Annotated in this window: 45 protein-coding genes, 1 CRISPR repeat array and 1 riboswitch (1 of these 47 running past the window's edge); of the genes, 21 read left to right on the forward strand and 24 right to left on the reverse strand. The window is 73.2% G+C overall.

The features are described from left to right. Positions 1-32: 32 nt before the first annotated feature. The 5 genes from fxlM to LX15_RS10950 all read left to right on the forward strand — a co-directional run bounded on the left by fxlM (position 33) and on the right by LX15_RS10950 (position 3974). The gene (fxlM, locus tag LX15_RS10935) at positions 33-1253 is read left to right on the forward strand and encodes a methyltransferase, FxLD system (RefSeq protein ID WP_253669422.1); all 1221 of its coding nucleotides are present in this window, start codon (positions 33-35) and stop codon (positions 1251-1253) included. 238 nt (positions 1254-1491) lie between these two features. After that, the gene (locus LX15_RS32395; RefSeq protein WP_301304407.1) at positions 1492-1626 is read left to right on the forward strand and encodes a hypothetical protein; all 135 of its coding nucleotides are present in this window, start codon (positions 1492-1494) and stop codon (positions 1624-1626) included. Positions 1627-1671: 45 nt separating this feature from the next. Next, entirely contained in the window at positions 1672-2397 is a 726-nt protein-coding gene (locus LX15_RS10940) for a coenzyme F420-0:L-glutamate ligase (RefSeq protein WP_253669423.1), read from the forward strand. Next, positions 2394-2825, forward strand: a complete 432-nt coding sequence (locus LX15_RS10945) for a hypothetical protein (RefSeq protein WP_253669424.1) — start codon at positions 2394-2396, stop codon at positions 2823-2825. The genes LX15_RS10940 and LX15_RS10945 overlap by 4 nt, the downstream gene beginning before the upstream one ends. 477 nt (positions 2826-3302) lie before the next feature. Next, positions 3303-3574: direct repeats of the CRISPR family, unit length 28 nt; unit sequence GACTCACCCCCGCATGCGCGGGGAGCAC. A gap of 166 nt (positions 3575-3740) precedes the next feature. After that, positions 3741-3974, forward strand: coding sequence for a hypothetical protein (locus LX15_RS10950; protein ID WP_253669425.1), 234 nt, complete (start codon positions 3741-3743; stop codon positions 3972-3974). A 79-nt stretch (positions 3975-4053) separates the two neighbouring features. Here the strand turns inward: LX15_RS10950 and LX15_RS10955 are convergent, their stop codons facing one another. After that, positions 4054-4329 carry a hypothetical protein gene (locus LX15_RS10955; RefSeq protein WP_253669426.1) on the reverse strand — a complete coding sequence of 92 codons (276 nt, stop codon included), beginning with the start codon at positions 4327-4329 and terminating at the stop codon, positions 4054-4056. Between the two features lie 261 nt (positions 4330-4590). Between LX15_RS10955 and LX15_RS10960 the strand changes: the two genes are divergently transcribed. Further along, a complete protein-coding gene (locus LX15_RS10960; protein WP_308213446.1) occupies positions 4591-5271 on the forward strand; it encodes a YbhB/YbcL family Raf kinase inhibitor-like protein in 681 nt (226 codons plus the stop codon). A gap of 536 nt (positions 5272-5807) precedes the next feature. Here LX15_RS10960 and LX15_RS33070 read toward each other — a convergent pair. Then, a complete protein-coding gene (locus LX15_RS33070; RefSeq protein ID WP_253669427.1) occupies positions 5808-6491 on the reverse strand; it encodes a class F sortase in 684 nt (227 codons plus the stop codon). Between the two features lie 53 nt (positions 6492-6544). After that, positions 6545-7240 (reverse strand): DUF4142 domain-containing protein, encoded by a 696-nt coding sequence (locus LX15_RS10970; protein WP_253669428.1) that lies wholly within the window; start codon positions 7238-7240, stop codon positions 6545-6547. A 464-nt stretch (positions 7241-7704) separates the two neighbouring features. Between LX15_RS10970 and LX15_RS10975 the strand changes: the two genes are divergently transcribed. Beyond that, positions 7705-8547: an SDR family oxidoreductase gene (locus LX15_RS10975; RefSeq protein ID WP_253669429.1), complete on the forward strand. Its 843-nt coding sequence runs from the start codon at positions 7705-7707 to the stop codon at positions 8545-8547. A 2171-nt stretch (positions 8548-10718) separates the two neighbouring features. On the opposite strand, the gene LX15_RS10980 is transcribed toward LX15_RS10975, so the two are convergent. From LX15_RS10980 to LX15_RS10990, 3 genes are all read right to left on the reverse strand, one after another. After that, a complete protein-coding gene (locus LX15_RS10980; RefSeq protein ID WP_253669543.1) occupies positions 10719-11477 on the reverse strand; it encodes a SigB/SigF/SigG family RNA polymerase sigma factor in 759 nt (252 codons plus the stop codon). 293 nt (positions 11478-11770) lie between these two features. Next, positions 11771-12271, reverse strand: coding sequence for an anti-sigma factor (locus tag LX15_RS10985; RefSeq protein WP_253669430.1), 501 nt, complete (start codon positions 12269-12271; stop codon positions 11771-11773). Next, a complete protein-coding gene (locus LX15_RS10990; protein ID WP_253669431.1) occupies positions 12268-12633 on the reverse strand; it encodes an STAS domain-containing protein in 366 nt (121 codons plus the stop codon). Before LX15_RS10990 ends, LX15_RS10985 begins: the two co-directional genes overlap by 4 nt. 668 nt (positions 12634-13301) lie before the next feature. On the opposite strand from LX15_RS10990, the gene LX15_RS10995 reads away from it, so the two are divergent. From LX15_RS10995 to LX15_RS11020, 6 genes are all read left to right on the forward strand, one after another. Further along, positions 13302-13829, forward strand: a complete 528-nt coding sequence (locus tag LX15_RS10995; protein WP_253669432.1) for an ATP-binding protein — start codon at positions 13302-13304, stop codon at positions 13827-13829. 164 nt (positions 13830-13993) lie between these two features. Further along, positions 13994-14854, forward strand: coding sequence for an STAS domain-containing protein (locus LX15_RS11000; protein ID WP_253669433.1), 861 nt, complete (start codon positions 13994-13996; stop codon positions 14852-14854). Further along, entirely contained in the window at positions 14854-15354 is a 501-nt protein-coding gene (locus LX15_RS33075) for an STAS domain-containing protein (RefSeq protein WP_308213447.1), read from the forward strand. The genes LX15_RS11000 and LX15_RS33075 overlap by 1 nt, the downstream gene beginning before the upstream one ends. Then, positions 15351-15773 carry an anti-sigma regulatory factor gene (locus LX15_RS11010; protein WP_372502595.1) on the forward strand — a complete coding sequence of 141 codons (423 nt, stop codon included), beginning with the start codon at positions 15351-15353 and terminating at the stop codon, positions 15771-15773. The genes LX15_RS33075 and LX15_RS11010 overlap by 4 nt, the downstream gene beginning before the upstream one ends. Next, positions 15770-16759: an ATP-binding protein gene (locus tag LX15_RS11015; RefSeq protein WP_253669434.1), complete on the forward strand. Its 990-nt coding sequence runs from the start codon at positions 15770-15772 to the stop codon at positions 16757-16759. Before LX15_RS11010 ends, LX15_RS11015 begins: the two co-directional genes overlap by 4 nt. Positions 16760-16763: 4 nt before the next feature. Continuing rightward, entirely contained in the window at positions 16764-18260 is a 1497-nt protein-coding gene (locus LX15_RS11020; protein ID WP_253669435.1) for a PP2C family protein-serine/threonine phosphatase, read from the forward strand. Positions 18261-18360: 100 nt separating this feature from the next. Here LX15_RS11020 and LX15_RS11025 read toward each other — a convergent pair whose 3' ends face one another. Both LX15_RS11025 and LX15_RS11030 read right to left on the reverse strand, forming a co-directional pair. Then, complete coding sequence (locus LX15_RS11025; protein ID WP_253669436.1) at positions 18361-18825, reverse strand: STAS domain-containing protein; 465 nt, start codon at positions 18823-18825, stop codon at positions 18361-18363. A 315-nt stretch (positions 18826-19140) separates the two neighbouring features. Beyond that, positions 19141-19731 carry a MarR family transcriptional regulator gene (locus LX15_RS11030; RefSeq protein WP_253669437.1) on the reverse strand — a complete coding sequence of 197 codons (591 nt, stop codon included), beginning with the start codon at positions 19729-19731 and terminating at the stop codon, positions 19141-19143. A gap of 540 nt (positions 19732-20271) precedes the next feature. Here LX15_RS11030 and LX15_RS11035 point away from each other — a divergent pair. Next, positions 20272-21156, forward strand: a complete 885-nt coding sequence (locus tag LX15_RS11035; protein WP_253669438.1) for an MEDS domain-containing protein — start codon at positions 20272-20274, stop codon at positions 21154-21156. Positions 21157-21178: 22 nt separating this feature from the next. Then, a complete protein-coding gene (locus tag LX15_RS11040) occupies positions 21179-22216 on the forward strand; it encodes an anti-sigma factor RsbA family regulatory protein (RefSeq protein ID WP_253669439.1) in 1038 nt (345 codons plus the stop codon). 114 nt (positions 22217-22330) lie between these two features. Here the strand turns inward: LX15_RS11040 and LX15_RS11045 are convergent, their stop codons facing one another. After that, a complete protein-coding gene (locus tag LX15_RS11045) occupies positions 22331-23503 on the reverse strand; it encodes a mechanosensitive ion channel family protein (RefSeq protein ID WP_308213448.1) in 1173 nt (390 codons plus the stop codon). A gap of 391 nt (positions 23504-23894) precedes the next feature. Between LX15_RS11045 and tsrT the strand changes: the two genes are divergently transcribed. Continuing rightward, a complete protein-coding gene (gene tsrT / locus LX15_RS11050) occupies positions 23895-25589 on the forward strand; it encodes a tryptophan 2-C-methyltransferase (protein WP_253669440.1) in 1695 nt (564 codons plus the stop codon). Here the strand turns inward: tsrT and LX15_RS11055 are convergent. From LX15_RS11055 to LX15_RS11110, 12 genes are all read right to left on the reverse strand, one after another. Further along, a complete protein-coding gene (locus tag LX15_RS11055) occupies positions 25525-26952 on the reverse strand; it encodes a cation:proton antiporter (protein WP_253669441.1) in 1428 nt (475 codons plus the stop codon). The two genes, tsrT and LX15_RS11055, sit on opposite strands and share 65 nt — an antisense overlap. Before the next feature lie 35 nt (positions 26953-26987). Continuing rightward, positions 26988-27587: a flavin reductase family protein gene (locus tag LX15_RS11060; protein WP_253669442.1), complete on the reverse strand. Its 600-nt coding sequence runs from the start codon at positions 27585-27587 to the stop codon at positions 26988-26990. Positions 27588-27590: 3 nt separating this feature from the next. After that, positions 27591-29183, reverse strand: a complete 1593-nt coding sequence (locus LX15_RS11065) for a tryptophan halogenase family protein (protein WP_253669443.1) — start codon at positions 29181-29183, stop codon at positions 27591-27593. Between the two features lie 128 nt (positions 29184-29311). Continuing rightward, positions 29312-30532 (reverse strand): cytochrome P450, encoded by a 1221-nt coding sequence (locus tag LX15_RS33080; protein WP_253669444.1) that lies wholly within the window; start codon positions 30530-30532, stop codon positions 29312-29314. A 39-nt stretch (positions 30533-30571) separates the two neighbouring features. Beyond that, positions 30572-31954, reverse strand: a complete 1383-nt coding sequence (locus LX15_RS11075) for a methyltransferase (protein ID WP_253669445.1) — start codon at positions 31952-31954, stop codon at positions 30572-30574. A 352-nt stretch (positions 31955-32306) separates the two neighbouring features. Beyond that, positions 32307-32855 carry an EF-hand domain-containing protein gene (locus tag LX15_RS11080; RefSeq protein ID WP_253669446.1) on the reverse strand — a complete coding sequence of 183 codons (549 nt, stop codon included), beginning with the start codon at positions 32853-32855 and terminating at the stop codon, positions 32307-32309. Between the two features lie 348 nt (positions 32856-33203). Then, on the reverse strand, positions 33204-33944 hold the full coding sequence (locus LX15_RS11085) for a glucose 1-dehydrogenase (RefSeq protein WP_253669447.1): 741 nt from the start codon (positions 33942-33944) through the stop codon (positions 33204-33206). A 78-nt stretch (positions 33945-34022) separates the two neighbouring features. After that, positions 34023-35174 (reverse strand): hypothetical protein, encoded by a 1152-nt coding sequence (locus tag LX15_RS11090; RefSeq protein WP_253669448.1) that lies wholly within the window; start codon positions 35172-35174, stop codon positions 34023-34025. Beyond that, entirely contained in the window at positions 35171-36472 is a 1302-nt protein-coding gene (locus LX15_RS11095; protein ID WP_253669449.1) for a cytochrome P450, read from the reverse strand. Before LX15_RS11095 ends, LX15_RS11090 begins: the two co-directional genes overlap by 4 nt. After that, positions 36469-37713: a cytochrome P450 gene (locus tag LX15_RS11100; protein WP_253669450.1), complete on the reverse strand. Its 1245-nt coding sequence runs from the start codon at positions 37711-37713 to the stop codon at positions 36469-36471. Before LX15_RS11100 ends, LX15_RS11095 begins: the two co-directional genes overlap by 4 nt. Beyond that, positions 37710-45851 carry a non-ribosomal peptide synthetase gene (locus LX15_RS11105; RefSeq protein WP_253669451.1) on the reverse strand — a complete coding sequence of 2714 codons (8142 nt, stop codon included), beginning with the start codon at positions 45849-45851 and terminating at the stop codon, positions 37710-37712. Before LX15_RS11105 ends, LX15_RS11100 begins: the two co-directional genes overlap by 4 nt. Positions 45852-46071: 220 nt before the next feature. Continuing rightward, on the reverse strand, positions 46072-47127 hold the full coding sequence (locus LX15_RS11110; protein ID WP_253669452.1) for an Acg family FMN-binding oxidoreductase: 1056 nt from the start codon (positions 47125-47127) through the stop codon (positions 46072-46074). A gap of 234 nt (positions 47128-47361) precedes the next feature. Beyond that, positions 47362-47582, forward strand: a riboswitch (cobalamin riboswitch). Between the two features lie 430 nt (positions 47583-48012). On the opposite strand from LX15_RS11110, the gene LX15_RS11115 reads away from it, so the two are divergent. The 5 genes from LX15_RS11115 to LX15_RS11135 all read left to right on the forward strand — a co-directional run bounded on the left by LX15_RS11115 (position 48013) and on the right by LX15_RS11135 (position 53886). Then, a complete protein-coding gene (locus tag LX15_RS11115) occupies positions 48013-50550 on the forward strand; it encodes a ribonucleoside-diphosphate reductase subunit alpha (protein ID WP_253669453.1) in 2538 nt (845 codons plus the stop codon). A gap of 47 nt (positions 50551-50597) precedes the next feature. Continuing rightward, positions 50598-51674 carry a ribonucleotide-diphosphate reductase subunit beta gene (locus LX15_RS11120; protein WP_253669454.1) on the forward strand — a complete coding sequence of 359 codons (1077 nt, stop codon included), beginning with the start codon at positions 50598-50600 and terminating at the stop codon, positions 51672-51674. 189 nt (positions 51675-51863) lie between these two features. Further along, positions 51864-52301, forward strand: a complete 438-nt coding sequence (locus tag LX15_RS11125) for an SLOG cluster 4 domain-containing protein (protein WP_301304421.1) — start codon at positions 51864-51866, stop codon at positions 52299-52301. 86 nt (positions 52302-52387) lie between these two features. After that, positions 52388-53038 (forward strand): NUDIX hydrolase, encoded by a 651-nt coding sequence (locus LX15_RS11130; protein WP_253669456.1) that lies wholly within the window; start codon positions 52388-52390, stop codon positions 53036-53038. 209 nt (positions 53039-53247) lie between these two features. Next, entirely contained in the window at positions 53248-53886 is a 639-nt protein-coding gene (locus LX15_RS11135; RefSeq protein WP_253669457.1) for a UDP-N-acetylglucosamine 2-epimerase, read from the forward strand. A 261-nt stretch (positions 53887-54147) separates the two neighbouring features. On the opposite strand, the gene meaB is transcribed toward LX15_RS11135, so the two are convergent. The 3 genes in view from meaB to mutA are tightly spaced (at most 3 nt apart) and all read right to left on the reverse strand, a layout consistent with a single transcriptional unit that may run on beyond the window. Then, complete coding sequence (meaB, locus tag LX15_RS11140) at positions 54148-55149, reverse strand: methylmalonyl Co-A mutase-associated GTPase MeaB (RefSeq protein ID WP_253669458.1); 1002 nt, start codon at positions 55147-55149, stop codon at positions 54148-54150. A 3-nt stretch (positions 55150-55152) separates the two neighbouring features. After that, entirely contained in the window at positions 55153-57522 is a 2370-nt protein-coding gene (scpA, locus tag LX15_RS11145; RefSeq protein WP_253669459.1) for a methylmalonyl-CoA mutase, read from the reverse strand. After that, positions 57522-57671: the 3' portion of a methylmalonyl-CoA mutase small subunit gene (gene mutA, locus LX15_RS11150; RefSeq protein WP_253669460.1), read on the reverse strand. It continues 1725 nt past the right edge of the window; the window shows 150 of its 1875 coding nt (coding positions 1726-1875); the start codon falls outside the window, past its right edge; it ends in the stop codon at positions 57522-57524. The genes scpA and mutA overlap by 1 nt, the downstream gene beginning before the upstream one ends.

Consider the following 57671-nt stretch of genomic DNA (forward strand, 5'->3'; position numbering starts at 1 on the left):
CCGAAGCGGTGACAACACACGAAAGGAACCGGATGACCGACTTCACCAGCACTGCCCCCAGCACCCGCCCCGAGAACCTGCGCGAGCAGATGATCAGCCACATCCGCACCGCCGGTCACCTGCGCTCCGAGCGCATCGAGCAGGCGTTGCGGGCCGTGCCCCGGCACCGGTTCGTGCCCGCCGCCTCGGTCGAGGAGGCGCACGCCAACAAGGCGATCACCATCAAGCCCGGCGAGGATCGGCCGGCGAGCTGCATCTCCGTGCCGACCGTGGTGGCGATGATGCTCGGCCAGCTCGACCCGCGACCCGGCGACCGCGTGTTGGAGATCGGCGCCGGAACCGGATACAACGCCGCCCTGCTGGCCGAACTCGTCGGACCGACCGGCAGCGTCACCACCGTCGACATCCACCCCGACGTCACCGACCACGCCCGCGCCGCCCTGGGTGAGACCGGCTACGACCGGGTGCGGGTGATCACCGGCGACGGCGCCCTCGGCGAGCCGGACCACGCCCCCTACGACAAGATCATCGTCACGGTCGGCCCGTGGGACCTGCCCCCGGCCTGGTTCGACCAGCTCGCCCCCGGCGGCACGCTCGTGGTCCCGCTGCACTGGCGCGGTCAGGCCCGCAGCGTCGCCTTCGTCCGCCACGACACCCATCTGCGGGCGGAGAACAGTCAGCTCTGCGGGTTCATCCCCATGATCGGCATCGTGCCCACGGGCGAGCGGACCGGCACCATCATCGAGCACGTCGCGCTGCACTGGGACGCCGACCAGAACATCGACCCGGACGCCCTGCGCGAGGTGTTCAGCGGACCCGAGACCACCATGTGGTCCGGCGCCTCCGTGGTCGCCAACGAGCCATTCGACCACATCTGGCTGTGGTTGACCGCCACCGAACCCGGCACCTGCCGCCTCGACGCCGACGACGAGGCCATCGAGGCCGGGATCTGCCGCCCCGCGTTCTCCTACCGCACGCCCGCGATCGTCGAGGGCGACTCCCTGGCCTACCTGACCAAGCCCCGCCCCGTGGCGGGCCCGGACGGCGAGCGCCGCTTCGAACTTGCCGCCACCGGCCACGGCCCCGCCGCCGCCCAGCTCGCCGAGCGGCTGGTCGAACAGATCCGCCGGTTCGACCGCGACCGCGCCGCCCAGCCCGTCATCACCGCCTTCCCGGCCGGAACGACCGACGAGGATCTGCCTGCCGGCGTGGTCGTCGACAAGCACCACGTCCGCATGGTCCTCACGCCCTGAACGGTCACCATGCCGCCGCCCCGTGGCTTCGTAGAACCTGGTGAACCCCGGCCCACGTCGGGCCGGGCTCACCGCGTTCCGGGCGCGGTCAGCGCTTCCTGGGCGGCACCAGGGTGTCGAACAGCCGTTGGCCCACGGGGATAGGCGATGCCGGTGGCCACCGCGGTGAGCAACTGGGCCGCCACGCTTGCCTCTCCTCGACCGGACCTGCCGCAAGTACGGCCGGCACGCTCTCGACGTGCTGTCCACCGTCAGCTCGGCCCGAGCCAACGACTACACCCACGACCTCGCCCGCCGGCTGGTTCCCTGGAAAGACCACGGTCCCGCCCGGGATCTCATCCATCGCATCCGCACTGACGTGCCCTTCACCTGATCACGCGCCTGGCGCGGTGCGCGCTACTCCCGCAGGAGCCCGCCGATGACCACCCCGACCTCCGGCTTCGCCGCCTTCGCCCTGGAACCGTTCCCCGAACTCCAGATGGGCGACGACCTGCCCGGTGCCATCACCGACGTCCTGGCCCGCACCGGCACCGCGCTACGGGACGGGGACATCGTCGTCGTCGCGAGCAAAGCCGTGTCCGTCGTGGAGAAGCGGTACGTCGACCTGGCCACCGTGACCCCCAGCCCCGAGGCCGTGGAACTGTCCGCCCGGACGGGCAAGCCCGCCGAGATCGTCCAGCTCATCCTGGACAACTCCACCGAGTACGTCCTGGCCACCGAGCAAGGCCCGATCATCGCCCGACACCGCCTGGGCTACCAACTCACCTCCGCCGGGATCGACCGCGCCGGCACCGAGGGCGCCTGGCTGCTGCCGGTCCACCCGGACGCCTCCGCCCGCGCCCTGCGCGCCGCGCTGATCACCCACACCGGGGCGGAGGTGGCGGTGGTGATCGCCGATTCCGACGGCCGCGCCGACCGGCGTGGGGCCACCGTCATCTCCCTCGGCGCCGCCGGGATCGCCCCGCTGCGGATCACCGACCACGGCGGCAAGCGGCAGGAGGAGACCTTCACCGACCTGGTCGCCGCCGTGGCCGGCATCATCCTCGGCCAGCGCGGACGTGGCGTTCCCATCGCCGTCCTGCGCGGTATCGCGTACGAGGCCAGCGACGAGGGAGTCGCCGCGATGCTTCACCACCGGCCGTGACACTGCTGATCACGGGGGCGGCCGGGGCTATCGGCAGCCGCCTGGCCGCCGACCTCGCCGCCCACCGCATCGCCCTGCGGCTGCTGGACCGGCGGCCCCTCGCCGGGCCACTGACCTGGCCAGCGCAGCCGACCGCATCGGGGTCGCCCGGCGCCGCCGACCCGCTCGCGCCGCTCTGGCCGACGGCGGGCAACACGCTCCTCGACGTCGTCTACCGGCCCTGGCCCACCCCGATCGCCCGCGCCGCCCACCGCGCGGGCAGCACCGTCATCGGCGGCCTTCCCATGCTCCTGTACCAGGCCGCCCGCCAAGTCGAACCCCACACCGGCTCTACTCCAGCACCCTTGGCCGAGATACGCGATGCGGCTCAACGTGCTCTTCAGGCCGCAGAGTTGGGAAAGGCAGAGGAGACCAGGGAGTATCGGTGATCCGGTCAAGCGGTGGGATCCGGATCGGTCACAGAGACGCCAGCAGTATTGCCCGGCGCGCCATGGTCAGCGGCTGTTCGGTATGGCTGTCCTCCGCCGTGATCGGTGCTGCCGATCGGCTTGACCGATCACCACGCCGCGTCCCTGCCGGGCGCTGGCTACCGTGATCACCGGACACCAGTGGAGGGCACTGATGAACGTCCTGCCCACTGGCCGGCCAATCGACCCGGCGCTCTGGGAGCACCCCAGGATGCGAGTCGCCCTAGCGCGGCGCGACATCAGCGAGGTCTACCGCCTGCTGGGCAGGACCGGGGTTTCTCAACGTCAGATCGCCGCGCTGACCGGTCAGAGCCAGTCAGAGATCTGCGACATCGTCCAAGGACGCCAGGTCCAGGCCTACGACCTTCTGGTCCGCATCGCCGACGGCTTGTCCATCGTTCCACTCAGTGCCAGGCGCTGCTGTAGTCCTGGCACGCGACGGCGCCCCCGCATGCGCGGGGAGCACAACTGCGACGCGATCACGTTCGCGATGGTGGTCGACTCACCCCCGCATGCGCGGGGAGCACCTCGTGGAGGTTCGGCCGCGCGCATTGGCGTTCGACTCACCCCCGCATGCGCGGGGAGCACTGTCGGTGGATCCAGCTCACCACGTCCTCGAAGGACTCACCCCCGCATGCGCGGGGAGCACTTCGACCTCCGCGATCCCGAGTACTGGCCCCGAGACTCACCCCCGCATGCGCGGGGAGCACCCTTCGTGACCTGCGCCGATCCGGAGGCGGCACCCGTTCTTGACCCCTCTTGTCTCGGCCTGGGGTGGGCTCGGGTCGTGGTGGGCCTCCCGTTCGTGCCGTGCTCGTGGTTTCGCCCTGAGTAGATCACGGCTTGTCGGGTCGCGGGGACGGGTACCCGCTGGGCGTGGAACGTGAGCGGCGGGACCAGCAGAACCAGAACCAGCGGGGCGAAGCCGGCGAGGAGAAGTACGAGCAGGACAGCCGGACCTCGCTCGCCGAGAACGTCTCCGAGGCGTTCGACGACAGCGACACCGAGGCCGGGCGCAGCGACTCGACGTCCCGGCACGACGAGGCCAACCCCATGGGCAACGTCCGTACCACCGACTTCGAGCCGGGGCGGGGGCGCGAGAAGCGCTGAGGGAATCCCCCGCGATCGCCCGCCCTGCCAGCCCTGGGCGGGTCAACACCCGTCTCAGTGCTTGTCTGCGATGCTTCTCTCAGTACTCGTCGTAGCCCTCGGCTCGGTAGTCGTCCTCGTCCTCCCGGACCACGCGGTCCTGTTCGGCCAGGTCGGCCTCGTTGGCGTCGAGAAGCGCGCTGCCTCCGACGCGGTCCCGGTCGTCGACGAGGTCGCGCTGCTGCTCCACCCGGTCCGCGACCGGCTCCTCCAGACCCAGCCCCGCGCCCGCCGCGTCCCTGGTCTCCCGCTCGGCGTCGTCGTGGTCGTGGACCTCCTCGGCGCGCACGTCGTCCGGAGCGGTCGGTTCCGTCATCAGTGCCGTCCTCCCCCGTTCGAGTCCCTGTTCGACAAGTCCCTTGGTCGAGCGGCCACGCCGGTCACACTCCGGCGTCCCGCCCTCCCGCCGCATACCTCCCGTGCCTGTCCGCCAAACCCCGGAAGGCGGACGGGCGCCCGGCCGTTTGCTCTCCGCGCACCCCGGGTAGGCCGACAGCGGGCGCGTCACCGGGCCGGTGCCCGCGTGCGCCGGAGCCGGGGCCGCACGTCAGGTCGACACCGGCAGGGAGGACTTGTCATGCCGGACCCAGGCAGCCACAAGTACGACATCAAGCGAGCGCGACTGCGCGCCCAGTACGACGACCAGGGCGTCCCCGACCAGAACGCCGACCGCGCCGCGAACGAGGAACTCCAACGCGAGCACCCGCCCCGCCGGGTGGGACCCGCCGACCGCGCCGCCGGCCCGTTGGGCACCAGGGGCACGAGCCGGGGAGACCTCTCGGTCGAGGACCTGGAGAAGCCCCCTGAGGGCGGCGGGATCGGGCTGCGCAGCGCGGCCTTCAACGACCACACGATGATCCCGAACCACTACGCGCTCGACGGCGACAACGCCAGCCCACCGCTGGAGTGGGACCACGTCCCGGACGGCGCCGAGGAACTGGCGCTGGTCGTCGAGGACCCCGACGCCCCCGGCCGCACGTTCGTGCACTGGGTCGTCACCGGCATCGACCCCTCGGTGCACGGCATCGGGGAGGGCTCGCTCCCCGAGGGCGTGACCGTGGGGCGCAACGACTTCGGCGACGTGGGCTGGGACGGCCCGCGCCCGCCGGTGGGCGAGACGCACCGCTACTTCTTCCGCCTGTACGCGTCGGACCGCCCGCTCGGGCTGGGCGAGGGCTGCACGGTCGAGGACCTGCGGGTGGCGCTCGCGGGCCACGAGATGGCCAGCGGCACGCTGGTCGGCCTGTTCGGCCGCTGATCCGTCTGAATCCGTGTGATCCGTGTGATCCCTCTGATCCTTCGATCACTCTGATCCCGTCGGATCCCTCTGGTCCGTCCCACGGCCGGGCGGGGTCGGGGCGTCCCGCCGCCGATCTCACCCGGTCGTGCCGGGACGAACACCCACGCGGGAGACCGCGTCGGGCTTAGCGTCTGGAGCACGGCGGCGGCCCTCCAGGCACGTCGCCGGACCCGAGGTTCCGCGACGGAGAGCGGGAGGACTCGTCCTTCCCGGCGCGACTCGCCACCGCGGGACTTCGCCGGCTGGACCGACAGGTCCGGTGGCCGCGCCGTCGCACCACGGCACGGCCGCCCGCCGCACCCGACCAGGGTGTCGGCAGCCAGCCGACACGATTCCGCGCCAGCCCCAGCCAGGGGCGGTTCGGCGGCCGGGTCGGTCCAGCCGGCGCGGGGCCTCACCCCGTCCGCGCGGCCGGACCCGCAGGGTTCCGCGTCCTCACCGGCGCCTTCACCCATGGGACCGACAGGACTGGCAGGACCGATGGGGCCGATGGGTCAGTCCCACGGCGCGAAGGACACCGGGTCGGCGAAGACCATGAGATTGTCCGGGTAGCCGCCCCTGGACTCGTCGAACGGCCCGGCGCAGGTGATCAGCACCAGGCGGTGCGGCGCGCGCGGGTCGAACAGGTTCTGCGGAAGCGCCCACTTCGGCCGCGTCCGCCGGGCGATGACGCGGTAGCGGTACGACCCAGCCTCCGTGGCGACCTCCACCGGCGCGCCCAGCCGGAGATCCCGCAGCCGGAAGAACGCCCCCGCGCCGGTCCGCACGTCGTCGACGTGACCGGCGATCACCATCGTTCCCGACGGGGACTCGGGCACCGCTCCCCCGGTCCACCACCCGACCTTGCCCGCGTCCCTCGGGACGGCGAGACTCCCGTCCTGGTTGACCCGCGCGGGCTCGACCTCGGCGGTGACGCCGACGGAGGGCATGGCCAGCGCGAGGGGAGCCAGGCGCGGCGGGGGCGCGGGAGGGCTCGGCGGCGCGACGGATCGCGAGGGGCCGGGCGACGGCGCGACACCCGACGGCAGCAGCGGGCCGACCATGGGTCGCGAGGCCGGCGCGTGCGTCGGGCGCGGCGTCGTGACGAACGGCGGGGGCAGCTCGCCCACGTCCTCGGGTCGGGCGGACGGGGAGGCCAGCAGGAGCGCCGCGCCGAGGACGGCGAGCACGACCCCCACCGCCGAGACGGTCGTGGCCGCCCTGAGGCGGCCACGACCGGGCGGCGCGGCTTTCACCGCACGACGCGGTCCCGACGGGCGAAGCCCCGGCGCAGGACGAACCCGGCGACGACGAGGAGCAGCCCCGTCGCGAGCAGGACCACGCCCGGCCCCTGCCAGGCCGACGTGGAGGCCAGCCCCGCGCTCCCCGCGTTGATCATCGTGGGGGCTCCGACCTCGCCGGCCGCCGCGAGCAGCGCGTCGTGGTGCGACTTCACCACCGGCGCGGCGTCGGAGGCGACCTTCTTGACCTCGGCCGAGGACCCCTGGGCCAGCTCGGTCTCGCCGAGCCGCATCACCTTGGCGTGGCCCTCGGTCTGGGTCCGCACGAACAACGCGTCGAACTCCTCGTCCGAGGCGTTCTGGAGGCGCTCGTGCACCGCCTTCTGGTCGGGGTCCGGCGTGTCGGGCAGGGCGACGCCCAGCGCGGAGGCGGTCTGCGTGAGCGCCTCGTCGAGCCGGGTGTGGTCCTCCTCGAACCGCGCGCCGAGGTCGCGGACGAGCTGTCGGGAACCCCTGCTGCGCGCCAGCCGGCCCGCGTCGATCTCGGCGAGGTTCGCCTGGTGCGCCTGTTCGAGGAACTGGCGGTCCTGGTCGGAGACGGTCTGCTCGGCATGGGCGACACCGGCGGCGCCGACTGCGCCGGCGGACGCCGCGAGCGCGAGGGCGACGGCGCTGATCAGACGGCCGAGCCGTGGCACGGTGAGCATCAGGAACATGTCCTTTCTGGCAGGCGGATCGGCGTGCGTCCTGGTCGGTCCACCCCCTCCGACGACGAGCCCGGTCGTGCGGGGAGCGGCCTACCACGCCCCCGTTGCCCCGGCTCCCCGGCCGGCCCGTCACCGAGCCGAACGCGCGGCGCCGGACCGACCGGTGTCACCGCCGACCATCCTTCTTGCCCGCGACGACCTCCTCACGCGGTGACACGCGTCCTGGTTATCGCCCGTTCCGGTCGTCTTGCCGCTGCGGTGGAACCGTCCGCCAGCGCCGTCACGCGCCGCGGCCGACGCCCACGACCACCCTTCCGTGCAACACGTTCGTGTCCGTCCACTACGGACACATGCGCTCTCTCCCTTGCCCGGCAAGGGGATTTCGCCGTCCTGGGCTCGCGCCTGATGCCTCCGATCGGTCGACGAGGGGTGGAGAAATCCCCCGGACCGGGTACCTCCACACCATGGCGGACGAGACGAGAACTCCGATCGCACCCACTCCCGCTGAGCAGAGCGGCTTCCCCCGCACGGCGATCGTCACCGGCTCCGACTCCGGCATCGGCCGGGCGGTCGCCAGCGCGCTGGCGCGGGCGGGGGTCAACGTCGGCATCACGTACCACGCGGACGCGGAGGGAGCGCAGGGCACCGCGAAGGAGGTCAGCGAACGCGGCGCGAAGGCGGTGGTCCGGCAGCTCGACCTGACCCGCCTCCCCGAGGCGGCGGACGTGATCGACGACCTCGCCGACGAGCTGGGCGGGGTCGACGTGTTGGTCAACAACGCCGGCACCGGCAGCAACCAGCTCGCGCTCGACACCGACTTCGACACCTGGCGCGAGGTGATGTCGGTGGACCTGGACGGGGTCTTCCTGTGCTCGATGCGCGCGGCGCGACGGATGATCGCGGCCGGACGCGGCGGGCGGATCATCACCATCACCAGCGTCCACGAGCACACGCCCCTGGTCGGCGCGGCCCCCTACTGCGCGGCCAAGGCCGGCGCGGGGCTGTTGATGAAGACGCTGGCGCTGGAACTGGCCGAACACGGCATCACGGTGAACTCGGTCGCGCCGGGTGAGATCTCCACGCCGATGACCGGGCAGACCGACGTCGACCCGCGCACCCAGCCCCGTCCCGGCGTGCCGCTGGGCCGGCCCGGCGACGCCCGTGAGGTCGCGGCGGTCGTGTCCTTCCTGGCCTCACCGGCCGCCGCCTACGTCACCGGGGCGTCGTGGGTGGTCGATGGCGGCCTGATGTTGATGTCGGCTCCTGGCGCGCACCACCTCGGCAACGCGGAGTGGCGGCGCCCCTGACCGATCCCCACGCCGGCCAGCCCCACCGACCGGCACCGACTGAACCGACACCACGCCGACACCGACACCGATCGACACCGATGACTCCTGGTCGGGGCGCGACCAACACCCCACAGGGCGCCCCCTCGGCGGGCCCCACCCCAACCAGCTCAGACCAACACGACCAGCGCCGGACCGGCCAACGCCGTACAGACAACACCCAGATGAGGAGGCGCGGTCACCTCCCCTGTGGAGGGGACGCGCCCAACAGCGCCGGAGTGGCGGCAGCCCTGACTGGCCTTGGTGCCCATCCCTGCCGTGACAGGGCCTCCTGGTCTCGATCTTCTGGTCGGGGCGCGACGAACACCGGCAGGAACACCCCCGCCACCGTCATCCCAAACCGTGTCCCGGGCCATCATCCCGGCCGGCCGCCTGGTGCTCGACACCAGCACCCAACGAACAGCGTGAGAAAGAGATGAGAAGGGAAAGGACGCTGTCCCGTCCCCTGCGGGGACGGTCCGGCAGCGCCGGAGTAGCAGCCGCCCGGGCCAGCCCCGCGCCAGCCCGACACCGACTGGTACCGATGGAGTCTCCTGATCGGGGCGACCGACACCCAGCAAGATGGATCTCCGGAAGGGCGCCACCCCCGACCAGCCCGAACTGACAGAACAGCACTGACCAACCCATCACCGGCCAACACCGCCGTCGCCACCCAGCCGGCCGCCTCATGCACTCGGCACCAGTACCCGGCCCATGGCGTGAGGAGAAGATGCGGAGGGAAGAAGACGTTGTCCCGTCCCCCAGCGGAGGGGACGCGCCCCACAGCGCCGAGGTGGCGGCAGCCCCTGACTGGCCTTCGTGCCCATCCCTGCCGTGACAGGGTCTCCTCGTCTGGATTTTCTGGTCGGGGCGCGACGAACACCGGCAGGAACACGCCCGCCGCCGTCATCCCAAACCGTGTCCCGGGCCATCATCCCGGCCGGCCGCCTGGTGCTTGACATCAGTGCCGATGCACAGCGTGAGGACAAGACGCGGAGGAAAGGCGGGGACGCTGTCAGATCCTCTGCGGAGGTCATCCGGCAGCGCGGGAGTGGCAGCGGCACTGACCGATCGCAGCGGGTCCCACCGACCAGCACCGACTGAACCGACACCACGCCGACACCGCTCGACACCGATGGCTCTGGTCGGGGCGCGACACGACCAGAACCGGACCGGTCAACACCGCCGTCGCAACCCAGCCGGCCGCCTCATGCACTCGGCACCAGTGCCCGGCCCATGGCGTGAGGAGAAGATGCGGAGGGAAGAAGACGTTGTCCCGTCCCCCAGCGGAGGGGACTCGCCCGGCAGCGCCGGAGTGGCGGCGGCCCCTGACTGGCCCCGCGCCAGCCTCACCGACCGACAGGGTGCCGTCCCAACCAGACCAGGCCGACACGACCAGCACCGAACCGGTCAACACCACCACCGTCTCCGCGATCCCGTGCCGCATCCCGGGCTGTCATCCCGGCCAGCCGCCTCGCGCTCGGCTCTGGTGCCCGACGCACAGCGTAAGGAAAAAAATGAGGTGGGAGAGGGGACGCTGTCAGATCCCCTGCGGAGGTCGTCCGGCGGCGCGCCGGAGTGGCAGCGGCACTGACCGATCGCCGCGCCGGCCGGCCCGATCGACTGAACCGACACCGACACCGATCGACACCGATGACTCCTGGTCCGAGCGCGACCAACACCCGGCAGGAACACCCCGCAAGGTGCCACCCCGACCACCCCAGACCAACACAACCAGCACCGAACCGGTCAACACCGCCGTCGCCGCCAACCCAGCCGGCCGCCTGGTGCTCGGCACCAGTGCCGACGCACAGCGTGAGGAAGAGATAAGGAGGGAAGAGGACGTTGTCCCGTCCCCTGCGGAAGTCGTCCGGCAGCGCGTGTGGCGGCAGCCGTGACCGATCGCAGCGGGTCCCACCGACCAGCACCGACTGAACCGACACCCACGCCGACACCGACACGGATCGACACCGATGGCTCTGGTCGGGGCGTGGCAAAACACCCGGCAGGAACACCCCACAGGGTGCGGCCTCGACCAGACCAGGCGACATGACCAGCACCGGACCGGGCAAGGCCGACCAGAGACAACGCCGATCAGTCAAGGCCGATCAGGTAACACCGACCAGACGAGGAGGGGAAAGGGAGGGACGCGGTCACGTCCCTTGTGGAGGGGATTCGTCCGGCAGCGCCTCGCGCAGCTTCGCCAAGGTTCGGCTGAGCAACCGGGAGACGTGCATCTGCGAGACACCCACCCGCTCGGCGATCTGCGTCTGGGTCATGCCCGCGAAGAACCGCAGCACCAGGATGGTCCGCTCCCGCTCGGGCAGCGACGCGAGCAGCGGCCCCACCGTCTGCTGGGCCTCGACGTGGTCGAAGCCGACCTCCCGCTCGCCCAGCCGGTCGGCCAGGGCCATCCCGTCGCCGTCCGAGCCGACCAGCTCGGCGTCCAGCGAGTCGGCCCGGTAGGCCACGGCCGCGCGCAGGCCCTCGTAGACCTCCTCCATGGGCACGCCGAGGTGCTCGGCCAGCTCGCTCGGCCGGGCCGCGCGGCCCAGCCGCTGGGACAGCTCCCGGTTGGCCTTGTTGATCGCCAACGACAGCTCCTTGAGCCGCCGGGGCATCCGGACCGCCCAGGTGCCGTCCCTGAAGTGCCGGCGCAGCTCGCCGCTGATCGTGGGGATGGCGAAGCTGAGGAAGTCCGAGCCCCGGTCGGGCTCGAACCGGTCGACCGCGTGGATCAGGCCGACCGTGGCGACCTGCACCAGGTCCTCCTCGGGCTCACCCCTGCGGGCGAACCGCCGGGCCAGGTTCCGCGCGACCGGCAGGAACCCGGTGACGAGCCGTTCGCGCAGCTCGGCCCGTCTGGGGTCGTCGGGCGCGAGCGCGGCCAGCTCGCGCAGCACCGGGGCCAGGTGGTCGTACTCGCCCCGGCCGCCGTCCTCGGCCTCGCCCCGCTCGACCGGCTCCGCCGGCTCGGTCGCCTCGGCCGACGTCCCGTCCGTCGAGGTTGGACTGGTCGCCGGGGCGGTCTCGACGGTGACTGTCTCGACAGCGACCACCTCGACGGCGTCGGTCTCCACCGCGGCTCCCACGGTGGTGGTCTCTGGGGACGGCGCTGTCGGCGCTGTCGGCGCTGTCGGTGCTGTCGGTGCTGTCGGCGACACGTCGCCCACGATCACGTCCTGAGAGGGTGTCCTGATGGTGGTCACGGCGCCTCCGAACCGGCCGGGGTCCTGGCGAACTCCACGCACACGCGGTGCCCGCCGCCGGCCGCGGCGGTCACCGAGACCCGCACCGAGTCGACCAGCGCGGTCAGCAGGCGCCAGCCCAGCGAGTTCTGGTCCGGCCCGACCGCGGCGGCCGACCACGCCTCCAGCGACACCCGGACGACGTCGGGCCCCGCCTCGAAGCGGCAGCACAGCGTGTCCGCGCCCACGATGACGTCCAACAACGCCGCCGCGGCCTCGTCCACCGCCATCTGGACGTCGGAGATCGTGTCGATGTCGTGGTCCCGGCGCATGGCCAGGTCGCCGGCCACCAGCCGGAGCAGCGGCAGGTTCTCCACCGCCGCGTCCAGTCGCAGCTCCACCCTGCTCACCGGGTCCGTCCGCCAGGTCCGCCCGTTCGCCCTGACCCCGTCGTGCCCGTTCGTGCGGTGGGCCACCGGCTCCGTCGCCGTGCCCTGCCGCGCCTCGCCGCCCCTCACGACGCCCGCACCTGCCCCTCGATCGTGAACACCGCGTCCAGGCCGGTCAGCTCCAGGATGCGCAGCGCGTACCGGTTGACGTCGCTGAGCACGACCCTGCCGCCGCGCTCGACCACCGCCTCCCTGGCCCGCACCAGCGCGGCCAGGCACGCGGAGTCGAAGAACGTGACCGAGCCGAACGACACCACGACCTCGGTCACACCGGCCTCAAGCACCTTCTTCACGTGGGTGTCCAGCTCGCCGACGGAGGCGTGGTCGATCTCGCCGTGCAACACGATGACGCCTCGGGCGCCCTCGACCCGCGACGTGGCCGACGCCCCGGCTCCGCTCGCGGCGGCACCGGTCGTCCCCGCACCGGTCATCCCCGAGCCGTTCGACCCAGCGCCGTTCGACCCAGCGCCGTTCGACCCAGCGCCGTTCGACCCAGCGCCGGTCAACCCAGCGCCGTTCGACGCCGTTCCGTTCAACGCGGAGCCGCTCAATCCGGCGCCGTTCGATCGAGCGCCGTTCGAAGCGGAACCGTTCGATCCAGCGCCGCTCAGTCCTGTGCCGTTCGACTCGATGCGGTCGTCCGTCGCCATCCGGTCTCTCCCCGGTCACGTCCGGCCGCGCCCGGCATGGGACGCGGCGGCTCCCGTGCCCGGGAGCCCCACCCTTAGTGCCCGGACACGGGTGCCCGCTAAACCCGATGGACGGAACGAGAGCTATGTCTCACTCCCGGCGGGTTTGCCCAGGCCCCCCGCGGGCCACCTCCTAGGCCAGAAGAGTGGGAGGGCGATCGGGTGATGAGGACGGGGGGACACCGATGTCCGGACACCGCCATGGGCCGTGGCGGGGACGTGGAAGGAACCGGTCGCGCGCGGGGAGCAGGAGGACCGGCCTCGGCCGCCGCAGAGGGCGGACAAGCCCGCTCGGTCCTGCGTACCCTGACGCGCGATCGAGTGGTCCCGCCACCGGCGCGTGGCGGCGGCCACCCCGAACCGCGCGCCGGCACGTGCGTGGCACGCACCGCGCGCCGTCCGAAGGAGCCATGACGGAACTGCGACGCCCCGCGCCGGCCCTGGCACGGATTCCGCTGGTGGACGGGATTCCGCCGCTGCGGCAACTCCGCGAGTTCGCCACCGTGCGGTTGGCGGGCGCCCCGCCCGAGCTGGTGCAGGACGTGCACCTGGTGCTGACCGAACTGGTCACGAACGCCTACCTCCACGCGAACGCGCCGCGTTCGGTGGCGCTGGGCCGGGTGGCGGACGGCACGGCGGTGCGGGTCGAGGTGACCGACGGGTCGTCCGCGCCGCCGAGTGTGCAGCCGTTCTCGTCCACGCGGCTGGGCGGGCGCGGGATGCGCATCGTGGACGAACTCGCCGACGACTGGGGCGTGCTGCACTCCGACGGCGGCGGGAAGACCGTGTGGGCCGTGATCAGGGCGGGCGGGTCCGACCAGGACGGCACGGGCCCCGCGCCCGACTCGTCCGGTCGGCCCGACGCGTCCCTTCCGTCTCCCCCGCCACGCCCCTCACAGTCCACTTCACAGTCCACAGAGGACGGTTCTGCCCCGTGAACCCCGTGCGCCGGACCACCTCCGACCACCGACGTTGAGCCATCCTCACCCCATGGCCTAGGTTTGCCGTGCGGCAAACATGAAGCCCGTCCGCCAGACGGGTGGCGGTCGCCGCGAGTTGCCGAGCGTGCCCCCGATCTGCCGGAGCAGTGCGAACAATGGCCATGACGTTCGACCAGAACGCCAACGACGATGTCGCGGACTTCCTTCTGGAGCACGAGGAACGCATCACCGAGGACTGGCTGCGCGTCGGTTTCTTCGCCCAGCACGGGAGTCAGGACGTCGAGCAGGCGAGGGCCGACTGCCGGGCGGTGCTGGCCGCCATCGCCGACGCCGCGCGCAGCGGTCGGGCGCACGACCCCGCCGCGCCCGGGTTCCTCCAGGTGCGCGCGTTGCTCGGCGACCTCGTCGCGATGCGGACCCGGCACGGCGAGTCACCGAGCCAGACCGCGCTGGAGCTGAGCCGGCTCAAGCAACCCGTGCTCGACCTGTGGACGCGGCACCGGGGCAACGAGGCCAACCACGTCGCCCACACCGTGTTGCTGAGCACCGCGCTGGACACCCTGCGGCTGGCCGTGGTGGAGACCGCGCTCAGCGCCGGAGCCGACATCATCGCCTACCAGCAGCAGCAGCTCATGGAGCTGTCGACGCCGGTGATCAAGCTGTGGGACAACGTGCTCGCGGTCCCGCTGATCGGCACGCTGGACAGCGCCCGCAGCCAGGTCGCGATGGAGAGCCTGCTCCAGGCGATCGTCGACCACCAGGCGGCCGTGGCGATCCTGGACATCACCGGGGTTCCCACGATCGACACCATGGTGGCCCAGCACCTGCTCAAGACGGCGATGGCGGCCCGGCTGATGGGCGCCGAGTGCGTCATCAGCGGCATCCGGCCGCAGATCGCGCAGACCATGGTCCAGCTCGGCATCGAGCTGGGCGAGGTGAACACGCGGGGCACCCTCGCCGACGCCCTCGCCTACGCGCTGCGCCGCATCGGGCTGTCGGTGAACAGGGCGGAGACCGCGTAGTGCGACCCACCGGAGCGGTTCCCATCCTCACGCTCGGCGACGTGGTGCTGGTCAGCATCCAGGTCGAGCTGCACGACGAGCTGGTGTTGCGGCTCCAGCAGGACCTGGCCCAGCAGGTGGCCGACACCGGCGCGCGGGGCGTCGTGATCGACGTCTCCGCGATCGACATCGTCGACTCGTTCCTGGCCAAGGTCCTGCACGACATCAGCGCCACGGCGGCCATGCTCGCCTCGACCGCCATCGTCGTCGGGATCCGCCCCGCGGTCGCGATCACCCTGGTGGAGCTGGGACTGCCGCTGCGGGGCGTGCGCACCGCGCCGTCGGTCAACGCCGCCTTCGCGATGCTGGGCGTGCGCGCCGCCTCGGAGCGCCCGCACGTCCCGCCGGGCTCCCCCGTCTCCCCCGACGGCCGGCTTCCGAGTGGTGATCGGGGGCGAGAGGACGACCCGCGCGCCCACGACCACCTCCCTCGGGAACCACGGGTGCGGGAGATGTGGTGAGCACCGCGATGGAGGCCAGGGTGGTGACGATCGCCACCGAGCTGGACATCGTGCGGGTGCGACAGGCGGTGCGGGACGTCGCGGTACGGGGCAGGTTCTCCCTGGTCGAACAGACGAAGCTGGTCACGGCGGCGAGCGAGCTGGCCCGCAACGCGCTGGTGCACGGCGGCGGTGGGGAGGTGACGGTGCAGGTGGAGCCGGTGGGCACGGGCACGCGGGTGCGGCTGGTGTTCGTCGACCACGGCCCCGGCATCGCCGACCTCGACCAGGCGCTGACCGACGGGTTCACCACCGGGTCGGGGCTGGGCCTGGGCCTCGGCGGCGCGCGCCGGCTCGTCGACGAGTTCCACATCGAGTCCGCGCCCGGCCGCGGCACGACCGTGACGATCAGCTCGACCTCCGGCGGCGCCGTCCGATGACGCGACCGGACCTGTGGGTCGACCAGCCGGGGCACGTGGGGCCGGCCAGGGCGCTCGCGGTGCGGGCGGCGCGCGCGGCCGGGCTGCCCCAGGCGACCGTGGACCGGGTCGCGCTGGCCGCGACCGAGCTGGCCAGCAACCTGGTCCGGCACGCGGGCGGCGGCAGCCTGGTGGCGCACCACGGCCCGGCGGGGATGGAGTTGCTGTCGCTGGACCTCGGCCCCGGCATCGCCAGGATCAGCGAGAGCATGCGGGACGGGTTCTCCACGGCGGGCACGCTCGGGGCCGGGCTGGGCACGGTGCGCAGGGCGGCCGACGAGTTCGACCTGTTCTCCCTGCCCGACGCCGGCACGGTGGTGTTGGCCCGGTGGCGCACGGCCGAGCGGCTCGGGCCGGTCGTGGGCGCGGTGGGCCTGCCGGCGCCCGGCGAGGAGGTCTCCGGCGACGCCTGGACCGTGGTCCGTGGGGCCGGGCTGCTCACGGTCCTGGTCTGCGACGGGCTCGGGCACGGCCCCGCCGCCGCCGCGGCCAGCCGACGCGCGGTCGCCCTGGCCCGCGAACACCCGGACGCCGACCCGCTCACCCTGCTCGGCGCGCTGCGCACCGGCCTGGTGGGCACCAGGGGGGCCGCCGTGGCCGTGGCGCAGGTGCACCACGGCACCGGCCGGCTGCGGTTCGTCGGCATGGGCAACGTCTCGGCGCGCCTGTACGCCGACCGGACCTCCTCGGGCCGACGCCTGGTCTCCCGGCCGGGGATCGTCGGCGCGGGGCAGGCCAGGCCGCCGGTGGCGGACACCGTGCACCCGTGGGGTCAGGAGAGCCTGCTCGTGCTGGCCACCGACGGAGCCAGCGAACGCTGGTCGCTGGATGACTGGCCGGGGCTGACCGACCACGACCCGACGACCGTGGCAGCGTGGGTGCTGTGGCACGCGAACCGACGACGCGACGACGTCTGTGTGCTGGCGCTGGCCGGGGCCCGGTGGTGACGCCATGACCGCACTCCACTACCGCGTCACCGGCCCCGAGGAGGCGGAGCGGGCACGCGACGCCCTCGCCCAGGCCGCGGCCCGCCTGCCGCTGGACCCCGCGCACCGCGCCCGGCTGCTCGCCGAGGCCACCCCCTGGCTGCGTCGGCTCGCGGCCGAGGGCGGCACCGTGCGGGTGCGCGTCGAGGGCGACGCGCCCGAGGCCCGACGCCAGCTCGCCGAGATCGCCGAGGGCGCGCCGGTCGACCAGCGCGTGCTGCGCCCCCTGCTGGACCTGCTCGACCAGCAGGCCGAGGCGCTCACCTGGCACCAGACCGAGCTGGAGCAGACCAACGCCGGCCTGCTGGCGTTGCACGCCCAGTTGGAGGAACAGCGCCGGCGCCTGGCCTTCCTGGACCGGATCAGCCGCGAGCTGGCCGTGTCGCTGGACCCCGAGCAGGTGCTGGGCACCCTCGTCCGGCTGCTGCGCCAGCAGGAGTTCGCCGACGAGGTCCACATCTGGACCCTCGACGAGCGGGGCCGGCTGCACCAGCCGCTGGCCGACGGGTGGGAGCGGCCCGACCACGGCGGGAACGGGGTGGACCTCGCGCAGGTCCTGCGCTCCGACACGGCCCGTCTGGAACAGGCCGGCCGACGCCTGTCGCTGCCGCTGCGGGTCGGGCCGCAGCCGCTGGGCGTGCTCGCGCTGTGCCGCACCGCCGCGTCGTTCCGGCCCGACGAGCAGGACCTGGCGTCGCACATCGCGAGCAGGGCCGCGCTGGCCCTGCGCAACGCCCGTGAGTACGAACGGGAACGCGAGTTGGCCGAGACCCTCCAGCGGGCGATGCTCCCGACGCTGCCCCGGCGCGAACACGCGCACGTGTGGGCCGAGTACCGCCCGGCGACGCGGGGCGTGAACATCGGCGGCGACTGGTACGACGCGTTCTTCCGCGCCGACGGCTCGCTGGTGCTGGCGATCGGCGACGTCACCGGGCACGGGCTGGACGCCGCCGTGCTGATGGGCGAACTCCAGAACGCCCTGCGGGCCTACGCGGTGGAGGGGCACGGTCCCGGCACGACGCTGCGGCTCGTGCACGACCTGCTCCGCCAGCAGCGGACCGGGCTGTTCGCCACCGCCCAGGTCGCCGTGCTCGAACCCGGCGGGACGGTGCTGCGCTGGGCGAGCGCCGGACACCTGCCGATGATGGTGCGCGACGCCGACGGGCGGGTGACGCCGCTGGAGCGCGCACAGGCGCCGTTGCTGGGCGTGCCCATGGACGTCACCGTGCCCGAGCACCGGACCGAGCTGCTGCCGGGCGGCGAGGTACTCCTGTACACCGACGGGCTGGTGGAGCGCCGGGGCAGCGACCTGGACGCGGGCCTGGTCCGGCTCGCCGAGGCGTGGCGCGCGGCGCCGTGCGGGCCGGTGGAGGGTGTCACCCACCACCTGCTGGACGCCCTGCTCGGCGCTGGGCGACACGAGGACGACGTCTGCCTGCTGCTGTACCGGCACCCCGCCTGACAGCGGGCTGACACCGGCCGCGCCCGCGGTGGCCGACGCGACGCCGGAACCCCGCGCCCGCCTGGCCTGGCCTGTGCCCCTGTCCGCCCCTGTCCGTGGGTCAGCCCGTCGGCAGCGTCGGGGCGCCGGCCAACGCGGCGGACAGATCGGGGTAGAGCGCGAGGGCCGTGGTGAGCCCGGTGAGCGCGAGCGGCCGGAAAACCGCCCGGTTGGTCACCACCAGGCGGAGCTGCGCGCCCGACGCCGTCAGCTCGGTGTGCGCGGTGGCGAGGACGGCCAGCCCGCTGGAGGCGAGGAACCCGACGCCGCCGAGGTCGACGACCACCGTCCGCGCGCCGGCCGCCTGGTGGGTGCTCAGCTCCTCCCGCAGCGACGGCGCCGTGAGCATGTCGATCTCACCCTCGGCGGAGACCACCACGACGTCCGTGCCGTGCCACTCGTGGCGGAGTGTGAGGACCGACGCGGCCGGGACGTCCCGGTCGAGGGTCGGCCCCGGTGGCACCGGCGGCGCGGCGCGCGGCGGTTCCTGCGTTCCGCTCCGGTCCTGGTGGCTGGTCGGCTCCATGAATTCGCCTCACGTGTCCCTTCACACGGCCCGGTCGCGATGCGACGCGACGGGAACCGACCGTAACGCCGACTCTTGCCCCAGGACAACCAAAGCCGCGTCGATCCGGTCACCCAGCGTGGTGGACGCCGCGCCTCCCGGGCCGTCCGCTACGCTTTTGTCGCACGGCAAAGATCGTGACCGAGGAGGTGTCGGATGCGCGACCCGCGGTCCTCCGCGTCCCGCGCTCCCGGTCCGGTTCGCGCTCCCCGCGCGCGGGGTCGGCGTCCGGTCCGCCGTCCGTTCCCCCGACCGACCGCGGCACCGGGCACGGGATCACCGAGCGCCGCCCCCCGCCGACCCTCCCTGGCCGTCGGAACCGAGAGCCGACACGGCGTCTCCCGGGCCCGCACGGCCGCCGCGTTCCTCCCGAGGCCCGCCGCCCTCTCTGCCCTCGCGCTCCTCGCGCACCAACCCCAGGGCGACCGCCGCCGCGCGGAACTCCTCCAGTCCGGCGAGCAGCGCGGCGCGACCGCCCAGCGTCATCGACTCCAGCACCCGGCCGAGTGCGGCGTGCCGTGCGGTGCGCAGGTGGTTGAGCACCTCCTGACCGTCCCCGGTCAGGGTCAGCGTGACCTCCCTCCTGTCGACCCGGCCGCCCCGTCTGGTCAACAGGCCGGCGGCCTGGAGCCGGTCGCAGAGCCGGCTGGCCGAGGACGGGATCGCGCCCAGCTCCTCCGCGAGACCGCCGAGGTTGATGCTCCGGTGCCGCTCCACGACGAGCAGGGCACGGAGCTGGGAGGGCGAGACCTTCGGGTGCGTGGCCTCCGCGCCGCGCCCCCAGGCGATCACGAGCGCCTCGGCGGCGGCCGCCACCGCCGCGGGAAGGTCGGAGGGGAGGGGATGGGGATCTCGAACCTGCGCCATTCTCCGCTCAAACACGTCAGCTGATCACGGGCTGCCGGTGTGCCGGAGGGCACGCGCGTCGCACGCGCGACGGCGGGGGCGCCTGACCCGCTCCCCGGGGCCGGCGACCAGCCGTCGTCGTGGTCCCCCGACCTCGTCGCCCTGACGATCTCGCCCCTCCCGCGCACCGTCGGCCTCCTTTCCGCGCCACATTGTCCACGGAGCCGTTCGCGGTGGCGACAACGCTCGCGAGCCGGCCTGCGGCCAATCACGCCCCGGAGTCGGCGCGGCGCGCCCTCCCGCGCCCGCGCCCGGCGAACGCCCCGCGACACCGCTCCCCCGCCGGGTCCACCGTCCTCTGAGGACGGCCGTCACGGTGCGTCGCCGACCGGGGAGCGCGCCGGCCGCCACCCACCCCCTCTACTGTCTACAGTGGACAGATCAGCCCCCGGCCCTCACGCGCGCGGACGAGCGGTCGACGCGAATGCAAACAGGTCGCCACACCACCGGAAGTGGTCCGGTGCTGTCGCGGCTGGGACACAGGGAGTAGTGTCGGCCGGGATGGAGGACGTGGGGACCGGGACCCGCGACGCCGTCCGGTTGGACTCGCTCCGGCCGGGCGACCACGTGGGTTGGATCGTCGACTCTGCCGAGGAGTACGACCGCCTCTCCCGATGGTGTCTGGCGGACGGCGCCCGGTGCGGGGACAAGCTGTTCGTCCTCGGGGCGCGGACCGACGACGTGTGCGCCGCGCACCTGCCGGAACACCTGACGCTGCCACACCCCCGGCACGACGCGTTCGACGCGTTCGACGCGTTCGACGCCGAGGCGATGGGCCGTGTGTTCGCCAGGGAGACGGCCGCCGCCTGCCACGAGGGCTACCGCGGCGTGCGCGTGCTCGCCGACATGGAGTGGCTGCTGGACCACCCGCCCACGCCACCGCTGGAGACCCTGGTCGACTTCGAGGTGCGGCTGGGCCGGCTCGTGGCCGAGGTCGGCGCGATCATGGTGTGCGCCTACCGGACACGGCGCTTCGACCCGTTGACGGTCGCGCAGGTGATGTGCGTGCACGGCCTGGAACTGGGAGCCGACCGGCCCGACCGGGGTTTCCGCATGTGGAGCAGCGGGAACGACGTGTGGGAGGTGCACGGCGAGGTCGACCTCTCCAACGCGGCCGCGTTCCGGGCCGCGCTGGACACGGCGCTGGCCCACAGCGGCGCGCCCGCCAGGGAGAGGACCGGGGCGAGGGTGGCGACGGTGCGGCTGCGGCTGTCCGGGCTGCGGTTCATCGACGTGACCGGGATGCGCACGCTGGCGCTGGCGGCGCAGTCCCACCGCCCCGGCGTGCGCCTGGTGGTGCAGGCGGCGCCGCGGAAGTTCCGTAGGTGGTGGGAACTCCTCGGCTACGACCAGGACGGTAGTTGTGGAGTGGAGATCCAGCCGTGACCGCCGGTCGGAGGAGGGCGGCGTGGTGGCGCCGCCGCCCCCGCTCCCCGAGGACTCCGGGGCGCCTGCCCGGGGCAGGGACATGAGCGCGCCACCGGGACCCGACGCGCCGCCACGGCCGACCGGGTTCCGGCACGAGGCGTACCTGTACCGCGGCGAGGACGAGTTCGTCGCCGGCGTGCTGCCGTTCGTCGGGGAGGCGCTCGCCGAGGGCGAGCCGGTCCTGGTCGTGGTGCCGGGGCCCAGGATCGACCTGCTGCGCGCGGCGCTGGGCGGCGACGCCGACCGCGTCTGCTTCGCCGACATGGCGACGCTGGGCCGCAACCCCGGCCGGATCATCTCGGCGTGGCACGACTTCCTGGCGGAGTCGGCGCCGGACGGCCGCCGGGCGCGGGGCGTGGCGGAGACAGCCTTCCCCGGCCGCACCGAGGACGAGTTCGTCGAGTGCGAGCGGCACGAGTTCCTGCTCAACGTCGCGTTCCACGAGTGGCCGGCGTGGTGGCTGCTGTGCCCGTACGACGCGGCCGCGCTGGACCCGGGCGTGGTCGCGCGGACCCGCCACACCCATCCCTATCTGGTGGAGGACGGCGCGAGCCGGCCGAGCCCGGAGTGGGTGGGTCTGGCCGAGGCGGCGGACCAACTGCTCGACCACCCGCTGCCGCCGGTGCCGGACGAGGCCGCCGAACTCACCTTCCGGGACGGCGCGCTGCGCGGGGTGCGGGAGCTGGTGATCCAGTACGCGGCGTGGGTCGGCCTGTCGGCGGACCGGACCGGGGACCTGGTCCTCGCGGTGAACGAGGTCGCCGCCAACAGCGTGCGGCACGGCGGGGGGAGGGGCCGGCTGCGCGTCTGGCGGGAGGACACCGAGTCCGGGGCGATGGTCGTCTGCGAGATCGGGGACCGCGGTCGGATCCGGGACCCGCTGGTCGGGCGGCTGCGCCCCGCGCTGTTCCAGGACGGCGGCCGGGGCATGTGGATGGTCAACCAGCTCTGCGACCTGGTGCAGGTGCGGAGTTCCGGTCGGGGAACGGTCGTTCGCCTGCGGATGGTCGCCGACTGACGTCCCCGCTCACGCCCGTGCGCGCATGCGTGCATGTCTGCGTTCCGCACTGGGCCGGGATCATGTCGTTGGCTGGCCTGACCCGGGTACGCCGACGCGGGCGTCACGCGGACGTCAGGAGCGCTGGGGGCCGCTGAAGGTCTGCTCCCGACGTTCGCCGTCGGCGGTCTGGCCGAACATGCGCGCATCGCCGTCGCCGTCGCCGTTGCGTTCGCCCACCGGCGTGGGGCCGGGGTGGGCGGCGACGGCCCGTCGGTCCGGAGCGGCGACCCGCACCCGGGGCAGCGACTCCGGGTGCTCCCGGCGCAGCCAGTCCACGAGCCCCTCCCGCACCAGGCAGCGCAGGTCCCACAGGGTGGGCGCGTCGGCGGCGCTGACCAGGGCCCGCACCCGGACCAGGGCGTGGGTCGCCTCGGTCACCTGGAGCACGCACACCCGGCCGTCCCACAGCTCGCTGCTCTCCGCGATCCGCCGCAGCTCGTCCCGCATCGCGGCCACCGGCACCGTCCAGTCCAGGTCCACCTCGACCGTGCCCAGCAGCGCCGACTCGCGTCGGGTCCAGTTCTCGAACGGGGTCTTCATGAAGTACGAGGTGGGCAGGATCAGGCGCCGGTCGTCCCAGAGGTGGACGACGACGTAGGTGAGGGTGATGTCCTCGATCCGACCCCACTGCCCCTCGACCACCACCACGTCGTCGAGCCGGATCGCGTCGCTGAAGGCGATCTGCATCCCGGCGAAGACGTTGCCCAGCAACGACTGCGCGGCCAGCGCCGCGATGGCGCCGATGACGCTGGCCGAGGCCAGCAGGGTGGTTCCCGCGGCCCGCGCGGAGGGGAACGTCATGAGCATCGTCCCGCCGGCCAGCACCGCGACCACGACCAGGGTGACCCTGCGGACCAGGGTGATCTGGGTATGGATACGACGGGCGTGCCGGTTGTCCCTGACGTCGGTGCGGACGCGGGCCAGCGCGACGTCCTCGACGACCATGAGCAGCGCGCCGGCCAGCCAGGCCGTCGAAGCGATCACCGCCAGGAGGAGGGCGTGCAGCAGCGGCGCGCGCCACGTGCCGGTGGTCGTGGCGCCCAGCAGGACCAGGTGGACCGCGAGGACCGTGGCCAGGACCTGCCCCGGCCGGTAGGCCCTGGTGGCCAGCTCGGCGACCAGCTCCGACCGCCGCCCCAGCCGCTGGAGCACCCGGTGCGCCACGGCCACGGCGGCCAGCGCGAGCAAGGCGCTGCCGAGCATCATCGCTATGGGCACGACCACGTCCTGCCACCGCGCGGACAACCGGCGCTCCTTCCGCTCGACGTCGGCGGCCCCGCGTCCGGTGTCGGCGCGCGGGAGCCGCCCCCTGTCCGAGAGGCCCTACCCGCTCGGGGCACGTCGCCCACATGACGCCCCACCGCTCGCGCGGCGCACGGTGATCGACATCGGCCCTGACCTCCCCTTCACTCGGAAGAGTGACGTCGGCCACGTTGACGCCGGTGGGACGCCGGCGGTCGGGGCTGGTCGGCGGCCGGGCGGGGCGGTCCCCCGGCGGTAGGTGGAACCCCGTCACTCGGTCCGGCGGAGCTGGATCGGCGGCCTTGCCCGAGGGAAACACGCGTTTCGACACTGGTCCGGGCGTGCGGCGGGTCCGCGCCGAGGGACACCCGCCCCGGCCACCGCGAGGAGAGACATGGGCAAGGTGCTCGTCACGCTCGTCAATCCGAACAAGGTGCATCCCCCCATCGCGCCCTACGCCCTGGACATCCTCGCCACCTCGCTGGAGGCCGACGGGTTCGCCGTCGAGGTGCTGGACCTGACGTTCGTGCGGGACGACTGGCGGCCCTCGGTGCGCGCCTACTTCACGACCCGGCGCCCGGTGCTGGTGGGGATCACGATCCGCAACACCGACACGGTCTACGCCCAGCAACAGCGGGGCTTCGTCGACGAGCACCGCGAGATCGTCGACGAGATCAGGGCGCACACGGCGGCGTGGCTGGTCGGCGGCGGGGTGGGGTTCTCCACCCTGCCGTTCGCCCTCGTCGACCACCTCGGCCTCGACTTCGGGATCAAGGGGCCCGGCGAGGTCCCGCTGGTCCGACTGGCCAACGCCCTGGTGCGGGGCGAGCCGCCGGACCGGGTGCCCGGCCTGATCGTCAACGAGGGCGGCGGGGTGGTGCGGCAGGTGCCGGCGGAGCGCGCCGACGGCGGCCGGGTCGAGCAGGTCAACCGGAGCACCGCCTACACCCGGCTCTCCGGGCGGCCGTGGCGGGTGGACAACCTGGAGTACTACCGGCGGGGCGGGCTGGGCGTGGTCCTGACCAAGAACGGGTGCCCCTTCGCCTGCTCCTACTGCGTGGAGCCCGACGCCAAGGGCAACCGGTTCGCGCGGCGGGACGTCGGCGCGGTGGTGGACGAGATGGAGTCGCTGCTCCGGCAGGGCGTGCTGGACCTGCACACCGCCGACAGCGAGTTCAACCTCAACATCGCGCACAGCAAGGCGGTGCTGCGGGAGGTCGCCCGGCGCAGACACGCCGATCCCGCCTCCCCGCTGCACCGGATGCGGCTGTGGGTCTACGTGCAGCCGGCGCCCTTCGACGAGGAACTCGCCGACCTGTTGGCGGAGGCGGGGTGCGCGGGGATCAACGTCGCGCCCGACCACGTGCGCGACGAGCTGTTGGACGTCTGGAAGGTCACCAGGGGCGGCTCCCGGTACCACACGGGCGCCGACCTGGAGCGGGTCTGCGCCCTGGGCAGGGAGCGCGGGATCGCCACCATGGTGGAGGTCCTGCTCGGGATGCCGGGCGAGACGGCGGAGACCATGACCGACTGCGTGCGGCGCACCCTCGACCTGGACGCCACCGTCGTCGGCTACACCCTCGGCATCCGGATCTTCCCCTACGCGCCGCTGGGCATCCAGCTCGCCGAGCGGTGCGGTGGGCGGCACACGGTTCCCGGGCTCCAGTCCAACACCGCGATCGACCCGATCGTGCTCACTCCCCTGGCGGCGTGCCCCAGCCGGGTCGCCTACGAACGCCAGTTCCTGTTCGACGACCACGGCCGGTTCCGGCCGGTGTGCTACTTCTCCCCCGACCTGCCCGAGGACGAGGAGACCCTGCGCTCCCCCGCCGGGCGGTGGCGCAACAGCCTGCGGCTGCTGCGGTCGCTCGTCCCCGCCGACCAGCACCACCGGGTCATGCTCCCCACCGAGCCGGGGCTGACCGAGGAGGACAACAACTACGCGGACAACCCGTTCCTGCTGCGCCTGACGGCGTTGGAGTACCGGGGCGCCTACTGGTCGCACTGGCGGGACCGGGAGCGGATCATGCGGGAGGACGGGCAGGCGAGGGGAGCGGTCGGGTCCACGGTCCCGGTGTCCGTGCCATGACCAGCCGGGTCACCGGGCCGGTGGCGGCCGTGGTGACCAGGGCCACCAGCACGAGCACGGTGAAGCCGAAGGCGTCGACCAACCCGTGCTGCCACCCGATGCTGGCGACGACCAGTTCGGTGACGCCCCGGCAGTTCAGCAGCGACCCGAGGCACACCGCCTCGCCCCGGGGCACCCCGGCCAGGCGGGCGGCTCCGCTGGCTCCGAGGAACTTCGTCCCGCTCGCCAGCACCAGCGCGACGACGAACACCAGCCAGTGCGCGGGCGAGTCGCCGAACGCGGCGAAGGAGGCGGTCAGCCCGACACCGGCGAAGAACAGCGGGAGCAGGACGGTCACGGCGAAGCCGCGGAGGAGCTGGTCGACGCGGTCGACGACCGAGGAGTGCCGGGGAACGGCCGCGCCGAACAGGAACGCGCCGATCACCGGGTGCAGGCCGATGAGCTGGGTGGCGGTGGCCGCGGCGAGCGCCCCGGCGGCGAGCAGGGGCAGCAGCAGGTGGCGCGTGGGCGGGTGGGTCCCGGCGCGGCGGACGAGCGCGTCCAGCGCCGGGCGCACGCACCCGAACACGACCGCCACGAACGCCAGCGTCAGGCCCACCGTCCACGTCCAGTGCCGGCCACCGGTCGTCGTCGCGAGCAGGACCGTGATCGCGCCCCACGCGAGCGCGTCGCCCACGGCCGCGCAGCCCACCGCGAGCGTGCCCACGGGGGTCGCGGCCAGCCCCATGTCCGTGAGGATGCGGGCGAGCACCGGCAACGCGGTGATCGACATCGCCAGGCCGAGGAACACGGCGGAGGCGGGGCCGCGCGTGGCGCCGAGCGTGGGCGCGGCGGCGACCGCGAGGGCGACGCCGGCGAGGAAGGGAAGCCCGGTCGCGCCGAGGACGACCGAGCCGACCGCGCGCCGGCGCGCCCGCACCTGGTCGACGCGCAGCTCGCAGCCGACGAGGAACATGAAGGTCACCAGCCCGAGCTGGGCCGCGAGGCCCACGGCGTGCGCCACCGCCGGTGGGAGCAGCCACTCGCGCGCGCCCGGCAGGACCAGTCCCAGCCCGGACGGCCCGAGGGCCAGGCCGCCGAGGATCTCCCCGACCACCGGTGGCTGCCCGAACCGGGCGCACAGCGCGCCGAGGAGGTGGCAGGTGACCAGGATGACCGTCACCGCCAGCAGAAGGCGGGTCACCGGATCGACGCCACTCGTGTCCACTGTGGACTCGGAGATGCCCGCCGTCGAGGCGAGCGCCGTCACGACGACCGCCAGGAGCGTGCCGACACCGAGCACTCCGGCGACAACCCTCACCGTGGTCCGGCGCCGTCGCAGGCCCGTGCCGCCGCCGACCGTCTCCACCCGACCGTTGTCCACCGCGCTCGCCCCCTGGTCTCGGCCCGGTCCCCGGCTCACCCCCGATGATCGGGGCCGAGCGCGTCGGACGGCGGTGGTGGCGCGGAGCCCGACAGCCACGAGGAGAACGACCTCAGCCCGTAGAGCAGGGGGACGTCCGCCGTCTGGAGCACGCGGACCACCTCGCCCAACACCAACGTGTGATCACCGACCTCGACCGAGCCGGCCACGCGACACTCCGCCACCGCGAACGCGTCGCGGGCCAGCCACGGCAGCCCCGAGTCGCCGACCGGCCGCCACCCGACCTCGGCGAACCGGTCGGGCACCGGCGAGGAGAACACCTCGGCGGCCCGCCGGCCCCGGGAGTGCAGCAGGTTCACCGCGAAGCCGCCCCGGCCCCGCGCCGCGCGCAGGGTCCCGCTCGTGCTGAGCAGGCTGACCATCAGCGTCGGCGGGGACAGCGTGATGCTTGACAGCGACGTGCAGGTCAGGCCGCGAGGACGGCCGTTCTCGTCGGTGGTCGTCACGACGGCCACGCCGGTGGGGAACGCGCTCATCATGCGGCGGAACGCGTCCACGGCGACCGTGGCGGGCCGGGCCGACGCCGGGAGCGCCTCCGGGTCGGAAGGCCGGCTCCGCCGAGACACCACGCCCATGGTTCACCTGCCGTGCAGCCGGCAGAGGTACTCGTAGTGGGACGGCAGGGTGGTGACCAGCTCACGTTGCCGTCGCCTGACCTCGGCGAACCGCGCCGCGGCCGACGCGACCGAGTCCGGTCGGTGGGCCAGCAGGGGCATCGGCCGGTCGGGCAGCGCCCCGAGCCCGGCGAGGACGCAGTAGTAGTTCCCGTTGGTCCACACCTTGCGGAAGTCGAGGTCGACATGGTCGTAGACCGTGTCCTCGTCGTGCGTCGGCGGCGGGTTGACGACCATGCCCGCCCGATACAGGGCGATCTTCTCCTGGATGCCGTCGGCCAGCCGCAGTTCCTTGTTGGCCTTCCAGAACGGGGTGTCCACCCGGGGCGAGAAGAAGAAGTGGGCCTGGATGAAGTCCCTGGTGTCGTCGAACATCGTCTCGATCTCGTGGTTGAACCGGTCGATCAGGACCGGGTCGAAGCTCCGGTCGGGGAAGTGGCCGACCAGGCGGTGGATCGCGGCGGTGATGAAGTAGATCCCGGTGGACTCCAGGGGTTCCAGGAAGCACGACGACAGCCCGATGCCGACGCAGTTGCGCACCCACGCGCGGCGGTTGCGGCCCACGCGGAACCGGATGCGGTTGAGTGGCGTGGTCTCCGGGTCGAGCCCCCACAGCGCGCAGAAGTCGGCCACGGCCTCGTCCTGCTCGGCGAACCGGCTGGAGTAGACGTAGCCGGAGCCGAACCGGCCGAGCATGGGGATCTTCCACGTCCAGCCGGACCGCATGGCGATCGCCGAGGTGTAGGGCTCCACGCCCTCGGTCGCGCTGTCGCTGGGCACCGCGGTGGCCACCGCGCTGTCGCACAGCAGGTGGTCGCTCATGTCGAGGAACGGCTCCTCCATCGCCTGGTTGATGAGCAGCCCCCGGAACCCGGAGCAGTCCACGAACAGGTCGCCCTCCAGTCGCCGGCCCTGTTTCGTCCGGAGCGCGGTGATGAACCCGCGCGCGTCGAACTCCGCGCCCACGTACTCGTCCCGCACGTGCGCGACGTCCAGCCGCCGGGTCGCGTGGCGGCACAGGAAGTCGGCGACGAGCTGCGCGTCGAAGTGCCACGCGTAGGGCGCTGAGCGACGCCCGTCGAACCAGCGCGGCGCGCTCAGGGCGTCCATCGCGGGGACCTCGCGCAGGCACGCGTGGTCGTAGGGCGCGTCGGTGCGGCCCCGCAGCCGGTCGTAGACCCAGTAGTGCGACAACGGGATGCCGTCATGCGTCGGCACCACGCCGAACGAGTGGTAGAAGTGGTCGGGGCCGCCGTTGATCCGCCGCGCGACCGGCTCCCCCTCCCCCGGGGTCCGCCAGTTCACGAACTTCACGGCCATCTTGAAGCTGGCGTTGCACTCGGGCATCCACTCCTCCTCGGGCAGGCCGAGGAAGTCGAACAGCAGCTTCTGGAGGTTCGGCACGGTCGCCTCGCCCACCCCGATCCTCGGGATCGCCGGGGCCTCCAGGACCGTGACGCTCGCGGTGCCCCGCAGGGCCTTGCCGAGGTACGCGGCGGTCATCCAGCCCGCGGTGCCGCCGCCGAGGACGACGACCCTCCTGATCCGATTGTCCATAGTGGACGTTCCTCCCGAGAGGTGGTCTTCGATGGTGCTCCGCGACGGTGGTCCTCGACGGTGGTCCGCGAGGGTGGGCGCGAGACGGGTGCGGTCGACCTCTCCTGACGGTCTCTCCGGTCGGCCTCTCAGGCCGGGCGCACCCGGACGGGAAGCTCACGCAGGTGGTTGGCGAACACGCTCCACCCCCGGCGCGGCGGTCCGGCCGGCTCCAGCCGGGGTCCTCGGGTGAACAACTCCTCCAGCAGGACCCTGGTCTCCAGCCGGGCGAGGTGGCTGCCCAGGCAGTAGTGCGGCCCGCCGCCACCGAAGGCCACGTGCGGCTGACGGCGCTCGCTGTCGAAGCGGTGCGGGTCCGGGAAGACCTCGGGATCGCGGTTGGCCGCGACGTACCACAGCAGCACCATGTCCCCCGCCGCGATCGTCCTGTCCCGCAACCGCACGTCCCGCCGGGCGTGCCGGGCCATGTGCATCACCGGTGAGACGTGGCGCAGCAACTCCTCCACCACGCCGTCCATCCGGCGCGCGGTGGCGGCGGCGCGGATCTGCCGCTCGACGCCCGGCTCCTCCAGCGCCAGCCGCACGGCCTGGCCCAGCAGCGTGTGCGTGCTCTCGATCCCGGCCGTGACCAGCAACAGGAAGTACGCGTTGTAGTCCTCGGCGCGCAGCCGCTCCCCGTCGACGTCCGCCATGGCCAGCTCGGTCATCACGTCGGCCTCGGGGTGCCGCAGCTTCCGGTCCCGCAGCCAGTCCGCGTACTCGAACGCCTCCAGCGCCGCCTGGTGCGCCGCGTCGACGCCGTCGGCGTCCGCGCCGCCGAAGACCATGGCGTGCGCCCACCGCACCATGTTGTCCAGGTCCGCGTCGGGGACGCCGAGCAGCGCGCCGATCACCCGCGCCGGCAGGACGGCGGCCACCTCGGCGACGAAGTCGAGGGTGTCGCGCCGCCACAGCCCCTCGACCAGGGGGACGGCCAGCTCGCGCACCCAGTCCTCCAGCCTGCCGACCGCGCGCCGGCCGAAGCCCCGCGCGGTCAGCAGGCGCAGCCGGGTGTGGTCGGGCGGGTCCCGCATGATCATCGCGCCGCGTTGCAGGGCGACGGTGTCCGGACAGCTCGGGAACATCGCGCCCAGCGCGGACGTGAAGTCCTCCTGGTCCTGCGAGACCGCGACGACGTCGTCGTGCCGGGTGAGGGACCAGAAACCCCCGGACGGCGTCCCCCAGTCGGTGGGTGTCCAGTGCACCGGCGCCTCCCGGCGCAGCCGGTCGAACACCCCGTGGGGCACACCGTCCACGAAGGATCGCGGATCGGACAGGTCGACGAGCGTGTCCTGGAGGGCACTGGCCACGACGGTGCTCCCGTTCCTCGGTCGGCGCGCGGGGAAGGATCAGGCCGGCGACGCGGCGGTGAACTCCGTGAGCTGGGCGACGCCCGCGACCACCTGGGTCGACGCCGGGGCCAGGCCGACCGTGGCCGCCAGGCGCGCCAGCTCCTGGCCGGTCCGCAGCCGGCCGGCGAACAACGCCAGCATCGCCAGGTCCAGCCGCGTGGTCAGCTCCGGCTCGACCGGGGCGTCCAGCGGGAGGTCGTAGACCAGGACACGCCCCCGCCGGCCGGCCGCCTCCGCGCAACGGCGCAGGATGCGCTCCGCCTCCAGGTCGTCCCAGTCGTGCAGGACGTTCGACAGGACGTAGACGTCGGCGCCCGAGGGCAGCGGGTCGAAGAAGCTCCCCGGCACCACCACGCAGCGGTCACCGACGCCGGCCCGCGCCAGGTTCGCCCTGGCGGCGGTCGCGGTGTGCGGGAGGTCCACGAGCGTGCCCAACAGGTGCGGGTGGGCCCGCAGCAGCTCGATGAGCAGGGTGCCGTCGCCGCCGCCCACGTCGACGACCTGCGCGACGGCCGACCAGTCGTAACAGGCCGCGATGCGGGGCGCGACCGTCGCGGTCGTCCCGCCCATCATGGCGTTGAACCCCTCGCCGAGGTCGGGCTCGCTCGCCAGGTCCTTCCAGAACGAGCGGCCGAACAACCGCGGGTAGACCGCCTCGCCGGTGCGGATCGAGTGGACCACGGCCAGCACGGCCTGGTCCATCCGCGTGCTGATGCCCTCCGGCATCAGCCAGTCCACCCGGCTCGCGCTGGCCTCCTCGCGCAGCAGCCGGCCGACGTCGCTGAGCGCGAAGACCCCGGCGGGGTCCTCGACGAGCACGCCGCAGCCCACCAGGTGGCGCAGCAGCCGGCCCAGCGCGTCCGGGTGCGAGCCGGTCCGCTCGGCCAGCTCGGGCGCGGGCGTCGCTCCGGCCGCCAGCAGCTCCACCACCCCCAGCCAGACCGCCGCGCGGACCGCGCAGGGCGCCACGAGGTCGGTGAGCCGGCGGAGCACGGGCGAGCCGCCGAAGACGCGGGCCGGGTCCTCCGAGACGACCTCCACGAGCAGCCCGGCCGGGTCGACCACGGCGAAGGACCGCCGCAGCCCCTCGGTCGCGAGGGGCCGGACGATGGTCGCGCCGCGGCGGACCAGCTCCGCGTGCGCCCGGTCCAGGTCGAGCACGTCCACGGTGAGCTGGACGCCCCTGGGGGTCGCGCCGCCGCCGTCGGTGCGCTGGAAGTCGAGGCGGAACCGGGGGTCGGCCGGACCGGCCAGCCGCAGCACCGACCCGCTCTCGGTGAGGACGCGGAAACCGAGGACGTCGACGTAGAACGCCCTGAGTTCGCGCATCGCGTCGGGTCGCTCAACGGGAATGGTCGGGCGCAGGCCGATGACGGTCAACGGAAGGCTCCGTTCCGGTCGAGGGGGTGTTCGCTGTCGTCGAGGACGTGTTCGCGTGTCATTTCCGGTCGCCGTCCGACAACGGGTCCGACCCTCGAACGGCAATGGTTCCTCCCCGATCCCGACGGACGCCGCGGACGCGGCGGGCGCGCCACCGGGATCGGGGAGGAAGAATGGACGACCACCAACCGGATCCCGCCCGGTCCCGGCGTCCGTCAATGTGATTCTTTCCCGTCGACACCATCGCACGACAGTCGATTCCGGTCAGGAGGTCCGAGCATTGTTCACGTCGGTCTCCTCCGGTGCGAGAACCGGGACGGGTGGCCGACGGCGGCGCCGCTCCGCCGGGACCTCAGAGCCGGCCGATGAGCTCGTTGCCGGTGGCCTTCACGTCGCTGCCGGCGAAGAAGTCGTACATGTTGCGCGCGAACTCGGTCCTGGACAGCTCGCCGTCCCCGTCGGAGTCCATGCGCTGGAACACGGCGCCGGCGTCCTCGGAGGACACGCCGATCGCCTTCGCGTACCGCACGAACTCGTCCCGCGAGATCCTGCCGTCGCGGTTGTTGTCGACCATCTCGAACAGCGCCTCGGCGTACTGCGTCAGCGCCTTGCGGATGTCCTGCTGGCGCAGGCGCGTGATGCCCTGGACGTACTCGTCCATGGTGAGCTCCTGCTCGGGGCTCTTGCCGACGCACTTCACCAGTTCCCGCCAACACCGCGCGTCGGCGTCGAGCAGGCGGGCGAACTGCGGCGAGTCGGCCGCCGCGCCGAACTCGGCGGCGATCCGCCGGACCTGGTCCTCCAGGTCGCTCATGGACACCGTGCCGCGCCCGGTCACGTCGAGGGCCTCGAAACTCTTGGCGATCTTCCGTTGACGGAGGTCGCCGGACGCCACTGCCATGTTTTCCTCCCTGTGTCCCGAATCGGGGCGCATCGGCCCGAGACGGGCCCGCGTCCCCGACTTCACCCCGGCGCTTACACAACCACGGGCCCCGGGGGCGGGCAAGCGACGACGGAGTGCATCCGGGCCGCCCACTCGAAAATGCCGCTCGTGGGTGAACTATTTGACCAAGAACGCACACAGTGGAACGAGGAATCCCGCGAACGGGGCCGTCGCCACCATTCCTGATCTCGTGTTCGCCACTCCGGGGAGGGGCGGGCCGGCCCCGTTCCGTCGTGATGGGGGACCGGAGGTTCCTGTGGGTGAGCGGAGAAGATCCGCGCCGCCGCCGTCCCACCGCCGGAGCCCTCAGGCGAGGCCACCGGTGACCCGCAGGTTCTGCCCCGTCACCCACCGGGCGTCCGGGCCGGCGAGGAAGGCGACGACGTCGGCGATGTCGGAGGGCAGCCCGAGGCGGCCCAGCGGCGTCATCCGCACCGCCGCGTCGAGGACCTCCTGGCTGTTGCCGGCCCGCAGCATGTCGGTGTCGGTGGCTCCGGGCGAGACCGCGTTCACGGTGATCCGCCGGGGCGCCAGTTCCAGCGCGGCGGCGCGCGTGAACTGCTCGACGGCGGCCTTGCTCGCGGAGTAGACCGCCGCGCCCGGCTCGGCCATCACCGTACTCGCGGACGAGATGGTGATGACCGCTCCCTCGTCCCGCAGTCGGCGCGCCGCCTGTTGGAGCACGAAGAACGCCCCCTTGGCGTTGACGGCCATCATCCGGTCGTAGACCTCCTCGGTGGTCTCGGCGATCGGGCACACGCGGCCCTCCCCCGCGTTGTTCACCACCACGTCCACGCCGCCGAAGGCCCGTTCCGCCGTGTCGAAGAGCCCGACGATGTCGTCCAGGTCGGTCAGGTCGACGCGCACCGCGCACACCCGCCCGCCGATGGACCCCGCGTCCGCCACGACCTTCCTGGCCAGTTCCTCGTCGCGCCGGTAGCTGAACACGACCGCCGCGCCGTCCCTGGTGAACCGCTCCACGATCGCCCGGCCAATGCCGCGGGCGCCGCCCGTCACCACCGCCACCCTCCCGTCGAGCACGGGCATCGGGCACCACCTTCCGCTCGTCCCAGTTCGGTTGTCCCAGTCCAGTTGTCCCAGTCCAGTTGTCCCAGTCCGGTTGTCTCAGGTCGTCGCGGTCGTCCCCGGCTCCCCGTCGCGCGAGCACGGGCCGGGCGCGAGGTAGACCGCGACCCTGGCCGGTCGTCCGCCCGGCGCGCCGGGACGGCACGACACGAGCGTCTGCGTCCTGGTCACCACCCACGGCCGGTCGCAGACCGCGCCCAACACCGTCGAGTAGCCGAGGGGCTCCAGCCCCTGGCTGATCATCAGGCGGGACACCCTGCCGTGCGCCCACGCGTCGTTGTCCGTGGTGAGCGGGATGTCGACCGCCGAGGCGACCGGGACCGGCTCCCCCGGCGCGAGGGTGAACCACAGCGTCGGCGGCCGGGCCCAGCCCGCGCCGCGACCGCCGGTGGTGATCCGCAGGGCCGCGGCGATGCGGCCCGGCACGTGGCCCTCGGCGATCCCCGCCTGCGCGTCCAGGGTCGCCCCGTCGGCCAGCGACGTCACGTACACCCGGACCCGCCGGGTGCCGGGGCCGGACAGCCGCAGCGCCACGCCCACCGGCCGCCAGCGCGGCGCGTCGAGCCGGTCCCGGTGGTCGAGGACGGCCCGCCACGCGCGCCCGACGCCCAGCCGGGAGGCGGCCTCGGCGGTCACCTCGTCGGCCCGGCGCCCGCCGTGGATGGCGGGGTTGAGGTAGACGTGGAACACGGGCGGGCCGGTCGCCGACCAGGAAACCCCGTGCCACAACGGGAACGGGCCCTGGGGTTGGGCGGTGGTGAACAGGTCCTCCACGCTGAGGTAGGCGTCGAGCGCGGTCCCCTGCCGGTCGCCGAGGCGCCGCACGTACTCCCGGCCGGTGTCCACACTGGACAGTGCCGACGGGTGTTCGCCGAGCGCCTCGAAGTCCACCAGGACCCCGGTGCCACCGCCCCGCCAGACGACGGCCAGCTCGAACGGGACGCCCTGCGGGGAGATCGCCGAGCGGTAGCCCGTGCGGCGCGCCACCGGGGCGCCGCCCCACGGCTCCCACAGCCGGCGCAGCTCGTCCAGCAGGGCGGAACGCCGGGCCGCCGACCACCTCAACGCGCGGCAGATCCGGCCGAGCCGGTCGCAGGCGACGTCGGCGATGGTGGCCTCCTCGGGCCAGGGAGAGGCGCGGGGTGGCCCGGAGTCGACGTCAGGACCCGTGGCCGCGTCGGGCGGGCTCACCCCGCGCCCCGATCCGCACCGGCCGCGGCCGACTCCCTCCGCCCCGCGGCAGCCGCCGCGCGACCGCCCCAGACCACCGGCAGTCGGACCGGGGTCCGCGCCTGCATGCCGCGCAACCACTCCACCTCGTCCGGGGGCACCGCCAACGCGAGGTCGGGGAACCTCCCCAGCACCATCGTCAGGGCGACCTCCATCTGCACCCTGACCAGGGAGGCCCCCAGGCAGTGGTGCAGCCCGACCCCGAAGGCCAGGTGCTGGTTCGGTCGTCGGGCGAGGTCGAGCCGGTCCGGGTCGGGGAACGCCTCGGCGTCGCGGTTGGCGGACGGGATGGCCGGCAGCACCGCATCCCCCGCCCTGACCAGGGTCCCGCCCACCAGGACGTCCTCCGTCGCGTAGCGCGCGAAGCTGACATGCGCGATCAACGGCACGTACCGCAGCAACTCCTCCACCGCGCTCGGCATCAGCTCGGGACGCGACCGCAACAACTCCGCCTGCTCCGGCTGGCACAGCAACACGTACAGCGAGGACGCGAGCTGGGCGGCGGTGGTGTGGTAGCCGGCGAGCAGGAGCACGTTGGCCAGGTCCACCAGCTCCTGTTCGGAACAGCTCCGGTCCCGGTCCCTGGCGCGGACGAGCCCGCCGAGGAGGTCGTCGGCCGGCTCCGCGCGCCGGCGGGCGACCAACTCGGCGATGTAGTCGTACATCGCCTCGATCCGGGCGGCCACGTCGTCGGCCGGCAGGGCGGTGATGCTGAAGAAACCCTCCAGCCAGTGCCGGAACCGGGTCCGGTCCTCGTACGGGACGCCCAGCAGCTCGCAGATCACCAGGCCGGACAACGGGGTGACGAACGACGTGACGAGGTCGGAGGGGGAACCCCGGGCCACCATGTCGTCGGTCAGCCGCCGGACCAGGTCGGTGACGCGGGGCCGCAGGTGCTCCACGCCCCGACGGGAGAAGGCGTTGGCCACCAGCTTGCGCAGCCGGGTGTGGTCGGGCGGGTCGACCCCCATGACGCTGGTCCTGATCGCCAGCGGCGTCAGCCGGGCCTCGTCGTGCCGGCTCGCGGCGGCCCGACTGAACCGGGGGTCGGTCAACACGGTCCGCACGTCCTCGTACCGGGTGGCCAGCCAGGCGTCGTCGCCGTAGGGGACGCGGACCCGGAGCAGCGTCCCCCGCTCCCGCAGCTCCGCGTACCGGGGATGCAGGTCGAGCCGCACGGCCTCGGCGAACGGGTACGGGACCGGCGTCGGCGCCTCGGTCGTCGCCTCGGTCATCGCCTCGGTCGTCGCCTCGGTCATCGCCCCGCCCTCCTCGCGCCCCAGGTCACCGGCAGGGACTCCACGGTCCTGGCCTGGATGCCGGTGGCCCACGGCACCTCCGCCGCCGGCACGGCCAGCCTGAGGTCCGGCAGCCGGGCGAGCAGCTTCGGCAACACCACCCGCATCTGCATCCGGACCAGCGCCGCCCCCAGACAGCGGTGCGGTCCGAACCCGAACCCGAGATGGGGGTTGGACGCGCGACGGAAGTCGAGCCGGTCCGGGTGGGGGAAGACGGCCTCGTCCCGGTTCGCGGAGGGAATGGCGGGCAGCACCGCATCCCCTTCCCTGACCAGGGTCCCGCCCACCAGGACGTCCTCCGTCGCGTAGCGCGCGAAGCTGACGTGCGCGATCAACGGCACGTACCGCAGCAACTCCTCCACCGCGCCCGACGCCAACTCGGGACGCGACCGCAACAAGTCCGCCTGCTCCGGATGCGTCAGCAGGACGTAGGCCGAGGCGGACATCTGGAACGCGGTCGTGTCATGCCCCGCGATGAGCAGGATGCTGACCAGGCCGACCAGCTCCTCCTCGGTGCACCGGCGTTCCTCGTCGCAGGCCCGCACCAGGGCGGTCACCAGATCGTCCCTCGGGTCGTGACGCCGCCGCTCCACCAGCTCCGCGAGGTACCCGCGCAGGGCCCGCATCCCGGCCGCCACCTCGTCGGCCGACATCTCCGTGGTGGTGAAGTGCGCGCGCAGCCAGGTCTGGAACTTCTCCCTGTCCTCGAAGGGGATCCCGAGCAACGCGCAGACGACCCTCCCGGCCAGCGGCACGCAGAACGCGTTCGCCAGATCCGCAGGCGGCCCCTGCTCGACCATCTCGTCCAGCAACCGGTCGGCGAGCGCGTGCACCCACGGACGCAGGTTCTCGACCCGGCGCATGGTGAAGGCGTGGCTGACGACGGTGCGCAGCCGCGTGTGGTCCGGGGGATCCAGCCCCATCACGCTGGTCCGCAGCGGCAACGGCGTCAGCCGCGGCTCGTCGTGGTCCGCCGAGGCCGCCCTGCTGAACCTCGGGTCGGCGAGGACGGCCCTGACGTCCTCGTGCCGGGTGGCCAGCCACGCGTCGTGCCCGTACGGCACGCTCACCCTGAGCAGGGACGGCCGCTCCCGCAGCGCGGCGTAGGCCGGGTCGACGTCGAGTCCGATCACGGGGCTGAACGGGAACGGCACGGGCTCCTCGGCCGCCACTCCCCCGGCGGTCCGCGACGGTTCGCTCATCCTGACCCTCTCCCTCGTGCGTCGGTCCGCTCCCCCGTCCCGCCGGACGCCACGTCGGCGGCCGGGCGGGTCGGCGGCTCGGGGAAGAACCCGCTGGCGACGAACCAGTGCAGGCACCGGCGGACGAAGCCGGCGTCGGGGTCGGCGAGGACGACCGACGAGCCGGCCAGGCCGCCGTCGGTGTTCGCCCGGTCGAAGCGCAGGCGGGACAGCCCGACCAGTTGGGGCAGCGCCTCGCCGAGCAGGAGGCCCACGCCCAGCTCCTCGCCGCCCGGCTCGTCGGCGCGCTCCTCCAGCAGGCGCACCCACCGGTGGTAGGGCAGCGGGTCCAGCGCGTACCCGAGCCCGCGCAGCTCGTCCAGGACCGTGGCGAACGCCAGCGGCGTGCGGCAGGTCAGGTGGTGCGCCCTGCCGAACGAGGAGGGCGAGCGCGCGAGGTGCACGACGGCCCGCGCGACGTGGTCCACCGGCACGAGGTCGACCACGGGCGCGTCGCCGTGCGGGAGCTCCGGCGCCGCGCGCAGGAGCAGCATCGCGCGGACGAGCTGCCAGAAGGCGTCGTCGGGTCCGCCGGCGCCGGTGCGGCTGTGGCCGCCCACGCGGCCCGGCCGGTGGACCGTCACCGGGACGCCACGCGCCGACGCCGCCCACACGTGCCGCTCGGCCATCCACTTGCTGGTCACGTACCCGTTGGGCAGCAGGGAGCGCGGCGGCACGTGGTCGTCCTCGCGCACGACCTCCCCCCGCGCGTCGATCGCGACGACCACCGCGGCGGTCGAGACGTGGTGCACGGGTGTGACCCGGCGGCGGGTGGCGAGGCGCAGGACCTCCCGCGTTCCCAGCACGTTCGCGGCCCGCAGGCGGGAGTACGGCTCGACGCCGTTGACCAGCGCGCCGTTGTGGTAGATCGCGTCCAGCTCGCCGGCCAGCTCGTCGAACACCGGTTGCGGGAGGCCGAGCCGGGGCTCGGTGAGATCGCCGACCACGGGGATGATCCGCGCCGTCAACGCCGACGCCGACACCGGCACCGACGCCGACACCGACGCCGAGACCGAGGCCGGGTCGGCGAGGCCGAAGCGCGCGAGCGCCAGCGCCAGGCGGGCGGAGGCCTCGGCCTCGTCGGCCGCGCGGACCAGGCAGAGGACCTCGGCGGAGGTGCTGTCGAGCAGCTCGCGGAGCAGGTAGGCCCCGAGGAACCCGGTCGCGCCGGTCAGCAGCACGCGCCGGGGGTGGCGGTTGCGGTCGAGGTCGGCGGGAAGGCCGCGGTCCGGGGTGATGTCGGGCGGGAGGGGCGGCTCGGCCGCGAGATCGGCCACGGGGGCTGGGTCGGCCACGGAGGCGGGAGCACCGGGCGGGGCCTGCCCGTCGGGCGGAGCCTGCCCGTCGAGTGGGGCCTGCCCGTCGGGTGGGGGCGCGTCGGGCACGATCCGCTCCCGGGCGTCGACCCCCGGCCTCCCCGCCCGCACGGCGTCCACGGCCGCGACCAGCTCGGCGACGGTGGGCCGCTCGAAGACCGTGCGCACCGGCAGTCGGACGCCGAGCTGGCGGTGGATCCGGCCGACGAGCCGGATCGCCAGCAGCGAGTGGCCGCCGAGGTCGAAGAAGTTGTCGTCGACGGCGACCGAGGGGCGTCCCAGCAGCTCGGCGAGGACGGCGCACAGGATGCGTTCGGCGGGGGTGCGGGGCGCGCGGCCGACCGCGGCGCGCTCGATGTCTACAGTGGACAGTCTATCGCGGTCGATCTTCCCGTTGGCGGTCACTGGGAACTCGTCCATCACGACCACCGCCGACGGCACGAGGTAGTCCGGCAGCGCCGCGGCGACGTGCTCGCGGAGGGTGGCCCCGTCAACGACCCGACCAGCCCGGTCGGCGCGCGTCACGTAGGCCACGAGGTGGCGCTCGCCGGAGGGCGCCTCGCGGGCCAGCACGAGGGCCTGGGCGACGGCCGGGTGCCCGGTGAGGACGGCCTCGATCTCCGCCGGCTCCACCCGGAAACCCCTGATCTTGATCTGGGCGTCCGCCCGGCCGACGAACTCCAGCTCCCCGTCCCCGCGCCAGCGCGCGAGGTCGCCCGTGCGGTACATCCGGTCCCCCGGCCGGCCGAAGGGACAGGCGACGAACCGCGCGGCGGTGGGGCTCGGCTGGTGGAGGTAGCCCCTGGCCAGACACGGACCCGCCACGTACAGCTCGCCCACCACCCCCGGCGGCGCCGGCCGCAGGTGGGCGTCCAGCACGTACGCCCTGGCGTTCACCGTGGGCCGGCCGATCGGCGGCACCGGGTCGTCGGACAACGGCCGGCTGAGCGTGGCGCACACCGTGGTCTCGGTCGGCCCGTACCCGTTGAGCACCCGGTGCCGCGCCGCCCACCGGCGCGTCGTGCCCGGCGACGGCGGTTCCCCCGAGACGATCAGCCAACGCCCGTCCGGCAGGTCCTCGGGGGCCATCACGCCGAGGACGGCCGGGGGCAGGGTGGCGTGGGTGATCCCCTGCTCTGCGACCAGCTCCGCCAGCGGCGGACCGGGGACCAGGCGGGTCGCCGGGGCGGTCACCAGGGTCGCGCCGGTCAGCAGGGCCCCGCACAGCTCCCAGACCGTGCCGTCGAAACTGGGCGAGGCGAACAACAGCACGCGGCTGTCCGAGGTGAGGCCGAACCGCTCCACCTGGACGGCGGCCACGGCGGCCAGGCCGGCGTGGGTGACCACGACACCCTTGGGTCGCCCTGTCGACCCGGAGGTGTAGATGACGTAGGCGGGGCTGGCCGGCCTCAGCGGGGCGAGTCTGTCCGCATCGGACAGATCACCGTCCACACAGGACTCGATGCTGGCGCGCGTCGCGGGGTCGTCGAGGACGACCCACCGCGTCTCCGACCCGTCTCCCCCGGCGGCGCGCCGTCGCGGCATCCTGGCCAGGGCCGACCGGGTGGTGACGCCGAGCGCGACCCGCGCGTCCTCCGCGATCAGGGCGAGCCGGGCCGACGGCGAGTCGGGGTCCAGCGGCACGTACGCCCCGCCCGCCGCGAGCACCGCCAGGACGGCCTCCACCAGCTCGCGGGACCTCGGCAGCGCGACCGCGACACGACGTTCCGGTCCGACCCCGAGCCGCACCAGGTGGCGGGCGAGCTGGTTCACCCGCCGGCTCAGGTCGCCGTAGGACAGTTCAACGGTCCCGGCCCCGGTCCCGGTCCCAGTCCCGCTCCCGGTCCCAATTCCGGTCCCGCTCCCGGTTCCTGCTCCCGTTCCGGTTCCGGTTTCGCCGTCGGTCGTCGACACCACCGCGACGGCGTCCGGGGCGCGCGCGACCGCCGCCCGGAACAGTGCGGGGAACGGGGCCTCCGGCAGTGCCCGAGCAGTGTCGTTCCAGTCGACGAGCACGCGGTGTCGCTCGTCCTCACCCAGCACGTCGAGCGCGCTGAGGCGCTGACCCGGGTCGGCGACGACCGCCCGCAGCACCCGCAGGAACCGGGCCACCAGCGTCTCGACCGTGGGGCGGTCGAACAGCTCGGCGTCGTACTCCACGAGCCCGGTGATCCCGCGCGCGGCTCCGTCCGGCGAGGGTCGTTCGGCGAGGCTGAACACCAGGTCCATCCGGCAGGTGCCAAGGTCCACCGGCTGGGTCCTGGTCAGCAGCCCCGGGAACCGGACGTCGCCGACCGGCGCGTTCTGCACCGCCAGCATGACCTGGAACAGCGGGTGGTGGGCGAGCGACCGCGCCGGCGTCAGCGCCTCCACGAGCTGGTCGAACGGCAGGTCCTGGTGCGCGTAGGCGGCCAGGTCCAGCTCGCGCACCCGCGCGAGCAGCTCGGGGAACCGGGGATCGCCCGAGGTGTCGGTGCGCAGCACGAGGTTGTTGACGAAGAAGCCGACGAGCTGTTCCGCCGCGTCGTCGGTGCGCCCGGCGATCGGGCTGCCGATCGGCAGGTCCGTGCCGGCGCCCAGCCGGGTCAGCAGGGCGGCGAGCCCGGCGTGCAGCACCATGAACAGGCTGGTCCCCGTGTGGTGGGCGAGGTCGAGCAGGCCGGTGTGCAGGTCGGGCGTGATCTCGACCGGGACCGTTCCGCCCCGGTAGGCCGACGCGGCGGGCCGGGGACGGTCGGTGGGCAGGCGGAGCTGTTCGGGCATCCCGGCCAGCGCCTTCGTCCAGTAGGCGAGTTGTCGCGCGGCGACGCCGTCCGGGTCGATCTTGCCGTCCTCGGTCACTCCCAGCAGATCCCGTTGCCAGAGCGTGAAGTCCGCGTACTGCACGGGAAGGGGCGCCCAGTCGGGTTCCGCCCCTCGGCACCGCGCCGCGTAGGCGGCCGTGATGTCTCTCCACAATGGACTGATGGACCACCCGTCGCACGCGATGTGGTGCAGGGTCAGCAGCAGGACGTGCTCGGCGCGCTCCGGGTCGTCGCCCCGCGAGTCGGACGGCGGTCGGGCGTCATCGGCGCGCACGGCGAAGAGGGCCGCGCGAAACGGGATCTCGGTCCGCAGGTCGAACCCCCGGCGGCCCTCGTCCCGCAGGGCGCTCGCCAGGTCCGCCTCCGACACGGACCGGACCACCAGCGGGGGTCGGGCCTCGGGCAGCACCACCTGGCGCGGTCGACCGCCGTCGTCGGTGAGGACCGTGCGCAGGCTCTCGTGCCGCTCGACCACGTCCCGCAGCGCGGCGGCCAGCGCCGCACGGTCCAGCCGACCGGACAGCCGCACGGCCAACGGGACGTTGTACGTCGCGCTGGGGCCTTCGAGGCGGTGCAGGAACCACAGTCGCCGCTGCGCGAACGACATCGGCACCGCGTCGGGACGCGCTCGGCGCGTCAGGGGCGGCCGGAGCCGGCCGTGGGCGAGCCGGTCGACGAGGGCGGCGACGGTCGGCGCCTCGAACACCGCGCGGACGGGCAGCTCGGCCCCGAGGGCGGTGCGGACCCGGCTGACCAGCCGGGTGGCGGCCAGCGAGTGCCCGCCCATGTCCACGAAGCTGTCGTCCACCGACACCGCCGGCACACCGAGGACCTCGGCGAACAACGCGCACAGCGTCCGCTCCACCGGGGTGCGCGGCGGGCGGCCGCCGGGCGCGAGGCCGGGGTCGGGCGCCGGCAGGGACCGCCGGTCCACCTTGCCGCTGACGGTCAGGGGCAACGAGTCGAGGACGACGATCGAGGCCGGCACCATGTGGTCGGGCAGCCGCTCCCTGAGGTGCGCGCGCAGCCGCGCCGGCAGCGCGCCCGCCCACCGAGCCGCCGTGGGGTTGTTGGTGTGCCGGGTGAACCACCGCCCCTGGCTCGCGCCGACGTCGGGCGCCGGCGTCCCGTCCACCAGCGGCCACGACGCGCCGAGAGCCGGCGACGGGGCGCGGGTGTCCGCCTCGAACAGGACGTCGACCCGGCCGTCCCCGCTGGCCGGGGTCCACGTCGTGGCCACCCGGTACCCCAGGATCGCGCCGAGGTCGTGGAACGCCTCCGGGTCGACCGGAGTGGGGTCCTCCTCCGCGACCCGCTCCAGCCCCGCCGCGTCGACCGGCTCGCCCCGCTCCACCAGGCGCAGCGCGGCCAGCGCGGTCGTCAGCCGAGCGTTCGGCACGCCGGAGATCCACAGCCGCCGCGACCGGTGGCGGGTCAGCCGCGCGGCGAGGTCGCGCAGATCGGCCACGTCGCGGCCCCAGCACAACCGCTCGGCGTGCCAACACCGGTCGTGCTCGACCGGTGGCGGGTTCCTGCGCAGCACGACGTCGTAGCGGTACCGGCTCATCTCGTTGTGGTGCCGCCCTCGGCGCAGCCGCACGTCGACCCCGGCGACGAGCGGGTGGCGCGCCGCCAGCTCGGTGAAGAGGTCGGGGTCGACCACCAGCTCCTGGTCGGTCGCCACGCCCCTGTCGACGGCGGTCCTGAGGGCGCTCGCGGCGACGGGACCGTCCTCTGTGGACCGTCGCAGGTGGACGTCGGTGTGGAAGCACCGGAGCAGGCGGAGGTTGCGCACGTCGCCCACGAAGACCGCGCCGCCCTCGGCCACCAGGCCGAGCAGGCGGTCCAGGACGTCGACGAGGTGCTCGCCGTGCGGGAAGTACTGGACCACGGAGTTCAGCACGACGGTGTCGAAGAACCCCGTGGGCAGCCCGTCGAGGACCTCGGCGGGCTGGACCCGCAGCGTCACCCTGCCGGCCAGCTCGGCGTCGCCCTCCACCTGACGCCGCAGGTTCTCGACCGCGGCGGCCGAGAAGTCGGTTCCCCAGTAGGCCTCGCAGCGCGGCGCCAGGCGCGCCAGCAGCAGGCCGGCCCCGACGCCGACCTCCAGGACCCGGCGCGGCCGCAGCTCCCCGATCCGCTCGACCGTGACGTCCCGCCACTCCCGCATCTGCTCCGGCGGGATCGGCTCGCCGTCGTGGCTGCCGCGCCAGCCGGAGAAGTCCTCGCCGAGCGGCAGATCCCCCGACCGGGCGTACAGCTCGTCGTAGACCTCCCGCCACTCCGCCACCCGCCGGTCGGCCTCGTGCCCGGCCACCGCGCCGTCGGCGGCGGGGTCGGGCACGACGTAGCCCACCAGCCTCGGCTCCCGCCCCTGGTCCGTCCGCGACACCACCACGGCCCGCGCGACGGCGGGGTGCTCGGCCAGCGCCGCGGCCACCTCGCCGGGCTCCACCCGGAACCCGCGGATCTTGACCTGGTCGTCGGCGCGGCCGACGAACTCCAACGCGCCGTCGCGGCGCCGCCGCACCAGGTCGCCGGTGCGGTACAGGCGCGCTCCGGGCGGGCCGAACGGGTCGGCGACGAACCGCTCCGCCGTGAGCGCCGGCCGGCCCAGGTAGCCCCGCGCCAGCCCCGGCCCGCCTACGTAGAGCTCCCCCACCGCGCCGACGTCCACCGATCGGAGGCCCGCGTCCAGCACCCGAACCCACGTGTCGCGGATCGGCGTCCCGATCGGGGGAATTCCCTCGCCGGTCAGGGGACCGCTCATCGTCGCGCAGACCGTGGTCTCGCTCGGGCCGTACGCGTTGACCAGCCGCCGCCCCGCCGACGTGGTCCCGCCCCTGGTCTCGGCGGCCCAGCGACGGGCCAGGTCGGGCGGGCAGGCCTCCCCCGCCACGACGACGGTGGCCCCGGCCAGGTCGCCGTCCTCGGGCGACAGTTCCGCGAGCGCGGACGGCGGCAGGGTGACGTGGGTGATCCGGTGCTCGGCGAGCGTCCTGGCGAGCGGGCGGCCCGGCAACAGCGCGTCGGCCGGGCTGAGCACGAGCGCCGCCCCGGTCAGCAGCCCCATGCAGATCTCCCAGAACGCCGCGTCCACGCTGACCGAGGCGAACTGGAGCACCCGGGCGCCCGCGCCGACGCCGAGCCGCTCGCGCTGGGTGGCCACCAGCGCGGCCACCCCGGTGTGGCTGACGACCACGCCCTTGGGCCGGCCCGTCGAGCCGGAGGTGTAGACGACGTAGGCGGGATGGGCGGGCCGCAGGGGGCCCCGCCGCTCACGGTCGGACAGGTCGGTGTCCGGGAAACGGTCCGGTCTCCCGGGGGCCGCCGGGTCGTCGAGGACCTGACAGGCCACCCCGGAGCCGGCCACGGCGGCGGCGGTCCGTTCCGTGGCCAGGACGCACAGCGGTGCGGCGTCGGCGAGCAGCCGCTCACGCCGACCGGCGGGGAGGCCAGGGTCGAGGGGCAGCACGGCCGCGCCCGCCTTGAGCACGGCCAGGAACGCGACCACCAGCTCCGCCGACCGGGGCAGGGCGAGGCCCACGACGCGCTCCGGCCGCACCCCCTCGGCGACGAGCCGGTGCGCCAGCCGGTTGGCCCGGGCGTTCAGTTCCACATAGGACAGTGAGCGCCCCGCGAGCGCCAGCGCCGTCGCGCCCGGCGTCCGTCGCACCTGTTCCTCGAACAGGGCGGGGACCGTCGCCGGCGGCGTCGCGGTCACCAGGCCCGACCCCGTGCCCCGCCCGGCGACCGGCCCCGCGACCGGCGGGGCGACGGACACAGTGGACATCACCTGCGGCATCACGTCGGACACCGCGTCAGGCGCCAGGTCGGGCGCCAGGTCGGACGCCGCGCCGCACGCCGTGCTCGTCGCCGCGGTGTCCACGTCGGACCCCGCCGTCACGGTGCCCGCGTCGGTCGGCGTCGCCGCGGTGTCCGCGTCGGGAGGCAACGCCTCACCCTCGACCAGCCGCATCCCGGCTCACTCCCCGCTCGTCCGCGCCGGCTCAGGGCACGGAAAGCCGTGGCGGGGAACAGGATCGCGGGGAACGACTTCGCTCACGCATGGCTACCAGGGTCGCACCGCGCCAGCGGAAGTCCCGGGGTCCGACCGGGACTTCACCCCGTGTGCCGGGAACCCGTCCCGGGCCGGGTGTAGGCGGGGCGTGGGCGAACCACGGCCCGCGACAAGTCGTTCACCCGCTCACGCCGGCGCCACCCCTCGGCGGTCTGACCCGCCCGGCTCCGGCTTCCACCGGCCGGGACGGAACCTCGCGGAGGACCTCCCGCACCGGCCGCCGGGGCGTGAGCAGCGGGGGCAGGCTCCCCGGAGGACGGAACCCGACCCGCAGGACGAGCTGGGGGAAACCCTTGCCGTCCAGGACGTCCCGCCGCACCGACTCGCGCGTGCTCGGCACCTCCAGCGCCTGGCTCAGCGGGGACGCGGCCAAGCCGTGCAGCTCCGCGGTGAGCAGGACCGCGCTGACCGCCTCACCCGCCCGCAGGCGGGACATCCGGTCGTCGGCCGCGCTGCCCACGACCACGAGCTGCCCCAACTCCTCGGGAGTGGCCCAACGCCGGTGCATCCTCGACGGCGCGCCGAAGTCCCGCATCACCATGTCGCCGTACCGCAGGCCGGACGACGGGGTGCTCACGTCGGGGATGCCGTCGGTCGCGTGGACCCCACGCGCCGTCCACGCGGCGAGTTCCGCGCGGTAGGCGGCGTCCCTGCCCTGGATCTCCGCCGCCGCGGCGAACGCGGCGGTCAGGGCGGCGCGGCGGTCGCCGGTGACGATCCACGCCTCGCTGCCGTGTTCCCGCGCGACGGCGGCCATCGCCGCGAGCGAGGCGGACGGGGCCGGTCGGTCGCTGTACGGGCGACGGTCGGTCGTCCTGGCCTCGATCGCGGCGAGGACGCTGGCGTCGTGCTCGCCCGGCGGGCGGCGGCCGGTGAACCGGATCGTCGCGAGGTGGTCCTCGTCGCGGCGCGACGGCAGGCGGTGGACGGCGGTGTTCCAGCCGAGGATCGCCAACGCGGTGACCATGTGGTGCAGGGTCGCGCCGCAGCCGAGCAGCAGCTCGCGGTCACCGGGGTCGGCCGACCGCAGCGAGCGGGACCGGTCCGCGTGGAGGTGCAGGGACGTGTGGTCCGCGTGCCACAGCCATGGCTGCGTGTTGTACGCCGACGGCGCGCGGCACGCGAGTGCGACCGCGGCGTGCAGGACGTCGCGGTCGGGTGTCGTGGTGTTCATGAATGTGGTTACTCCCGATGCTTGCCCGACGAAGATCGCATCAGGGGCGCGGGCCGACCAGGGTCGAAGGTCCCGAGGCGGGTTCGGCGCGGTGGGCCGGCCGCGGCGTCGGGCGGGCCGGGCCACGGACGGACACGGACGGGACACGGGCGCCACCATCGCGAGCGGGCTCACCCGATCGGACCACGACTCGCAGCCATGTTGGGTTGAGTTGCCTCGCGCGGCACTACATGTAGTATCCGGTCCGCCGATGGTTCATCGGGCTCCCCTCGGGGGGCGCGATGAGGCAAGAGGGAACCCGGTGCGAGTCCGGGACTGCCCCGCAGCGGTGAGCGGGAACGACCGCCGTCATGAAGCACTGGGCGCGAGTCTGGGAAGCGACGGCCAGTAGGTCCGCCGGTGGAGACCGGCGGGTGCCCGCGAGTCCGAAGACCTGCCATCGGCACGCGCGCCGCACGGCGCGCGTCGGTCCGGGACCTCGCGGGAGGGTGGACGGACGACCCGGCGCACGCCCGGCGTGCGCTCCCGGTCGTGCTCGCCCGCTCCGCGTCGGCCCCTGGCCACGTCGTCGAGCTCGCGAGGAGAGAGCCGTGATCGTGATCACCGCCGTCCCGTCGGCGTCCGCGTCACCGACACCGCCGCCAGCGCGGCCGTCGGCCCTGCCGGCCGCGCCAGTCGTCTCAGCCGTGTCAGTCGGGTCCGCCGTGTCAGTCGGGTCCGCCGTGTTCGTCGCGTCAGCGGCCTGACCCGGTCCGTCTCCTCCCGTCCACCGCGCCACGCCCTGACGCCGCCGCGCGGTCTTCCCCAGCTCGACCTCCGCACGGCCGCACACGAGCCGTGTCGGAGCGCCCGCGCACACCCTCGCTACCCACGGAGTTCCCGAGCATGTCCGAGTCGTCCCCGCACACCTCCCAACTCCTCGTCGACCGGATCGACGACCGCCCCGGCGAGGCCGCCGCGACGGTCGCGCCGGCCGAGGTCCCGTCGCCCCCGGCGGCCCCCTCGCTCACCGTGCGGCACGAGGACGGCCGCACGCGCCCCCTGGACGTCGCCCGGCTGGCCCTGGTCATCGGGGAGGCGTGCGCCGGACTGGGCGGCGTGGACGCCGACACGGTGCTGGCCGAGACCCTGCGCAACCTCTACGACGGCATGCACGCGCGGGAGCTGGCGATCGCCCCGGTGATGGCGGCCCGCCCCCTGGTGGAGACCGAGCCGAACTACTCGCTGGTGTGCGCCCGGCTCCTGCTGGACAAGCTGCGCGGGGAGGCTTTGCGCCACCTCGGCGAGGGCGCCGAGCAGGCGAGCCACGCCGAGATGAGCCGGCGCTACCCCTCCTACTTCGCGGCGTTCGTGGCCATGGGCGTCGAGCTGGGCCAGCTCGACCCCGAACTCGCCCGGTTCGACCTCGACCGGCTGGGCGCGGCGCTGGTCCCCGACCGCGACCTCAACTTCCAGTTCCTGGGCCTCCAGACCCTCTACGACCGGTACCTGCTGCACGACGACGGCACCCGGTACGAGCTGCCGCAGGCCTTCTTCATGCGGGTCGCGATGGGCCTGGCGCTGCGCGAGGACGACCGCGAGGCCAGGGCGATCGAGTTCTACCACCTGCTGTCGTCGTTCGACTTCATGTGCTCGACGCCGACGCTGTTCAACTCGGGCACCACGCGGCCCCAGCTCTCCTCGTGCTTCCTGACCACCGTGGAGGACGACCTGGAGAGCATCTTCCACGGCATCAGCAACAACGCGCTGCTGTCGAAGTACGCCGGCGGTCTGGGCAACGACTGGACCCCGGTGCGGGGCATCGGCGCGCACATCAGGGGGACCAACGGCAGGTCCCAGGGCGTGGTGCCGTTCCTGAAGATCGCCAACGACACGGCCGTGGCGGTCAACCAGGGCGGCAAGCGCAAGGGCGCGGTGTGCGCGTACCTGGAGACCTGGCACATCGACGTCGAGGAGTTCCTCGACCTGCGCAAGAACACCGGCGACGAGCGCCGCCGCACCCACGACATGAACACCGCGAACTGGGTGCCGGACGAGTTCCTGCGCCGCGTGCGCGCCGACGGCGAGTGGACGTTGTTCTCGCCGGACGAGGTGCCGGACCTGCACGACCTCTACGGCCAGGCGTTCACCCAGCGGTACTGCGCCTACGAGGCTGCCGCCGACCGGGGCGAGATCCGGGTCTTCCGCAGGGTGCGCGCGCGGGACCTGTGGCGGCGCATGCTGACCATGCTGTTCGAGACCGGGCACCCGTGGATCACGTTCAAGGACCCGTGCAACCTGCGCTCGCCGCAGCAACACGCCGGCGTCGTGCACTCCTCCAACCTGTGCACCGAGATCACGCTGAACACCAGCCCCGACGAGGTGGCCGTGTGCAACCTCGGGTCGGTGAACCTGGCCCGGCACGTGACCGAGGACGGCATCGACCACGAGCGGTTGCGGAACACGGTGCGCACCGCCGTCCGCATGCTGGACAACGTCATCGACGTGAACTTCTACACCATCCCGGAGGCGAGCCGGTCCAACCTGCGGCACCGTCCGGTCGGCCTCGGCCTGATGGGCTTCCAGGACGCCTTGTTCACGCTGCGGCTGCCCATGGCCTCGTGGGAGGCCGTGGAGTTCGCCGACCGCAGCATGGAGGAGATCAGCTACTACGCGATCGCGGCGTCGTGTGAGTTGGCGGCGGAGCGGGGCCGGTACGAGTCGTTCGAGGGCTCGTTGTGGAGCAGGGGCATCCTGCCGATCGACTCCCTGGAGATCCTGTCCGCGCACCGGGGCGCGGACCTCGAAGTGGATCGTTCGTCCACATTGGACTGGGATGCGCTGCGCGAGCGCGTGCGCGAGGTGGGCATGCGCAACTCCAACGTCATGGCCATCGCCCCCACGGCCACCATCGCCAACATCTGCGGCGTCGGCCAGTCGATCGAGCCGCTGTACCGCAACCTGTACGTGAAGGCCAACATGTCGGGCGACTTCACCGTGGTGAACCCGAACCTGGTCCGCGAGCTGAAGGACCGGGGGCTGTGGGACGCGGCGATGGTCGCCGACCTGAAGTACTTCGACGGCGTGCTCGGCCCGATCGACCGGGTGCCCGAGGAGCTGAAGGCCCTGTACGCCACGGCCTTCGAGATCGACAGCCGGTGGCTGGTCGAGGCGGCGGCCCGGCGCCAGAAGTGGATCGACCAGGCCCAGTCGCTCAACCTCTACCTGGCCCGGCCCAGCGGGCGCCAGCTCGACGAGCTGTACCAGCTCGCCTGGGTGCGCGGCCTGAAGACCACGTACTACCTGCGCTCGCAGAGCGCGACCCACGTCGAGAAGAGCACCCTGCGCGGCACCGACGGCAAGCTCAACGCCGTCTCCCCGGTGCTCCCGTCGGCGCCGGCGGCCTGCTCGGTCACCGACCCCGACTGCGAGGCGTGCCAGTGACCGCGCCCTCCCCCGTTCCCCAACCCCACGACACGAGGAAAGGCACGATGACCGACACCCAGCGCCCCGCCGCCCAGTCCGGCCTCGGCGAGATCGACCGGTCGGGAGCCAGGGTCACCGTCGACGACAAGGCGATGATCAACTGCCGGGCGGACGTGAACCAGCTCCTGCCGCTGAAGTACCACTGGGCGTGGGAGAAGTACCTCGCCGGCTGCAACAACCACTGGATGCCCACCGAGGTCTCGATGCAGGCCGACATCGCGCTGTGGAAGTCGCCGGACGGGCTGACCGACGACGAGCGCAGGGCCATCAAGCGCAACCTCGGCTTCTTCGCCACCTCCGAGTCGCTGGTGGCCAACAACGTCGTGCTCGCCGTCTACCGGCACCTGACCAACCCCGAGTGCCGGCAGTACCTGCTGCGCCAGGCGTTCGAGGAGGCCGTGCACACCCACACCTTCCAGTACATCTGCGAGAGCCTCGGCCTGGACGAGGGCGAGCTGTTCAACATGTACCGGGAGGTGCCGTCGATCACCGACAAGGCGGCGTGGGCGCTGAACTACACCCAGCACCTGGAGGACCCCTCCTTCACCACGGGCACCCCGGAGAAGGACCAGGCGTTCCTCCGCGACCTCGTCGCGTTCTACGTGGTGTTCGAGGGGATGTGGTTCTACACCGGCTTCGCCCAGATCCTCTCGCTCGGCCGGCGCAACAAGATGGTCGGCATCGCCGAGCAGTACCAGTACATCCTGCGGGACGAGTCGATCCACCTGAACTTCGGCATTGACGCGATCAACCAGATCAAGATCGAGAACCCGCACCTGTGGAGCGAGGAGTTCCAGCAGGAGGTGCGGGTCATGCTCGGCGAGGCGTGCGAGCTGGAGGTCGCCTACGGCAGGGACACCATGCCGAGGGGCCTGCTCGGGCTCAACGCCGAGCTGTGCGAGCAGTACATGCGGTTCATCACCAACCGCCGCTGCGCCCAGCTCGGGCTCGCCCCGGTCTTCGGCCCGACCGAGAACCCGTTCCCGTGGATGTCGGAGATGATGGACCTCAAGAAGGAGAAGAACTTCTTCGAGACCCGCGTCATCGAGTACCAGAACGGCGGCGCCCTCGAATGGGACTGACCTCCCCCTCCCTCCTCTGACCCCGTCCCTCCTCCTACCCCGTCCCTCCCGCCGACCCGGGCCTGGGCGTGCTCCCCTCCGCGCCAGGACACGCCCAGGCCCGCCCGGCGATCCTGGTGCGGGGGTCACGCCACCAACGCCGCCACAGGGACACGCCCAAGACGTTGTAGGCGGACTGATCGTGGAACGCTGTGCCAAACCGGCGCTTGCGGGGGCAAGTTGGTGATCTGCGGGGGCGGCATCGGTGTCATGGAAGCCGTCGCCGCGGGCGTGCGCGCCGAGAACGGGTTGGTGATCGGTGTTCGCCCCAACGACTCCCGTGAGGGCGCGTGCCCCGACCTCTCGGCAGTCGTGGTCACGAACATGGGGGAGGCGCGCAACGCGGTCATCGTCTGGTCCGCCGACGCCGTGATCGCCATCGGCGGCTCGTGGGGCACCCTGTCCGAGGTCGCGTTGGCGATGCGGCGCGGCAACATCCCGGTGGTCAGCCTCGGCGGCTGGACCATCCTCGACGCGGACGGGAAACCCGTGCCCGGTATCGAGAACGCCACCGACCCCGCCGACGCCGTCACCCGGGCCACCCAGCAGTGGACCAGCCCGAAGGGCGCGGCTCGCGGATCTCACTGATCGGCTTGGGCGTGAACCATACCTTGATGTCTCCGGACCTACTGGCGGCTCCAGGACGAACCTTCCGCTCACCACCAAGGACGACTGTGACGCTGATCGACATCTTCAACGACCGCTACGAGCCCATCGGCACCGGGGACAAGAAGACCGCGCACGCCAAGGGGTTGTGGCACCGGACCTTCTCCGCGCTCGCCATCAACCCCACCACCAGGCGGGTGATCCTCCAGAAGAAGGCTCCCGGCCGCTACAGCTTCGACCGGCCCGACTACGCCGACATCACGGTCGGCGGCCACTACCAGGCCGGCGAGAGCATCCCCGACGGCGTGCGCGAGGTTCACGAGGAACTCGGTCTGCCGGTCGCCTACGGCGACCTGCACCCGATCGGTCTACGGCAGACCGCGGTCACCCTCGCCCCCGACCACATCGAACGCGAGTTCCAACACTGGCACCTGCTGCCCCTGGACGGGGAGTTGGACGACATCCCGCTCTCCGACGCCGAGGTGTCCGGCCTGGTGGACCTCGCCCTGGACGACGCGATCGCGCTCGCCGACGGGGACACCGGCACCGTGCCCGCCCGGTACGCGACCCGCACGGAGACCGGTCTCGAGTACGGCGAAGCCACCCTGTCCACGGCCGACCTCGTCCCCAACTACCTCACGCTCGATCAGCTCTACCTCAGGTTGTTCGTCGCCGCGCGCCGTTTCTGCGCGGGCGAACGCACGCACGTTTTCTGGTGACTGTTCCGGACCTGTCCATGCGGATCGCTGTTGTCGTGTTCACCCGTCCTGAAGCCATCAAAGCTCGCCCCGGTCACCGGTCTTCTCGGCCCTGAGGCATTGATCGTGAACACCGGACAACACTTCAGCCCCGGCATGTCTGGGCGGACCTCTCCCTTGAATTCCACCATCACCACGACATTCGCCGAGGTCACCAACTCGGTGTTCTGGTGACCGCACTTGACCAGGTCTTCGCTCTGCACGAACCTGACGCCGTACTGGTTCAGGGAGACACCACCTCGGCGCTCGCTGGTGCATTGGCCGCCAACGCCACCAGCACACCCCTCGTGGACCTCGAAGCCGGTCTGCGCAGCTTCGACCGGGCAATGCCCGAAGAGCACCACCGTGTGCTCATTGACCATCTCGCCGACCTCTGCCGCGCTCCGACGCCGCTGGCCAGGGACAATCTCCTGGCTGAGCGCATCCCACCGGAACGAGTCGTGTTCACCGGCAACACCATCGTCGAAGCCGTCGCCACCGCACTGCCGAACATGCGAGAACAGGAGCACGTCCTGGCGAGCCTCGGGCTGACGTCGGGCGGCTTCGTGCTGGCGACCATCCACCGGCCCGAGAACGCCGACAATCCCGTCAATCTCGCAGCCATCCTGCGCCAACTGGCCGCGACACCTGTGCCCGTCGTGCTTCCCCTTCCACCCCCGAACATGCCGGCGCATCAACGCGTTCGGGTTCACCGACCTCGTCCGCCGGCTACGGCTGACCGAACCGCTCGACTACCGACGCTGCGCTTGTGGGGGCAAGTGGTTGGGCGACAGAGCACTCGTTCTGGTGGTAGATCCACGCCTTCGTGAGCCGGGTTATCCACAGGCCACCGAGTTGTCCACAGCGGACCGGTTTCGTCTCGTGGCCCCGTGGTGCTCGGCACTAGGCTGGACGCGGGGCTCGCCCCCCGGGACGGGTGGGGGGTGTCCTCCGGCAGGGGCGGGGCAGGTCAGAGAGGCAAAGGGCGGGGCGGCGCGTGATCAGCCGGCATCGGTGGGGAACCGCCCTCGGCAAGGAGAGGAACACCGAGCCCGGCGAGGAGATCAACACATGAGGACGGGCCGGTGTGGTCAGGCGTCGCGGGGTGGGGTGCCGAGGAAGGCGGCGAGGATGCGGTCCGCGGCCAGGGTCGGGGTCAGGACGCCCTCGCTGACCTGGCGCTCCAGGTCCGGTGCCATCTCCCTGACCGCCGGGTGCCCGTGCAGCTCGCCCAGCAACCGGTCCCGCACCATCGTCCAGGTCCACCCGACCTGCTGTCGCCGCCGCTTCGCGGCCAGCTCCCCGCTGGCGGCCAACGTGTCCTGGTGCCGGACCACGTGCTGCCACATCGTGTCCAGCCCGACGTCGTCGCGCCCGCTGCACGTCAGCACGGGCGTCTCCCAGTCGCTGTCCGGCGACCGCAGCAGGCGCAGCGCCCCGGCCAGCTCCCTGGCGGCGCGCCGCGCGTCCCGCTCGTGGTCCCCGTCGGCCTTGTTCACCGCGATCACGTCGGCCAGCTCCAGCACGCCCTTCTTGATGCCCTGGAGCTGGTCGCCGGTGCGCGCGAGGGTGAGGAACAGGAAGGTGTCGACCATGTCCGCCACGGCCACCTCGGACTGCCCCACGCCGACGGTCTCGACAAGCACCACGTCGTAGCCGGCGGCCTCCATCACCACGATGGTCTCGCGCGTGGCCTTCGCGACGCCGCCGAGCGTCCCCGCCGTGGGCGAGGGCCGGACGAACGCGGCGGGGTCCGCGGCGAGCCGGGCCATCCTCGTCTTGTCCCCGAGGATGCTGCCGCCGGTGCGGGTCGAGGACGGGTCCACGGCGAGCACCGCGACCCGGTGGCCGGCCCCGGTCAACCTGCTGCCGAGGGTGTCGATGAGCGTCGACTTGCCCACGCCCGGCACCCCGGTCACACCGACCCGACGCGCCTTGCCGGCATGCGGCAGCAGCTCCACGAGCAGTTCCTGCGCGAGGGCGCGGTGGTCGGGGCGGCGGGACTCCACGAGGGTGATCGCGCGGGCGATCCACGCGCGGGAGCCCGCGAGCACCCCCTCCGCGTACTGACCGACGTCGATGGTGACCGGCATGGCTCAGCCGTCTGTCCCCTGCGCGGTCCCCGAGGGGCCGCCGGGACCGACAGAACCGCCGGAGCCGACAGGGCCGTCGGGGCCACCAGAGCCGACAGGGCCACCAGAGCCGACAGGGCCGCCGGAGACGACACGACCGTCGGGGTCGTCCCCGCCGAGGTCGTGCCCGAGCCGTTCGCCGAGCAGCCGTAGCAGCCCCAGCGCGGCCTCGGCCACGACCGTGCCCGGCGGGAAGATCGCGGCCGCGCCGGCCGCGCGCAGCGCGTCGTGGTCCTGCGGCGGGATGACCCCGCCCACCACGATCAGGATGTCGTCCCTGCCCAGCTCGGCCAGCTCGTCCCGCAGCGCGGGCACGAGCGTCAGGTGCCCCGCGGCCAGCGACGAGACCCCGACGATGTGCACGTCCGCCTCGACGGCCTGCCGCGCCACCTCGGCCGGGGTCTGGAACAGCGGGCCCACGTCCACGTCGAAGCCGAGGTCGGCGAAGGCGGTCGCGATCACCTTCTGCCCCCGGTCGTGGCCGTCCTGGCCCATCTTGGCCACCAGGATGCGCGGCCGCCGGCCCTCGGCCAGCTCGAACTCGTCGGCGGCCCGCCGGGTCCGCTCGATGTCGCTCATGGGTCCCGCCTCGTCGCGGTAGACGCCGGAGATGGTGCGGACCTGCCCGGAGTGCCGGCCGTAGACCTTCTCCAGCGCGTCGGAGATCTCCCCGACGGTCGCCTTGGCCCGCGCCGCGTCGATCGCGAGCGCGAGCAGGTTCTCCTCCAGCCCCGGCCGCCTCCTGCCGTGCAGCGCGCCGTCGGCCGCCCTGGTCAGCGCGTGCAGCGCCGCCTGGCAGGCGTCCTCGTCGCGTTCGGCGCGCAGCCGGCGCAGCTTCTCGACCTGCTGGGCGAGCACCTCGGCGTTGTCCACCTTGAGGACCTCGATGGCCTCGTCGGCGTCCACCCGGTACTTGTTCACCCCGATCACGGGCTGCCGCCCGGAGTCGATGCGGGCCTGCGTGCGCGCGGCGGCCTCCTCGACGCGCATCTTCGGGATGCCCTCGTCGATCGCCTTCGCCATCCCGCCGGCGGCCTCGACCTCCTGGATGTGGCCCCACGCGCGGAGCGCCAGGTCGTGGGTGAGTCGCTCCACATAGGAGCTGCCGCCCCACGGGTCGATCACCCGCGTGGTGCCCGACTCCTGCTGCAACACGAGCTGCGTGTTCCTGGCGATGCGGGCGGAGAAGTCGGTGGGCAGCGCCAACGCCTCGTCGAGCGCGTTGGTGTGCAGGGACTGCGTGTGCCCCTGAGTGGCGGCCATCGCCTCCACGCACGTGCGCACCACGTTGTTGAAGACGTCCTGCGCCGTCAGGGACCATCCGGAGGTCTGGCAGTGCGTGCGCAGCGACAGCGACTTCGGGTTCGTGGCCCCGAACTCCCTGACCAGCTTGGCCCACAGCAGCCGGGCGGCGCGCAGCTTGGCGACCTCCATGAAGAAGTTCATGCCGATGGCCCAGAAGAACGAGAGGCGCGGCGCGAAGGCGTCCACGTCCAGCCCGGCGTCGCGCCCGGCACGCAGGTACTCCACGCCGTCGGCCAGGGTGTAGGCCAGCTCCAGGTCGGCGGTGGCCCCGGCCTCCTGGATGTGGTAGCCGGAGATGGAGATCGAGTTGAACTTCGGCATCCGCTGCGAGGTGTAGGCGAAGATGTCGGAGATGATCCGCATCGACGGCCCCGGCGGGTAGATGTAGGTGTTGCGGACCATGAACTCCTTGAGGATGTCGTTCTGGATGGTCCCCGCGAGCTGTTCCGGCGCCACCCCCTGCTCCTCGGCGGCCACCACGTAGAGGGCGAGCACCGGCAGCACCGCGCCGTTCATGGTCATGGACACGCTCATCCGGTCCAACGGGATGCCGTCGAAGAGCTGTCGCATGTCGTAGATGGAGTCGATCGCCACCCCGGCCATGCCCACGTCGCCGCGCACCCTCGGGTGGTCGCTGTCGTAGCCGCGGTGGGTGGCCAGGTCGAAGGCGACCGACAGGCCCTTCTGGCCGGCGGCGAGGTTGCGGCGGTAGAACGCGTTGGACTCGGCCGCCGTGGAGAACCCCGCGTACTGGCGGACGGTCCACGGCTGCGTCACGTACATCGTGGGGTACGGGCCGCGCAGGTAGGGCGGGATTCCCGGGTAGGTGCGCAGGAAGTCCAGTCCCTCGGTGTCGGCCGCCGTGTAGAGCGGGCGCACCGGGATGCCCTCCGGGGTCTCCCACACCAGGCCGTCGACGTCGCTCCCGGTGCGCTCGCGCACCGCGTCACGCCACCGCCCGAGGTCGGCGACCGGCTCGCCGTCGCCCAGTCCGACGTGCCCGAAGTCGGGGATCACCGTGTCCGCCATCAGGCCACTCCCAGGTCGCGCAGGGTCGTGCGGAGAACGTCGAGGGCATCGCAGCCGGCGAACAGGTAACCGTCCACACCGGACTCCGCGTCGCTGCCCGCCCGCTCGCCCGGCTTGCCGGCCAACCAGATCCGGATGGCGCCAGCGGC

This window comes from Streptoalloteichus tenebrarius (genome assembly GCF_024171885.1).
Lineage (GTDB): Bacteria > Actinomycetota > Actinomycetes > Mycobacteriales > Pseudonocardiaceae > Streptoalloteichus > Streptoalloteichus tenebrarius.

Excerpts from the sequence above, each read along its gene's own strand:
- LX15_RS11095 (WP_253669449.1), bottom strand. The coding sequence starts at position 36,472 with ATGACCGAGGCGACGACCGAGGCGATGACCGAGGCGACGACCGAGGCG.
- fxlM (WP_253669422.1), top strand. The coding sequence starts at position 33 with ATGACCGACTTCACCAGCACTGCCCCCAGCACCCGCCCCGAGAACCTG.
- tsrT (WP_253669440.1), top strand. The coding sequence starts at position 23,895 with ATGGGCAAGGTGCTCGTCACGCTCGTCAATCCGAACAAGGTGCATCCC.
- LX15_RS11120 (WP_253669454.1), top strand. The coding sequence starts at position 50,598 with ATGACCGACACCCAGCGCCCCGCCGCCCAGTCCGGCCTCGGCGAGATC.
- LX15_RS11110 (WP_253669452.1), bottom strand. The coding sequence starts at position 47,127 with ATGAACACCACGACACCCGACCGCGACGTCCTGCACGCCGCGGTCGCA.
- LX15_RS11100 (WP_253669450.1), bottom strand. The coding sequence starts at position 37,713 with ATGAGCGAACCGTCGCGGACCGCCGGGGGAGTGGCGGCCGAGGAGCCC.
- LX15_RS11015 (WP_253669434.1), top strand. The coding sequence starts at position 15,770 with ATGACGCGACCGGACCTGTGGGTCGACCAGCCGGGGCACGTGGGGCCG.
- LX15_RS11085 (WP_253669447.1), bottom strand. The coding sequence starts at position 33,944 with ATGCCCGTGCTCGACGGGAGGGTGGCGGTGGTGACGGGCGGCGCCCGC.
- LX15_RS10990 (WP_253669431.1), bottom strand. The coding sequence starts at position 12,633 with ATGACCGGTGCGGGGACGACCGGTGCCGCCGCGAGCGGAGCCGGGGCG.
- LX15_RS11065 (WP_253669443.1), bottom strand. The coding sequence starts at position 29,183 with ATGGACAATCGGATCAGGAGGGTCGTCGTCCTCGGCGGCGGCACCGCG.
- LX15_RS11020 (WP_253669435.1), top strand. The coding sequence starts at position 16,764 with ATGACCGCACTCCACTACCGCGTCACCGGCCCCGAGGAGGCGGAGCGG.
- LX15_RS11105 (WP_253669451.1), bottom strand. The coding sequence starts at position 45,851 with ATGCGGCTGGTCGAGGGTGAGGCGTTGCCTCCCGACGCGGACACCGCG.
- LX15_RS11080 (WP_253669446.1), bottom strand. The coding sequence starts at position 32,855 with ATGGCAGTGGCGTCCGGCGACCTCCGTCAACGGAAGATCGCCAAGAGT.
- LX15_RS11035 (WP_253669438.1), top strand. The coding sequence starts at position 20,272 with ATGGAGGACGTGGGGACCGGGACCCGCGACGCCGTCCGGTTGGACTCG.
- LX15_RS11025 (WP_253669436.1), bottom strand. The coding sequence starts at position 18,825 with ATGGAGCCGACCAGCCACCAGGACCGGAGCGGAACGCAGGAACCGCCG.
- LX15_RS11060 (WP_253669442.1), bottom strand. The coding sequence starts at position 27,587 with ATGGGCGTGGTGTCTCGGCGGAGCCGGCCTTCCGACCCGGAGGCGCTC.
- scpA (WP_253669459.1), bottom strand. The coding sequence starts at position 57,522 with ATGGCGGACACGGTGATCCCCGACTTCGGGCACGTCGGACTGGGCGAC.
- LX15_RS11000 (WP_253669433.1), top strand. The coding sequence starts at position 13,994 with ATGACGTTCGACCAGAACGCCAACGACGATGTCGCGGACTTCCTTCTG.
- LX15_RS10955 (WP_253669426.1), bottom strand. The coding sequence starts at position 4,329 with ATGACGGAACCGACCGCTCCGGACGACGTGCGCGCCGAGGAGGTCCAC.
- LX15_RS10995 (WP_253669432.1), top strand. The coding sequence starts at position 13,302 with ATGACGGAACTGCGACGCCCCGCGCCGGCCCTGGCACGGATTCCGCTG.
- LX15_RS11030 (WP_253669437.1), bottom strand. The coding sequence starts at position 19,731 with ATGGCGCAGGTTCGAGATCCCCATCCCCTCCCCTCCGACCTTCCCGCG.
- LX15_RS11115 (WP_253669453.1), top strand. The coding sequence starts at position 48,013 with ATGTCCGAGTCGTCCCCGCACACCTCCCAACTCCTCGTCGACCGGATC.
- LX15_RS10970 (WP_253669428.1), bottom strand. The coding sequence starts at position 7,240 with ATGCTCACCGTGCCACGGCTCGGCCGTCTGATCAGCGCCGTCGCCCTC.
- LX15_RS10940 (WP_253669423.1), top strand. The coding sequence starts at position 1,672 with ATGACCACCCCGACCTCCGGCTTCGCCGCCTTCGCCCTGGAACCGTTC.
- meaB (WP_253669458.1), bottom strand. The coding sequence starts at position 55,149 with ATGCCGGTCACCATCGACGTCGGTCAGTACGCGGAGGGGGTGCTCGCG.
- LX15_RS10975 (WP_253669429.1), top strand. The coding sequence starts at position 7,705 with ATGGCGGACGAGACGAGAACTCCGATCGCACCCACTCCCGCTGAGCAG.
- LX15_RS10960 (WP_308213446.1), top strand. The coding sequence starts at position 4,591 with ATGCCGGACCCAGGCAGCCACAAGTACGACATCAAGCGAGCGCGACTG.